This is a genomic window from Sedimentitalea arenosa, from assembly GCF_016428585.1.
Lineage (GTDB): Bacteria > Pseudomonadota > Alphaproteobacteria > Rhodobacterales > Rhodobacteraceae > Sedimentitalea > Sedimentitalea arenosa.
This window is the reverse complement of record NZ_JAELVR010000010.1, coordinates 111,314-167,809: the sequence shown is the minus strand read 5'-3', so window position 1 is coordinate 167,809 and position 56,496 is coordinate 111,314. Positions and strand designations below refer to the sequence as shown.

At 65.1% G+C, this 56,496-nt stretch carries 53 protein-coding genes (2 of these 53 only partly in view); 29 read left to right on the top strand and 24 right to left on the bottom strand.

Features of this window, described 5'->3' with window-relative positions; all coding sequences use genetic code 11:
* From JF290_RS15150 to JF290_RS15125, 6 genes are all read left to right on the top strand, one after another.
* Positions 1–133: the final stretch of a GFA family protein gene (locus tag JF290_RS15150; protein WP_199025732.1), read on the top strand. 245 nt of this gene lie to the left of the window's left edge; 133 of the gene's 378 nt are visible here — the last part of the coding sequence; its start codon lies beyond the left edge, outside the window; the stop codon is at positions 131–133.
* Positions 133–759: a LysE family translocator gene (locus JF290_RS15145; protein WP_199025731.1), complete on the top strand. Its 627-nt coding sequence runs from the start codon at positions 133–135 to the stop codon at positions 757–759. Before JF290_RS15150 ends, JF290_RS15145 begins: the two co-directional genes overlap by 1 nt.
* A 10-nt stretch (positions 760–769) precedes the next feature.
* Positions 770–3,211 carry a GcvT family protein gene (locus tag JF290_RS15140; protein WP_199025730.1) on the top strand — a complete coding sequence of 814 codons (2,442 nt, stop codon included), beginning with the start codon at positions 770–772 and terminating at the stop codon, positions 3,209–3,211.
* Positions 3,208–3,843, top strand: coding sequence for a LysE family translocator (locus tag JF290_RS15135; protein WP_199025729.1), 636 nt, complete (start codon positions 3,208–3,210; stop codon positions 3,841–3,843). The genes JF290_RS15140 and JF290_RS15135 overlap by 4 nt, the downstream gene beginning before the upstream one ends.
* Entirely contained in the window at positions 3,840–4,733 is an 894-nt protein-coding gene (locus JF290_RS15130) for a homocysteine S-methyltransferase family protein (RefSeq protein ID WP_199025728.1), read from the top strand. The genes JF290_RS15135 and JF290_RS15130 overlap by 4 nt, the downstream gene beginning before the upstream one ends.
* Before the next feature lie 98 nt (positions 4,734–4,831).
* Complete coding sequence (locus tag JF290_RS15125) at positions 4,832–7,270, top strand: GcvT family protein (RefSeq protein WP_199025727.1); 2,439 nt, start codon at positions 4,832–4,834, stop codon at positions 7,268–7,270.
* Between the two features lie 76 nt (positions 7,271–7,346).
* Here JF290_RS15125 and JF290_RS15120 read toward each other — a convergent pair whose 3' ends face one another.
* Positions 7,347–7,757, bottom strand: a complete 411-nt coding sequence (locus tag JF290_RS15120; protein WP_199025726.1) for a nuclear transport factor 2 family protein — start codon at positions 7,755–7,757, stop codon at positions 7,347–7,349.
* A 110-nt stretch (positions 7,758–7,867) separates the two neighbouring features.
* Here JF290_RS15120 and JF290_RS15115 point away from each other — a divergent pair, with 110 nt between their 5' ends.
* Complete coding sequence (locus JF290_RS15115; RefSeq protein WP_199025725.1) at positions 7,868–8,521, top strand: RluA family pseudouridine synthase; 654 nt, start codon at positions 7,868–7,870, stop codon at positions 8,519–8,521.
* On the opposite strand, the gene JF290_RS15110 is transcribed toward JF290_RS15115, so the two are convergent.
* Positions 8,518–9,357, bottom strand: coding sequence for an alpha-1,2-fucosyltransferase (locus JF290_RS15110; RefSeq protein ID WP_199025724.1), 840 nt, complete (start codon positions 9,355–9,357; stop codon positions 8,518–8,520). The genes JF290_RS15115 and JF290_RS15110 overlap by 4 nt on opposite strands.
* A gap of 105 nt (positions 9,358–9,462) precedes the next feature.
* Between JF290_RS15110 and JF290_RS15105 the strand changes: the two genes are divergently transcribed.
* Positions 9,463–10,407: an alpha/beta hydrolase gene (locus tag JF290_RS15105; RefSeq protein WP_199025723.1), complete on the top strand. Its 945-nt coding sequence runs from the start codon at positions 9,463–9,465 to the stop codon at positions 10,405–10,407.
* 58 nt (positions 10,408–10,465) lie between these two features.
* Here the strand turns inward: JF290_RS15105 and JF290_RS15100 are convergent, their stop codons facing one another.
* On the bottom strand, positions 10,466–11,905 hold the full coding sequence (locus tag JF290_RS15100; protein ID WP_199025722.1) for an aldehyde dehydrogenase family protein: 1,440 nt from the start codon (positions 11,903–11,905) through the stop codon (positions 10,466–10,468).
* 165 nt (positions 11,906–12,070) lie between these two features.
* Here JF290_RS15100 and JF290_RS15095 point away from each other — a divergent pair, with 165 nt between their 5' ends.
* The gene (locus JF290_RS15095) at positions 12,071–12,724 is read left to right on the top strand and encodes a peroxiredoxin (RefSeq protein WP_199025721.1); all 654 of its coding nucleotides are present in this window, start codon (positions 12,071–12,073) and stop codon (positions 12,722–12,724) included.
* Positions 12,725–12,826: 102 nt separating this feature from the next.
* Here the strand turns inward: JF290_RS15095 and JF290_RS15090 are convergent, their stop codons facing one another.
* From JF290_RS15090 to rbfA, 12 genes are all read right to left on the bottom strand, one after another.
* Positions 12,827–13,543 (bottom strand): glycosyltransferase family 25 protein, encoded by a 717-nt coding sequence (locus JF290_RS15090; protein ID WP_199025720.1) that lies wholly within the window; start codon positions 13,541–13,543, stop codon positions 12,827–12,829.
* A 70-nt stretch (positions 13,544–13,613) separates the two neighbouring features.
* Positions 13,614–14,525, bottom strand: coding sequence for an SGNH/GDSL hydrolase family protein (locus JF290_RS15085; protein WP_425503964.1), 912 nt, complete (start codon positions 14,523–14,525; stop codon positions 13,614–13,616).
* A gap of 195 nt (positions 14,526–14,720) precedes the next feature.
* Positions 14,721–15,416 (bottom strand): Rossmann-fold NAD(P)-binding domain-containing protein, encoded by a 696-nt coding sequence (locus JF290_RS15080; protein ID WP_233155416.1) that lies wholly within the window; start codon positions 15,414–15,416, stop codon positions 14,721–14,723.
* A gap of 228 nt (positions 15,417–15,644) precedes the next feature.
* The gene (pnp, locus tag JF290_RS15075; RefSeq protein ID WP_199025717.1) at positions 15,645–17,777 is read right to left on the bottom strand and encodes a polyribonucleotide nucleotidyltransferase; all 2,133 of its coding nucleotides are present in this window, start codon (positions 17,775–17,777) and stop codon (positions 15,645–15,647) included.
* A gap of 174 nt (positions 17,778–17,951) precedes the next feature.
* Positions 17,952–18,632: a Crp/Fnr family transcriptional regulator gene (locus tag JF290_RS15070; protein ID WP_199025716.1), complete on the bottom strand. Its 681-nt coding sequence runs from the start codon at positions 18,630–18,632 to the stop codon at positions 17,952–17,954.
* A gap of 228 nt (positions 18,633–18,860) precedes the next feature.
* Positions 18,861–19,130, bottom strand: coding sequence for a 30S ribosomal protein S15 (gene rpsO, locus JF290_RS15065; RefSeq protein WP_199025715.1), 270 nt, complete (start codon positions 19,128–19,130; stop codon positions 18,861–18,863).
* A gap of 182 nt (positions 19,131–19,312) precedes the next feature.
* On the bottom strand, positions 19,313–20,305 hold the full coding sequence (locus JF290_RS15060) for a calcium-binding protein (protein ID WP_199025714.1): 993 nt from the start codon (positions 20,303–20,305) through the stop codon (positions 19,313–19,315).
* 85 nt (positions 20,306–20,390) lie between these two features.
* Positions 20,391–20,912, bottom strand: coding sequence for a DUF1643 domain-containing protein (locus JF290_RS15055; protein WP_199025713.1), 522 nt, complete (start codon positions 20,910–20,912; stop codon positions 20,391–20,393).
* A 43-nt stretch (positions 20,913–20,955) separates the two neighbouring features.
* Positions 20,956–21,711, bottom strand: a complete 756-nt coding sequence (locus tag JF290_RS15050) for a hypothetical protein (protein ID WP_199025712.1) — start codon at positions 21,709–21,711, stop codon at positions 20,956–20,958.
* Between the two features lie 52 nt (positions 21,712–21,763).
* Positions 21,764–22,675, bottom strand: a complete 912-nt coding sequence (gene truB, locus JF290_RS15045; protein WP_199025711.1) for a tRNA pseudouridine(55) synthase TruB — start codon at positions 22,673–22,675, stop codon at positions 21,764–21,766.
* Between the two features lie 68 nt (positions 22,676–22,743).
* On the bottom strand, positions 22,744–23,481 hold the full coding sequence (locus JF290_RS15040) for a phosphodiester glycosidase family protein (protein WP_199025710.1): 738 nt from the start codon (positions 23,479–23,481) through the stop codon (positions 22,744–22,746).
* Positions 23,478–23,873 (bottom strand): 30S ribosome-binding factor RbfA, encoded by a 396-nt coding sequence (gene rbfA, locus JF290_RS15035; RefSeq protein WP_199025709.1) that lies wholly within the window; start codon positions 23,871–23,873, stop codon positions 23,478–23,480. Before rbfA ends, JF290_RS15040 begins: the two co-directional genes overlap by 4 nt.
* Before the next feature lie 85 nt (positions 23,874–23,958).
* Here rbfA and dapB point away from each other — a divergent pair, with 85 nt between their 5' ends.
* Both dapB and JF290_RS15025 read left to right on the top strand, forming a co-directional pair.
* Positions 23,959–24,768, top strand: coding sequence for a 4-hydroxy-tetrahydrodipicolinate reductase (gene dapB / locus JF290_RS15030; protein WP_199025708.1), 810 nt, complete (start codon positions 23,959–23,961; stop codon positions 24,766–24,768).
* 119 nt (positions 24,769–24,887) lie between these two features.
* Positions 24,888–25,268 (top strand): dihydrodipicolinate reductase, encoded by a 381-nt coding sequence (locus tag JF290_RS15025; protein ID WP_227363612.1) that lies wholly within the window; start codon positions 24,888–24,890, stop codon positions 25,266–25,268.
* 66 nt (positions 25,269–25,334) lie between these two features.
* Here the strand turns inward: JF290_RS15025 and JF290_RS15020 are convergent, their stop codons facing one another.
* From JF290_RS15020 to JF290_RS15010, 3 genes are all read right to left on the bottom strand, one after another.
* Complete coding sequence (locus JF290_RS15020; protein ID WP_199025707.1) at positions 25,335–25,925, bottom strand: hypothetical protein; 591 nt, start codon at positions 25,923–25,925, stop codon at positions 25,335–25,337.
* 80 nt (positions 25,926–26,005) lie between these two features.
* Positions 26,006–26,290 carry a hypothetical protein gene (locus tag JF290_RS15015; RefSeq protein WP_199025706.1) on the bottom strand — a complete coding sequence of 95 codons (285 nt, stop codon included), beginning with the start codon at positions 26,288–26,290 and terminating at the stop codon, positions 26,006–26,008.
* Positions 26,291–26,422: 132 nt separating this feature from the next.
* Positions 26,423–26,605, bottom strand: coding sequence for a DUF1674 domain-containing protein (locus JF290_RS15010; RefSeq protein ID WP_199025705.1), 183 nt, complete (start codon positions 26,603–26,605; stop codon positions 26,423–26,425).
* An 88-nt stretch (positions 26,606–26,693) separates the two neighbouring features.
* Between JF290_RS15010 and JF290_RS15005 the strand changes: the two genes are divergently transcribed.
* From JF290_RS15005 to JF290_RS14975, 7 genes are all read left to right on the top strand, one after another.
* Positions 26,694–27,959 carry an RsmB/NOP family class I SAM-dependent RNA methyltransferase gene (locus JF290_RS15005; RefSeq protein WP_199025704.1) on the top strand — a complete coding sequence of 422 codons (1,266 nt, stop codon included), beginning with the start codon at positions 26,694–26,696 and terminating at the stop codon, positions 27,957–27,959.
* A 78-nt stretch (positions 27,960–28,037) separates the two neighbouring features.
* The gene (locus tag JF290_RS15000; protein ID WP_199025703.1) at positions 28,038–29,780 is read left to right on the top strand and encodes a heparinase II/III family protein; all 1,743 of its coding nucleotides are present in this window, start codon (positions 28,038–28,040) and stop codon (positions 29,778–29,780) included.
* A gap of 117 nt (positions 29,781–29,897) precedes the next feature.
* Complete coding sequence (gene purH / locus JF290_RS14995) at positions 29,898–31,487, top strand: bifunctional phosphoribosylaminoimidazolecarboxamide formyltransferase/IMP cyclohydrolase (protein ID WP_199025702.1); 1,590 nt, start codon at positions 29,898–29,900, stop codon at positions 31,485–31,487.
* A gap of 9 nt (positions 31,488–31,496) precedes the next feature.
* Positions 31,497–31,985 (top strand): signal peptidase II, encoded by a 489-nt coding sequence (gene lspA / locus JF290_RS14990; RefSeq protein ID WP_199025701.1) that lies wholly within the window; start codon positions 31,497–31,499, stop codon positions 31,983–31,985.
* 51 nt (positions 31,986–32,036) lie between these two features.
* A complete protein-coding gene (locus JF290_RS14985; protein WP_199025700.1) occupies positions 32,037–32,555 on the top strand; it encodes a DUF3035 domain-containing protein in 519 nt (172 codons plus the stop codon).
* An 82-nt stretch (positions 32,556–32,637) separates the two neighbouring features.
* Positions 32,638–33,984 carry a M16 family metallopeptidase gene (locus tag JF290_RS14980; RefSeq protein WP_199025699.1) on the top strand — a complete coding sequence of 449 codons (1,347 nt, stop codon included), beginning with the start codon at positions 32,638–32,640 and terminating at the stop codon, positions 33,982–33,984.
* A complete protein-coding gene (locus tag JF290_RS14975; RefSeq protein ID WP_199025698.1) occupies positions 33,981–35,297 on the top strand; it encodes a M16 family metallopeptidase in 1,317 nt (438 codons plus the stop codon). The genes JF290_RS14980 and JF290_RS14975 overlap by 4 nt, the downstream gene beginning before the upstream one ends.
* 102 nt (positions 35,298–35,399) lie before the next feature.
* Here JF290_RS14975 and JF290_RS14970 read toward each other — a convergent pair whose 3' ends face one another.
* Together JF290_RS14970 and deoC are read right to left on the bottom strand one after the other, a co-directional pair.
* Positions 35,400–37,736: an aldehyde dehydrogenase family protein gene (locus JF290_RS14970; RefSeq protein ID WP_199025697.1), complete on the bottom strand. Its 2,337-nt coding sequence runs from the start codon at positions 37,734–37,736 to the stop codon at positions 35,400–35,402.
* Between the two features lie 36 nt (positions 37,737–37,772).
* Entirely contained in the window at positions 37,773–38,762 is a 990-nt protein-coding gene (gene deoC / locus JF290_RS14965; protein ID WP_199025696.1) for a deoxyribose-phosphate aldolase, read from the bottom strand.
* Between the two features lie 160 nt (positions 38,763–38,922).
* Here deoC and JF290_RS14960 point away from each other — a divergent pair, with 160 nt between their 5' ends.
* The 4 genes from JF290_RS14960 to JF290_RS14945 are packed head-to-tail and all read left to right on the top strand — an operon-like array spanning position 38,923 to position 42,828.
* Positions 38,923–39,879, top strand: coding sequence for a metal ABC transporter solute-binding protein, Zn/Mn family (locus JF290_RS14960; RefSeq protein WP_199025695.1), 957 nt, complete (start codon positions 38,923–38,925; stop codon positions 39,877–39,879).
* Position 39,880: 1 nt separating this feature from the next.
* The gene (gene aztA / locus JF290_RS14955; protein ID WP_199025694.1) at positions 39,881–40,690 is read left to right on the top strand and encodes a zinc ABC transporter ATP-binding protein AztA; all 810 of its coding nucleotides are present in this window, start codon (positions 39,881–39,883) and stop codon (positions 40,688–40,690) included.
* Between the two features lie 6 nt (positions 40,691–40,696).
* Positions 40,697–41,902: a metal ABC transporter permease gene (locus JF290_RS14950; protein ID WP_199025693.1), complete on the top strand. Its 1,206-nt coding sequence runs from the start codon at positions 40,697–40,699 to the stop codon at positions 41,900–41,902.
* Positions 41,899–42,828, top strand: a complete 930-nt coding sequence (locus JF290_RS14945) for a metal ABC transporter permease (protein WP_199025692.1) — start codon at positions 41,899–41,901, stop codon at positions 42,826–42,828. Before JF290_RS14950 ends, JF290_RS14945 begins: the two co-directional genes overlap by 4 nt.
* 3 nt (positions 42,829–42,831) lie before the next feature.
* Here JF290_RS14945 and JF290_RS14940 read toward each other — a convergent pair whose 3' ends face one another.
* Together JF290_RS14940 and JF290_RS14935 are read right to left on the bottom strand one after the other, a co-directional pair.
* Positions 42,832–44,748 carry a DEAD/DEAH box helicase gene (locus JF290_RS14940; protein ID WP_199025691.1) on the bottom strand — a complete coding sequence of 639 codons (1,917 nt, stop codon included), beginning with the start codon at positions 44,746–44,748 and terminating at the stop codon, positions 42,832–42,834.
* A 184-nt stretch (positions 44,749–44,932) separates the two neighbouring features.
* The gene (locus tag JF290_RS14935; RefSeq protein WP_199025690.1) at positions 44,933–48,511 is read right to left on the bottom strand and encodes a hydantoinase B/oxoprolinase family protein; all 3,579 of its coding nucleotides are present in this window, start codon (positions 48,509–48,511) and stop codon (positions 44,933–44,935) included.
* Positions 48,512–48,636: 125 nt separating this feature from the next.
* On the opposite strand from JF290_RS14935, the gene mutL reads away from it, so the two are divergent.
* The 4 genes from mutL to JF290_RS14915 all read left to right on the top strand — a co-directional run bounded on the left by mutL (position 48,637) and on the right by JF290_RS14915 (position 52,613).
* Entirely contained in the window at positions 48,637–50,466 is a 1,830-nt protein-coding gene (gene mutL, locus JF290_RS14930; RefSeq protein WP_199025689.1) for a DNA mismatch repair endonuclease MutL, read from the top strand.
* Entirely contained in the window at positions 50,463–51,692 is a 1,230-nt protein-coding gene (locus JF290_RS14925) for a DNA recombination protein RmuC (protein WP_199025688.1), read from the top strand. Before mutL ends, JF290_RS14925 begins: the two co-directional genes overlap by 4 nt.
* Before the next feature lie 295 nt (positions 51,693–51,987).
* Entirely contained in the window at positions 51,988–52,155 is a 168-nt protein-coding gene (gene hemP, locus JF290_RS14920; protein ID WP_199025687.1) for a hemin uptake protein HemP, read from the top strand.
* The gene (locus tag JF290_RS14915; RefSeq protein WP_199025686.1) at positions 52,152–52,613 is read left to right on the top strand and encodes a hypothetical protein; all 462 of its coding nucleotides are present in this window, start codon (positions 52,152–52,154) and stop codon (positions 52,611–52,613) included. The genes hemP and JF290_RS14915 overlap by 4 nt, the downstream gene beginning before the upstream one ends.
* A gap of 47 nt (positions 52,614–52,660) precedes the next feature.
* Here JF290_RS14915 and JF290_RS14910 read toward each other — a convergent pair whose 3' ends face one another.
* Both JF290_RS14910 and JF290_RS14905 read right to left on the bottom strand, forming a co-directional pair.
* On the bottom strand, positions 52,661–53,305 hold the full coding sequence (locus tag JF290_RS14910; RefSeq protein ID WP_199025788.1) for a ChrR family anti-sigma-E factor: 645 nt from the start codon (positions 53,303–53,305) through the stop codon (positions 52,661–52,663).
* A 5-nt stretch (positions 53,306–53,310) separates the two neighbouring features.
* Complete coding sequence (locus JF290_RS14905; RefSeq protein ID WP_227363630.1) at positions 53,311–53,862, bottom strand: sigma-70 family RNA polymerase sigma factor; 552 nt, start codon at positions 53,860–53,862, stop codon at positions 53,311–53,313.
* Positions 53,863–54,078: 216 nt separating this feature from the next.
* Between JF290_RS14905 and JF290_RS14900 the strand changes: the two genes are divergently transcribed.
* The 3 genes in view from JF290_RS14900 to JF290_RS14890 are tightly spaced (at most 2 nt apart) and all read left to right on the top strand, a layout consistent with a single transcriptional unit that may run on beyond the window.
* On the top strand, positions 54,079–55,377 hold the full coding sequence (locus JF290_RS14900) for an NAD(P)/FAD-dependent oxidoreductase (RefSeq protein WP_199025684.1): 1,299 nt from the start codon (positions 54,079–54,081) through the stop codon (positions 55,375–55,377).
* The gene (locus tag JF290_RS14895) at positions 55,374–56,132 is read left to right on the top strand and encodes a DUF1365 domain-containing protein (RefSeq protein ID WP_199025683.1); all 759 of its coding nucleotides are present in this window, start codon (positions 55,374–55,376) and stop codon (positions 56,130–56,132) included. The genes JF290_RS14900 and JF290_RS14895 overlap by 4 nt, the downstream gene beginning before the upstream one ends.
* A 2-nt stretch (positions 56,133–56,134) precedes the next feature.
* Positions 56,135–56,496, top strand: partial view of an MFS transporter gene (locus JF290_RS14890; protein WP_199025787.1) — the start only. Its footprint extends 880 nt past the window's final position; only the first 362 of its 1,242 coding nucleotides appear in the window; the start codon lies at positions 56,135–56,137; its stop codon lies beyond the right edge, outside the window.

Here is a 56,496-nt window from a genome sequence, read left to right as displayed (position 1 = left end):
AAACGGCATGTCGTTTTCGCTCGGCGCGATAGATGGGCCAACTGGGTTGCGCCTGCAAAAGCACATCTTCACTGCTGACAAGGGCGACTACTACGACATCGCCGACGGTGTGACGCAGAAGGAGCAGGGCTGATGCTGCTGGACACGTTGCTCGCTTTCGATCCGGTGGTGCTGGCTGCTTTCATCGGCGCAGGACTGCTTCTGAACCTCACGCCGGGGTCGGATTTCCTGTATGTCTCGTCCAGCGGCATCACCGGCGGTCCGCGCATCGGAATGGCGGCGGCGGTCGGGATCAACATCGGCATCACGGTGCACGTTCTGGCCGCCGCTGCGGGCGTTTCGGCGATCCTTCTGGCCTATCCGGCAGCCTATCAGGCGATCAAGCTTCTGGGCGCGGGTTACCTGCTGTTTCTCGCCTGGTCGGCCTGGACCGCGCGCGATCTGCCGACAAAGGGCCGCGCCGCGCCCACCGCGTGGCACGCGTTGAAGCGGGGCGCCCTGCTGAACATTCTCAACCCCAAGACGGCGCTGTTCATCTTTGCTTTCATCCCGCAATTCACCGATCCGGCGGTTGGCCCGTTCTGGGTTCAGATCCTCATTCTGGGCACGATCTTCCTGCTCAACGGCTTCCTGTTCTCGCTGGCGCTGGGTGCGCTGGCCGGGGCGCTGGCCGACCCGCTGCGCGCGCATCTGCGCGCCTTCAACAAGTTGACCGCAATCCTGTTTGGCGGCTTGGCCGCCCGGCTCATCCTGGACTGAGGAGTGATCCATGACTGATTTCCCGACAACGGCCCGCGTGGTCATCATCGGCGGCGGCGCGGTAGGGGCCTCGGGTCTCTATCACCTTGCCAAGGCGGGCTGGACCGATTGCGTCCTGCTGGAAAAGAACGAACTGACCGCCGGATCGACCTGGCACGCGGCGGGCAACGTGCCGACCTTCTCGACCAGCTGGTCGATCATGAACATGCAGCGCTATTCGACCGAACTCTACCGCGGCCTTGCCGAAGCGGTCGACTACCCGATGAACTATCACGTCACCGGCTCGATCAGGCTCGCGCACAGCACCGAGCGGATGCAGGAATTCGAACGTGCCCGCGGCATGGGGCGCTATCAGGGGATGGACATCGACATGCTGTCGCCGAAAGAGGCGAAGGAGCGCTATCCTTTCCTGGAACTGCACGATCTCAAGGGCGCGCTCTATGATCCGAACGACGGCGACATCGACCCAAGCCAGCTGACACAGGCTCTGGCCAAGGGTGCGCGTGATCTCGGGGCGCGGATCGAACGGTTCTGCCCCGCCACCGGCGTCAGCCGTGAGAACGGCGAATGGATCGTGCACATCGACAAGGGCGATATCCGCTGCGAATATGTCGTCAACGCCGCCGGATATTATGCCCAGAAGGTCGGGGAATGGTTCAAACCCCACGGCGGGCGCACTGTGCCGATGATGGTGATGAGCCATCAATACATGCTGACGGACGAGATCCCCGAGATCGAGGCTTTCACCAAGGATCACGGCAAACTGCCGCTGCTGCGCGATGTCGACAGCTCCTACTACCTCAGGCAGGAAAAGACCGGCCTCAACCTCGGCCCGTACGAGCGCAACTGCAAAGCGCACTGGATCACGCCCGACGATCCCTTCCCCGAGGATTTCAGCTTCCAGCTCTATCCCAACGATCTGGAGCGGCTGGAATGGTATATCGAGGACGCCATGGCCCGGGTGCCGCTCTTGGGCCGTGCGGGTATCAACAAGGTCATCAATGGACCGATCCCCTATGCGCCCGACGGGTTGCCGTTGCTCGGGCCCATGCCCGGCGTGCCCAACGCGTTCGAAGCCTGCGTCTTCACCTTCGGCATTGCCCAGGCGGGGGGGGCAGGCAAGGTCCTTGCCGAATGGATCACCGAAGGCGCAACCGAATGGGACATGTGGGCCGTCGATCCGCGCCGCTACACCGACTACACCGATGCCGACTATTGCATCGCCAAGGGGATGGAGACCTATGGGCACGAATACGCCATGCACTTTCCCTGGCACGCCTGGCCCGCCGGGCGCGACAAGAAGCTCTCGCCAGTGCATGACAGAGTCAAGGCGCTGGGGGGGCAAATGGGGGCCTATAATGGTTGGGAACGCGCCAACTGGTTCGCGAAAGAGGGCGATGACACCTCCCTTGACGCCACCCACACCTGGAACCGAACCGGCCCGTGGGAGGCGCGCATCCGCGAGGAATGCGAGGCGGTGCGCGATGCGGTCGGCGTGCTCGACCTGCCGGGGTTTTCCCGTTTCAACCTGTCCGGCGACGGGGCGGCCGACTGGCTCGGAGCCCGCATCGCCGGGGTGTTGCCCAAGCCCGGCCGCCTCAACCTCGCCTATTTCGCCGACAATCGCGGCCGCATCCTCACCGAGATGAGCGTGCTGCGCCACGCCGAGGATCACTTCACCCTGATCACGGCGGCGACCGCGCAATGGCATGACATGGACGTGTTGCGCCCGGCGCGCGAGGCGGGACTGATCCTGACGGATCACACGGCGGAGTACTCCACCCTGATCGTGACGGGCCCGAAATCGCGCGACCTTTTCACGCAGATCGCCGAAGCCGACCTGACCCTGCCCTGGCTCTCGCACCAACCGGCCACGGTTGCGGGCAGACCGGCGGCGCTCGCACGAGTCTCTTTCGCGGGCGAGCTTGGCTGGGAAATCCACGCCGCCAATGCCGATATGCCTGCGATCTATGAGGCCGTTCTGGCGGCGGGCGCGAAACCCTTCGGCATGTGGGCGCTGAACTCCATGCGCATCGAAAAGGGCTATCGCGCCTGGAAGGGTGATCTCTCCACCGACTATTCGCTGCTGGAAGGCGGGCTCGACCGGTTCATCCGTTTCGACAAGCCGCAGGACTTCCCCGGCAAGGCGGCGCTGCTGCAGGAACGTCAGACCGGAGTCGCCAAACGCTTCGTCACCCTGATCGTCGATGCCGGTGCGGCGGATGCGCCTTACATGTCGACCCTCTGGCATGGCGGGCAGGTGGTGGGCGAAACCACCTCGGGCGCCTGGGGCTATCGCATCGATGCCTCGGTCGCCTTGGGTATGGTACGCGCCGATCTCGCGACCCCCGGCACCGAGCTTGAGGTCGAGATCTATGGCACCCGCCACGCGGCCATCGTGCAACCCGACCGCCCGCTCTGGGATCCGGACAACGAAAGACTGCGCGCATGACACTGGACAGCTATCTGCTCTATCTCGGCGTACTGGTCGCCTTTTTCGCAACACCACCCGACACCAGCCAGTTGCTGATCATGTCCAACTCCATGCGTCATGGTCTGCGCCGCAGCCTCGCGACGGTGGCCGGAGATCTGTCTGCGAACAGTCTTCAGATGACCGCCGCCGCCTTTGGACTGACGGCCCTCATCGCAACCTCGGCGGATGCGCTCTGGATCGTAAAGTGGCTCGGTGTCGCCTATCTCGCATGGATCGGCCTCTCGCTGCTCATATCCAAGGCTGCGCCGCCCGACACCGGAGCGGCGCCGAAGGCACGGTTGCGGGTGCTGTTCCGGCAAGGCTTCCTGACCTCCTCGGCCAACCCCTATGCCGTGGTGTTCTTCGGCGCGCTGTTCCCGCAATTCATCGATCCGGCCAGCCCGGTGCTGCCGCAACTCGCGCTTCTGGGCGCAACGTATCTCATCGTCGACGGGGCGACGCTCGTGCTCTGGGGATGGGCCGCCCAACGCACGCTGGGCCGGGTGCGCGCCATACAGGGCGTTTGGCTGAACCGGATATCCGGCCTTCTGATGATCGCTGCGGCGGCCTTGCTGGGCAGCCGCGATCTGGCGCAGGAGGCAGGACGATGACAGATATCACTCTCCTCGACGGTTCTATCGGGCAGGAACTCGTCAAACGCAGCGGCAACCGGGCGACGCCGCTCTGGTCGACCCGCGTAATGATCGACCAACCTGATCTCGTCGGTGCCGTGCATTCCGACTACTTTGCAGTCGGCGCCACCGTGGCCACGACCAACACCTACGCGGTGCACCGCAGCCGCCTCGTGCGCGTCGGCCTGGAGGACGAGGTTCCGGCCCTTCTCGACACCGCCATGGCCCAGGCCGAGATGGCCCGCGGCCGCTACGGCGGACGCATTGCCGGCTCGCTCGGGCCGCTGCTTGCGTCCTACCGCCCCGACCTGAACCCCGACCCGGACGAGGCGGCGCTGAAATTTGGCGAGTTGGTGCAACTCATGTGTCCGCGCGTCGATCTGTTCCTGATCGAATCCGTCTCCTCGGTACGCGAGGCCATCGGTGCTCTGCGCGCCACGCAGGACTGCGGCAAGCCGGTCTGGATCGCCCTCACCGTGCAGGATGACGACGGCACGAGGTTACGCTCCGGCGAACCCCTGACGGACCTTGCCGGGACACTCGAGCTCTACGCCCCCGAGGCGGTTCTGCTGAATTGTTCGCGGCCCGAGGCCGTGACTCAGGGCATGCCGACCTTGCCCGGTTTCGGCCGCCCCTTCGGCGGCTACGCAAACGGGTTCGAACGGATCTCGCAGGAATTCCTCAAGGACTCGCCCACGGTCGATGCCCTGAAACAGCGCGTCGATCTCAGCCCGTCAGCCTACGCGGATCACGCGATGGCGTGGGTCGAGTTGGGTGCCACCATCGTCGGCGGCTGCTGCGAGGTCGGTCCCGATCACATCGCCGAACTGGCCCGACGCCTGCGTGCCGCAGGCCATCGGATCGTGTGAATTGAAGCGTGGTTCTGGTTTCATGTTCCCAGGGGAGCCGGGGCAACGCCCCGGCCGGTCGGACGCGTCAGTGTTCGAAACAACAAAGGTTCTAGCTCATGACTGATCTTCCAAGCCAGGCCCGCGTCGTCATCATCGGTGGTGGCGTTATCGGCTGTTCCGTCGCCTATCACCTGACGAAACTGGGCTGGACCGATGTGGTCCTGCTGGAACGCAAGCAATTGACCAGCGGCACGACCTGGCATGCCGCCGGGCTGATCGCACAGCTGCGCGCCACCGCCAACATGACCCGGTTGGCAAAATACAGCCAGGAACTCTATGGCGGGCTCGAGGCGGAAACCGGCGTTGCCACGGGCTTCAAACGGGTCGGGTCGATCACCGTCGCCCTGACCGAAGATCGCCGCGAAGAGCTGTTCCGTTCTGCCGCCATGGCCCGCGCCTTCGGTGTCGATATCGACGAGATCGGCCCCGATGAGATCTCGATGCGCTACCCGCATCTGAACATGGAGGGCGTGCTTGCCGGGGTCTATCTCGACAAGGATGGGCAGGGCGATCCCGGCAACATCGCCCGCGCGCTGGCCCGTGGTGCCCGCCAGCGCGGCGCGGTGATCGTCGAGAACACGCCCGTCACCGGCGTCACCCGGTCCGGTCGGCGGGTCACGGGGGTCACTTGCGAAACATCCGGCGGTCCTGTGCAGATCGCCTGCGAGCACGTCGTCAATTGCGCCGGCATGTGGGGCGCCCAGGTCGGTCGGATGCTGAACACCAACGTGCCGCTTCAGGCCTGTGAGCATTTTTACATCGTCTCCGAGCCGATCGAGGGGCTGTCACAGCTTCCGGTGCTGCGGGTTCCGGATGAATGCGCCTATTACAAGGAGGACGCAGGCAAGCTGATGCTGGGGGCTTTCGAACCGGTGTCGAAACCCTGGGGTCCGATTCCGGCGAATTTCGAATTCGACCAACTGCCCGAGGATTTCGACCATTTCGAACCCATCCTCGAACACGCAGTGAACCGGATGCCGATCCTGGGGCGTGCCGGCATCCACACGTTCTTCAACGGGCCGGAAAGTTTCACGCCGGACAATGCCTATCACCTGGGCCTTGCACCCGAGATGGAAAATGTCTGGGTTGCCGCCGGGTTCAACTCCATCGGGATCCAGTCCGCCGGTGGCGCCGGGATGGCGCTGGCGCAATGGATGGAGGACGGGGCCAAGCCTTTCGACCTCGGCGATGTCGACATCGCGCGGATGCAGCCCTTCCAAGGCAACGCGCGCTACCTGCGCGCCCGCGCCACCGAATCGCTCGGCCTGCTTTACGCCGATCACTTTCCCTATCGCCAAAAGGCGAGCGCCCGGGGCGTACGGCGCACGCCGTTCCACGACCGGTTGGCCGAACGCGGCGCCGTCTTCGGCGAATTGGCGGGGTGGGAACGCGCCAACTGGTTCGCTGGACCGGGGCAGGAGCGCGCTAATGCCTATAGCTGGTCGCGGCAGAATTTCTTCGACAACGTGGCCAGCGAGTTGGCCGCTGTGCGCGGGAACGTGGGGCTCTACGACATGTCTTCCTTCGGCAAGCTGCGGGTTGAGGGAGGCGACGCGGAGGCCTTCCTGGATCATGTCTGTGGTGCGGACATGGCCGTGCCGGTCGGCAAGATCGTCTATACCCAGTTCCTCAACGCGCGCGGCGGGGTCGAAGCCGACGTGACCGTGACACGGCTGTCGGAAACCGCGTTCCTGGTCGTGACCCCCGCCGCGACCCGGCTGGCTGACGAAACTTGGCTCAGGCGGCATCTGGGCGACAAGGCTGTAGTGATCACCGACGTGACCGCTGCCGAGGGCGTTCTGGCGGTGATGGGACCCAATGCGCGCAAGCTGATGCAGGCGGTATCGCCGAATGATTTCTCCAACGCCGCCAATCCATTCGGCACCGCGCAGCAGATCGAGCTGGGCCTGGGCCTCGCCCGCGCGCACCGGGTCTCCTATGTGGGTGAGTTGGGGTGGGAGATCTATGTCGGCACGGACATGGCGCTGCACGCTTTCGACACTCTGATCGAGGCCGGCGAGGGGCTGGGCCTCACCCTGTGCGGCATGCACATGATGGATTGCGCCCGCATCGAGAAGGGCTTTCGCCATTTTGGCCACGACATCACGCCAGAGGACCACGTTCTGGAGGCAGGGCTCGGTTTTGCCGTCGGTCGCGACAAGCCCGATTTCATTGGACGCTCGGCGGTCCTGCGCAAGAAGGAAAACGGGCTGGATGCCCGATTGCTGCAGTTCAAGCTGCGCGACGCCGAACCGCTGCTCTATCACAACGAACCGATCCTGCGCGACGGAGAGATCGTCGGGCACCTGTCCTCGGGTGCCTACGGTCATCATCTGGGTGCGGCGATCGGACTCGGCTACGTGCCTTGCCGGGGCGAAAGTGCTGCTGAGGTGCTGGCCTCGACCTATGAGATCGACGTGGCCGGGGTACGGGTGTCGGCTGACGCGTCGCTGAAACCGTTCCATGACCCGGCAGGCGAGCGGATGCGGATGTAGCGCGACCGATCCTTGCCCCGGACGTCCCTTGGGCATCCGGGGCGGGCCTTTGAAACCCGGCAGACGCTTTAACCGGTCAGGCCAGGGCGTCGCGGAACTTCAGGAAGCGCGGGTCGGTCGAAACGCGGGCATTCATTGCCTCGCGGAGAGCGCCGATGGTCTTGTAGGGACGCATGACCACCTCGAAGGTCGAAATCAGGCCGTCTTCGTCAAGGGTGATCAGGTCGACCCCCACCGCGTCGAGATCGCCGACCTTGCATTGAAATTCCAGCGCCCAATCCGGACCGTCGCCCATGACGCGGCGGTATCGGAAATCGGAAAACACCTTGCCGACATGGCCAAGCACCGCGGCGACTGCATCGCGCCCGGTCCAGGTGGCGAAATAGGTTGGCGGCATGAACTTGACGTCCTTGGCCAGAAGATCGGCGATGGCAGTTTCGTCGCCCTTGGCGACGACCTCTTTCATGTGGGCGATGGTCGGGTGCATGGTCCTGTCCTTTCCTGGATTGCGCGTATCGTTGCGCCGACGCGTGCGGCTGGCAAGCGCGACGCCGCGTGACCTTGTGGCGCGGCCTCGCCGCGGTTAGGGAACCCGGCATGGCCGTTTCCTCCGACTATCGCCCGCCCGATGGACCGCTCGACGTTCTGCACATGGACGCGCAGTTGCTCGTCCTGAACAAGCCCGAAGGCCTGCTGAGCGTGCCCGGCAAGGGCGCGCACTTGGCCGATTGCCTTTTGGCGCGCGCGCAGGCGGCCTTTCCCGAAGTGCTGCTGGTGCATCGGCTCGACCGGGACACCTCGGGCGTGATCGTGTTCGCCATGACGCCGCATGCGCAGCGACATCTTGGCCTGCAGTTCGAGAAGCGCCAGGCGCGCAAGAGCTATATCGCGCGAGTGCACGGAGCCCTTGCGCCGAAGACAGGCAGCGTGGAGCTACCCCTGATCGTGGACTGGGAGAACCGCCCGCGCCAGATGGTCTGCCACGAGACCGGTAAACCCGCCCTGACCGAGTGGCGCGTGCTGCGACAGGGCGAAGACGAAACCCGGGTGCGCCTGATGCCGCGCACCGGGCGGTCGCACCAGCTGCGGGTACACATGACAGCTCTGGGGCACCCGATCCTGGGTGATCCGCTCTATGCCACGGGGGTGGCGGCGGACCATCCGCGCCTGATGCTGCATTCCGAGGAACTTCGCATCAAGCATCCCGATGGCGGGATGTCGATGAAGTTCCGCGCGCCGGTGCCTTTCTAGACCGCGATCCGCGCCCAACCGGCCGGCAGGATATCGGGGTTTGCGAGCTTCGGATCGCCGAACCAGCGGGCCGGGCCGGCCACCCGTTTTGCCGGGTTGGCGTTCAGCCACGCCCCCCACCACGAAAAGGACGAATTCGCGATGATGTTGTGATCGCAGAGCGACATCAGGTGCATGTCGTCGAAATCGCGCACGGTACCGTTGAAATCGACGACCACCTTCTCGCAAGGCAACGGCAGGTTCGCCCGAGCCCAGTCGGGATCGTCGGAGAACACGTAGACCGTCGGCGTGCCACTGATCCCGCCCAGCACATGGGCAAGCGCGGCGTCGTAGTAGGCCTGGTCACAAAGCACATGGGCGTTCAGCGTCAGGTAGTCTCCGCGCCGCACATGCAGAGAGATCGCCAGCGACTCGCGGATGCGGTCGGCCATTTCCACGCCTTCCGCGCTCCCAAGGGCCGGAAAGGTGAAGTCCCGCCGAACCTCGTCGGCGATGTGGCCAAAATAACGCTCGCTCTGCCAATAGCCGTGCAGATAGCTGCCATCTGGAAATCCTTCGATCGCCTCATTGTAGCCAAGCCCCTTTTCGCGCCGGAAGGCGGGGCTGGCCAGCCGCCACGCAGCATAGCGCAGAGGCTCGTCATTTCGGGGCGGGGGGAGGGAGTCGGATTCCGCCAGCGGTAGGTCGAAGACCCGCGTCAGAACGCCTTCGCCGCGGGCCAGCGCCTCGCGCATGTCCAGTGCCACGGGCACCCCATGGCGCGCCGCCAGCCCGCGCGCGGCAGCGTATTGGAACATCTGGTTGCCGAGACGGCCATGCAGACGGGCAGTGATCATGATCCGTGTCTAAGGTCAAAGAGACCGTTGTTCCAGAGTGGTGGCGCATTGCACAATGCGGGATCGGGGGACTAGGCTCGCCGATAGGCAGCAGGAGGCCGTGATATGCCAGAGGACGTTCACCCGCAGATCCAGGGTCTTCTGCACCGGATGGCCGAACTCGGCTTGCCGAAAGTGCAGGATCTCGACACGCGTGCGGCGCGCGAGTTGCTCGAGGGGCTGTCGGCGGTGCGGCGCAAGGACTACCCGCCGCCCGAGGTCCTTTCGGTCGAGATGCGCAGCACCGGGGCGGGCTACAACCACGTGCCGCTGCGCATCTACCGCGTGTCCGACAGCGATGGCGCTCCGGTAATCCTGTTCTACCATGGCGGCGGCCACGTGATCGGCAGTCTGGACAGTCACGACGCCGCGGCGCGGTTTCTGGCGTGGGCCTGTGGCGCGACGGTGGTCTCGGTGGACTACCGGATGGCACCTGAACATCCGTTCCCAGCGGCGGTCGAGGATGCTTATGAGGCGGCGCGCTACATCGCCGACCATGCCGAGGCGCTCGGCGTCGACGCGACGCGGCTTGCGCTCTGTGGCGATAGTGCGGGCGGCAACCTTGCGGCGGTCGTCGCGCTGATGGCGCGCGACAGGGAAGCTTTCGCGGTGACGGCGCAGGCGCTGGTCTATCCGGTGGTCGATTGCGTGGATCGTACTGCTTCCTACGACCGCTACGGAGAAGGTTACGGAGTTCTCGAGGCGGACACGGTGAGCTGGTTCATGGACCGCTATCTGCCGGACCCTGCCATGCGCCGGGACTGGCATGCCAGCCCGATCCGGGCGGAATTATCGGGTCTGCCGCCGACGTTCGTTTTGACCGCGGAATGCGATGTGCTGCACGATGAGGGGGTCGCCTTCGCCGCAAAGCTGAAATTGGCAGGAGTCGAAGCGGAACACAGGGAGTATCCCGGCATGATCCACGGCTTTTTCACCTATCTTGGCCAGGTCGATGCGGCCCAGCAGATGCACCAGGATATCGCGGCCTTCCTCAAAGCCAATTGGGGCTGAAGCAAAGAAAAAGGCCGCCGAACCCCGGCGGCCTTCATTCAATAGAGTGCGACTGGGCTTACTCGGCGGCCCAGCCTCCCACGGCCTTGATCTCGAGGAAGTCCTCGATGCCGAAGATGCCGCCTTCGCGCCCATTGCCCGATTGTTTCATGCCGCCGAAGGGCGCACCTGCGCTGCGGGACTTGCCGTTCATCTCGACCATGCCAGAACGCAGTGCGCGGGCCATCCGGTTGGCGCGCACCCCGTCCTGCGTCTGGACATAGTTGGTCAGGCCATAGGGCGTGTCGTTGGCGATCTCGATGGCCTCTTCCTCGGTGTCGAACGGGATCATCGACAGGACCGGGCCAAAGATTTCCTCGCGTGCGATGGTCATCTGGTTGTTCACATCGGCAAAGACCGTCGGCTTGACATAAAAGCCCTTGTTGAAGCCTTCAGGCCGACCGGTGCCGCCCGCGACCAGGCGCGCGCCCTCGTCAATGCCCTTCTGGATCAGGTCCTGGATCTTGTTCCACTGCACCTCGTTCACGACCGGACCGATATGACGGCCTTCCTCATGCGCGTTGCCGACAGTGACCGCCTTGGCGACCTCGGCTGCGGTATCGACGGCCTGGTCGTAGATGTCGCGCTGCACCAGCATCCGGCTGGGTGCATTGCAGGACTGGCCGGTGTTGTTCATCATATGCAGAACACCGCGCTTCACCGCTTTTTCATCCGCATCCGCGAAGATCACGTTGGCACCCTTGCCGCCCAGTTCCAGATGCACCTTCTTGAGCGTATCCGCCGCGTTCTTGGAAATCGCGGTGCCCGCGCGGGTGCTGCCGGTGAAGCTGACCATGTCCACGTCGGGATGGCTGGAAAGCTGGCTGCCGACGCCCGCACCGTCGCCGTTGACCAGGTTGAACACGCCCGGCGGGAAGCCGGCTTCGTGCATCATCTCGGCAAAGATCATCGCGTTGAGGGGGCTCTGTTCGGACGGTTTCAGCACCATGGTGCAGCCTGCGATTGCGGCCGCGCCCACCTTGAGCGTGATCTGGTTCATCGGCCAGTTCCACGGCGTGATGAGCGCCGCGACGCCGACCGCTTCGTAGATGATCCGGTCGTTGGGCGAGTCGGCGTTCAACGGGCGGTCGAATTCGAACTCCTTCGCGGCCTTGACGAAGTTGGCGAGGTGAAATGCGCCTGCTCCGAACTGCTGGCTGCGCGCCATGTCGATGGGCGCGCCCATCTCGGTGCTCATGGCCTGTGCCAGATCCTCGGCGCGGTTCTTGTAGATGTCGATCAGCTTCTCGACCAGCGCGATACGCTCGGCCACAGGTGTGGCCATCCAGCCCGGCAGCGCTGCTTTGGCGGCGGCGACGGCGGCGTCTGTATCCGCCTGGCCGCCCAGCGAGATCACCGCGCACGGCTCTTCGGTCGAGGGGTCGATCACCTGGAAATCATTCGTACTGGCCGGAGCAACCCATTGCCCGTTGATATAGAAGTCTCGTTTTTCGATCATGGTCGACTCTCCCGTGTCTGAGATCTGACCCGACCGGACGGTCGGGGATTCGCGGCACTCTGTCATTGCGCAGGCGCAGGGGCAAGAGAGGGGATGCAACGCGGTCGTGGAGTGACTAGGTTGGCGTCGACGAGTCGCCACCGACGGATAGAAAGGACTACCGACATGGGTTTGCGTATCAACGACACCGTTCCGAACTTCACGGCTGAGACCGACCAGGGCACGATCCAGTTCCACGACTGGATCGGCGACAATTGGGCGATCCTGTTCAGCCACCCCAAGGATTTCACCCCGGTCTGCACCACCGAGTTCGGCGCCGTGGCGCAGCTGGCGGACGAATGGGCCAAGCGCGACACCAAGGTGATCGGCGTTTCGGTCGACGGGGTCGAGGACCACAGGAAATGGAAGGGTGATATCGAGGGTTTCGCCGGCGCCAAGGCCGGTTTCCCGATCATCGCGGACGAGGGCCTGGCCGTGTCCAAGGCCTTTGACATGCTGCCTGCCGACGCCTACCTGCCGGACGGACGCACGCCTGCGGACAGCGCCACGGTGCGTTCGGTCTTTATCATCGGGCCGGACAAGCAGCTGAAACTGTCGATGACATATCCGATGTCCGTCGGCCGCAATTTCGCCGAAGTGTTGCGGGCGCTGGATGGGCTGCAGCGCACCTACAACCAGCCGCTGGCGACGCCGGCCAACTGGGAGCAGGGGCAGGACGTGATCGTGGCGATGGCGCTGGACGATGCGGCGGCCGAGGCGAAATACGGTACGCTCGACAAGAAACTGCCCTATCTGCGATTCGCAAAGAACCCCAACTGAGGTCTTGGGGGGCTCTGCCCCCGTCCCTGCGGGACTCCCCCGGAGTATTGTTGCGAAGATGAAATCAATGGCGCGGTCGGATTGGCCGCGCCTTTTTCCGCATCAGGCGCGCTGCGGGTGCAGGTGCAACCGGGCGCGGTAGAGTGTCCGTTTGGCTTCGCGGGCCAACTTGCCACGGGCGCCGGTGCGCGTCTGGATGGTCGAACCACCGATCTCATGTGCCACCTCTGCATTGCCGTTGGGCAGAAGCGCGTGGATGGGCTGGCCGGTGATCCAGTGCATCTGCAGAAAGGTGTCGACTGGCCTGTCGATCCGGTCCGTCGCGGCGAGGAGTCGCTCGGCCGCATGGCGTCCGACCACTTGGCAGATGCATTGCAGCCCGATGATCCGGGGCAGGATCAACCGTATGTCGCCGTCTTCGGCGATCACCCGGGCGGGCGTTTCACGAGCCTTGACCGGCAGGCGGACATACATTTCCCTGTCGGCGTGACGTTCGATGAGCCGAAGCGCGCGGGTGAGACGAGCGGGGTCGACGCGCAGGTCGTCCTCGGCGATCAGGCCGAAGTCCCAGCCCGCGTCCAGGATCCGCTGCCAGCAGCGGCGATGACTTTGAAACACGCCGATTTCCGCAGGGCGCAACGCGAACGGGTAGTGCGGCGAGAAAAGGGTGCCGTCGCTGCGCTGCACGCCGGCAATCTGCTCCGGGTCGCGCCCGTCCACCGCCTCGACGACCTCGGCCGCGGGCAGGTCCCGCAGCAACCTGTCGACATTGCCGCGCCGTTTCGAGCTGCCTGACATGTGGATGATCATCGAGCGCATGAAGGCTGACTACAGCGGAATGCGCGTACAGGGAAGTGGCGCTCCCCGACACCGGGGCGCGCCAAGGCGATCAGGCGGCGCGGCGGCGACGCCAGGCGGCGGCGCCGAAGCCAAGGGCTGCAGTCAGCATCAGGGGCATCGCGGCCGGCACCGGAACGGCTTCGACAGTCGCGATGACCCGTTCGCCCAGAAGGCGCTGGGACACGCCGTTCGGGTGTACGGCGTCGCTGTAGAGGTAGGTGTCGGGATCGAAACCATCCGCGACGCAGTTTGGCCCGTCGACAGCCATGCTGAGAGTGCAGGGGGTGGTCACGTTCGTCACCCCGTAGAGCGGGCTGCCGTTGGCGAAATCAGCGAGGATTTCCTGCGTGACGCTGTCCGTGTCGAAGGTGATGATGTTGAAGCCTTCGCTGCGCAGATCGATGATGTTCAGCGCCAGTTGTGCGTTGAACGTATCGCTCGCCGCCTTGGCAACGGGGTTGCCTGCGAAACCGGGAGAGCCGCTGATGTCGGGCAGGCTGAGGACGAGGAAATCGTCGAAAGTATCACTGGCGATCGATCCTATGGCGCGGATGCCATTGGCCACCGAGTCCGCGGCGGCTGTCATGTCCTGACCCTGAAAGAAGTCGTTGCCCCCGAACAGGACCGACACCAGCGGGTTGTCACCGGGGGCTGTCAGCGATCCGGCGACCGCACCGGCAAAGGTCGCGATCTGGCCGAAGAACGTGTTGAGCGGGGCCGGCAGGTCCGGGTTCAGATTGGTGTCGCTGGCGGTCGCGCCGCCCAGGGCGAAGTTGCCCGAATCCAGGTTGGCGTCGGTGAACTCGTCAGCGATGTATTCCGCGTAGGTGCGCCCGTTCGAAAACCGACCGCCAAGGCTTGGCGCAAAAAGGCTCCCGAATTTGCCGTCATCAGTCAGGCTGTCGCCAAAGGCGTAATAGCTGGTGAAGGTGTCGGTCAGCGTGCCGGCCGCCACCGGCATTGCCAGTCCGCAAGTCGCCAGCGTGGCAATCAATATCTTTCTCATGTCTCACTCCCTGATCGCGCCACGTGACGGGCGCTGCGCAGAAGGGTATCCCGTTTGCGGAACAGGTCCAGACCTGCTCCGGGTGAATCAGAGTCAATTGGGCCTGAAAGAGCAATCTTGTCCGCAGGTGATGAAGTCCGCATGCACTCGCTATTGAACGGAGCGGAACAGTTTCGCATGTCGCAGTGCGAAGGCTTCGACCGTTTCCGGATCGCGGTTCAACACCGCTGGCAGATCGCTCGGATGCGGGTGAGGCTGGCCGGTCAGGCGCGGCAAAAAGTGCAGGAGCAGCATCACTATGAGATAGGACCATGTCGCGCCCTGGGACCGGCTGTACGCCAGATAACGGACCAGGCTGGCAGGCGCATACCTGAACGATGTGCCGAGCGTCGCATTGATCCGCGTGCAGACTTCGTCAAAGCCCATGACCTGACCGCCCGTGGCCTGCAGGACGGGTTCTGGATGGCTGCCGGCAATTGCGCTAGCGCACACCTCTGCCACGTCCCGGGCAGAGACCCAATCCAGTTTCAATCGGCCCGCAGGCAGATAGATGCGCTTGTTGCGTTGCAGCTCGGGCCAGAGAGCCGTGGTCAGGTTGTCCATGAAATAGCTGGGTCGAACAAATACATGCTGGAACTCCATTTCCGAGATCACCCGTTCGATCTTGGCGTGGGGAAGAAAGCCCATGCTGTCCGCGCCCTGCACGGACAGGAACACCACGCGCGTGTCGCGCGAAAATCGGTCGAGAAAGTTGGTAAACAGTCCTGGATCGGTCAAGTGGGGCGGACGCATCAGGAACAGGGCGTCAAATTGGCCCGAGGGGCCAATGCCTTTCTCGAAATCCACCTGCGCGCTCTGATGCTCTTCTCCTATCGGGACCGACCGAAGCCCGGCGATGGCCGTGATGCCGTTCTGACGCAAAACTCTCAACACGCCGGAGCCGATGGTGCCGCTTGCGCCTGTCACAAGAACGCGTTGGGTCATTGGGTCCCTTCCAACAGAATAATTCGACATGAAAAAGCCCCGGCAAACATGCCGGGGCTTTCTCTAACACGAAACGGAAAAAGTGTCGGATTACTCCGCCGCTTCTTCCTTCTTGATTTCTTCGCCAGTCTCCTGGTCGACGACCTTCATCGACAGGCGCACCTTGCCGCGATCATCAAAGCCCAGAAGCTTGACCTTCACTTCCTGACCTTCCTTCAGCACATCCGACGGATGGTTCAGGCGGCGGTTCTCGATCTGGGACACGTGCACCAGGCCGTCGCGCTTGCCGAAGAAGTTCACGAAGGCGCCGAAATCGACGATCTTCACGACCTTGCCGGTATAGACCTTGCCCTCTTCCGGCTCTGCCACGATCGAATAGATCATGTCATAGGCCTTCTGGATGGCTTCGGCGTTGGGCGATGCGATCTTGATGATCCCGTCGTCGTTGATGTCGACCTTGGCACCGCTGACTTCGACGATCTCGCGGATCACCTTGCCACCCGACCCGATCACTTCGCGGATCTTGTCGGTCGGAACCTGCATCGTCTCGATGCGCGGCGCGTGGATCGAGAAGTCCGCAGCACCGGACAGCGCCTTGTTCATCTCGCCCAGGATGTGCAGACGACCGGCCTTGGCCTGCTCCAGGGCCTTCTCCATGATCTCGGGCGTGATACCTGCGACCTTGATGTCCATCTGCAGCGAGGTGATGCCGTTCTCGGTGCCCGCGACCTTGAAGTCCATGTCGCCGAGGTGGTCCTCGTCGCCCAGGATGTCGGACAGGATCGCATAGGAGCCGTCCTCTTCGAGGATCAAGCCCATGGCGACACCGGCCACCGGGGCCTTGAGCGGCACGCCCGCATCCATCATCGACAGCGAGCCGCCGCAAACCGACGCCATCGAGGACGAGCCGTTGGACTCGGTGATCTCGCTGACGACGCGGATGGTATAGGGGAAATCCGTCGCTGCCGGCAGAACCGCCTGCAACGCACGCCAGGCCAGCTTGCCGTGGCCGACTTCACGCCGTCCCGGAGGGCCGACACGTCCGACTTCGCCGACCGAGTAGGGCGGGAAGTTGTAGTGCAGCAGGAAGTTGGATTTGAAGTTACCGTGCAGCGCGTCTATGAACTGCTCGTCATCGCCCGTCCCCAGCGTGGTCACGACCAGCCCCTGGGTTTCGCCGCGTGTGAACAGGGCCGAGCCGTGGGTACGCGGCAGGAAACCTGTTTCAGCGGTGATCGCCCGAATCTCGTCGGTCTTGCGCCCGTCGATCCGCTTGCCGGTCTTGACCACGTCGCCCCGCAGGATCGACGCTTCCAGCTTCTTGAGCGCCGAGCCGAGGTTGGCGTTTTCCTGCTGCTCTTCGCTCAGCGCAGCGAGAATGGTCTCGCGTGCGGCGGCGACAGCAGCCGTGCGCTCCTGCTTGTCGGCGATGGCGAAAGCGGCGCGCATCTCGGATTCGCCTGCGGCCTTCACCGCGTCAAAGAGCTCCGAATAATCCTCGGGCTGGAAGTCGAACGGCTCTTTCGCCGCGTCCTCGGCCAGGGCGATGATCAGGTCGATCACCGGCTGGATCTGCTCGTGCGCAAACTTCACCGCACCCAGCATTTCGGCTTCGGACAGCTCATAGGCTTCGGATTCGACCATCATGACCGCGTCCTTGGTGCCGGCCACGACCAGGTCCAGGCGCTGCTCCGGGTTCAGGCGCAGATCCTGCATGTCGTCCACGGTCGGGTTCAGCACGTAGTCGCCGTCCTCGAATCCGACGCGGCAGCCTGCGATCGGGCCCATGAACGGCGCGCCCGACAAGGTCAGCGCGGCGCTTGCGGCGATCATCGCCACCATGTCCGGGTCGTTGACCAGATCATGCGACAGCACGGTGCACATCACCAGCACTTCGTTCTTGAAGCCGGGGACAAACAGCGGGCGGATCGGACGGTCGATCAGCCGTGCGGTCAGGGTTTCCTTTTCGGTCGGGCGCGCTTCGCGCTTGAAGAAACCGCCCGGCACCTTGCCGGCGGCATAGTATTTTTCCTGGTAATGCACCGTGAGCGGGAAGAAATCCTGCCCCGGCTTTTGCTTGCGGGCGAAGGTCACGTTGGCCATGACACTCGTTTCACCCAGCGTGGCGATGACACTGCCATCGGCCTGACGGGCAACCTTGCCCGTTTCCAGTGTGAGCGTCTCTTCGCCCCACTGCATCGACTTCGTCGTTACGTTGAACATCTATCGTTTCCTGTATGCGGGCACTCCCGCCCCTGCGGGTCCCGCGTTTGCATGGCGGCCCCATTGCCGCCGACCCCAATCCTGTTCATGCGCCCGGGGTCGAAGGCGTCACGTCTCAGATGGGCGGGCCATACACGAGTTCGGTCTGGATTGAAAGGGTCGGCGGTCGCCGGGTCAGACGGCGACCATATCGCTCAGGCTGTCGTGCAGCTGCGCCGTATCGGCGATCCGAATCTGCCGGTTGTGGCTGCTGACGCCCAGCGATTTCAACCGGCCGAAGGCGCGCGACAGGCTCTCCGGGCGCATGCCCAGCTTCCCGGCCAGCACAACCTTGTCATAGGGCAGTTCAAGATCGGTTCGGTCGCCCTGGTGGACGCTCAGTTCTGCCAGGTATTGCAGCAGGCGCTGCGCCCCGGTGCGCGATTTCATCTGCTCGATGTCCTTGCGCATCGCCGCCATGTGCGCATCTGCCACCGAAAGCACCGCCGCGGTGATCTCGTGATGGGCGTTCTTGCAGCTGCAGACGGCCGACAGATCGATCTGCATCACGAGGGTATCGCTCAGCGCCTCTGCGGATGAAGGGCTGACGCCGCCGCGCAGGGCCTCGATCTCGTCAAAACTCTGCCCCTCGCTCAGGGTCGCCATGATCGCCTCGTTGCCGTCGGGCTGCACCCGGTAGAGCTTGACCCACCCGCTCTGCACGATCTTGACCGAGCGCGCGGGTTCGCCCTGAAGCGACAGCGTCGCTCCGCGATAGTACTTCCGAATGCGGGCACGCGAGACAACGCAGGCACGCACCTCGTCCGGCAGATGATCGAGAAGGCTCGGCGAGCGGGTGGCCGTTTGGGTATTCATTTCAATGTCCGGGTCAGAGTGTGTTCGCCCTGCCACCCTAGATTGAATCGTCTCACCGATATTTGATGCATATCAAAGTCAGAAAAATCCGTCAGCGCGCGGATCGAATCGGCGCCCCGGTGCGGTGCCGTGAAAACGCGAAACGCCCGCCGAGTGGCGGGCGTAGGAAACGGACAGAACCGTTCCGGTAGAGTATTCGAAACGCGCGAAGCGCCCGGTTGCCGCGATTCAGCGGCGCAGTCCCAGACGACCGATCAGGTCTTGGTAGCGGGCCTCGTCCTTGCCCTTTACATAGTCCAGCAGCTTGCGGCGCTGCGCGACCATCTTCAGAAGGCCACGGCGGCCGTGGTTGTCCTTCTTGTGGGTCTTGAAATGCTCGGTCAGGGTCGCGATGCGCGAGGACAGGATCGCAACCTGGACTTCCGGCGAACCGGTGTCGCCGTCCTTGGTGCCGAATTCCTTGATGACGCGTGCTTTTTCTTCTGCGGTGATCGACATCGGGGTCTCCTTTGAAAGGTTTGAAGTGGATGGCGCAGGCCGGGATGTCGTCCAGCACAGGCCCTTGGAGGTGTAACCTAGACGCCCCGCATATGGCTGCGAGTCGGTTCGGATGGGCGCGTATAGGCGCATTTCTGAAGAATGGCAAAGGGTTTCGGGCCCTTGGACTGGACCGAACCGCCTTAAGCGGCAAACAGGCCGAACTCCGCCCCACTGGCGCGATCGACCAGGATGACATCATCCGCCACCAACCCGCCCGCGCCACGCACCAACGCGATTTCCTGACCGTTGACCAGCACATGGCTCAGGCCCGGTGTGTCGGGGTCATCCACGATCTCGACCTCCGGATCTGGGTCGCCGACGAGATCGTGCAGGATGACGAGCGCATCCTCGGACCGGTCGAAATCCATGATTTCAGCCGCCTGTCCCTCGGCAATCCAGTCGCTCAGAACGATGGTATCGGCTCCGTCGCCCCCGGTTACCACGTCGCTGTCGCCCGCGAGAAGCATGTCATCGCCCTGACCGCCGTTGAGGAAATCCCGGTCCGCACCCGGTTCGGCGTCGTCCGATCCATCGACTCCCGTCAGCACGTCGTCACCCGCACCGCCAAAGAGCGTATCCGCGCCCGCACCGCCATCCAACCGGTCGTCACCCAACCCGCCATGGAGCGCGTCGTCGCCGTCCTCTCCGTGCAGGTCATCCGCGCCATCGCCGCCGAACAGCTCGTCATCGCCGGCCCCGCCCCGCAAGGTGTCGTCGCCGCCGTGGCCGAACAGCATGTCCTCGCCCAGGTCGCCGGTCAGCATATCAGCGCCGTCCTCGCCATGCAGGATGTCGTCGCCGGTGCCGCCGTTCAGCGTGTCGTCTCCGGCATCGCCCTTCAGCACGTCGTTTCCGTCTCCGCCATCCAGCCAGTCATCGGCGTCGTAGCCGTTCAGCTGGTCATCGCCTGCGCCACCGATCAGGTGGTCGTCTGCCTCGCTTCCGGAGATGATCGTGTTGTCATCCGCGTCCGAAAAATCCAGCAGAATTGTGGGCGCCTGACCCGCGTCGGGCAGCGCGTCCTCGGGCAGTTCGACGACGTCGTCCTCATCCTCGGCGCTGCCGCCGAAATCACCCGCTATGGCGAGCCCGCCGACCGCGAGCAGACCCAGAAGTCCGGCAAACAGAAACATGGAATCGCTCCGCACAAGAACAACAAAAGGCCCTGAATTAGCGCATGAAATCGGGCGGTTGGTCAAAGCCGAAGTGGAAACGCGGTTAAGCCGTTGTTACCTCGGGCCAAGGCTCGGGTTGGCGCGCGTAGGCGATGTAGAGCGGGTGCTTGGGGTGGCCATCCTTGCTCAGACCGAGGTGGAACAGGGCGTGTCCAGCTCCGCGCAGCAGTTTCTCGACCGACCGGCCGCGCGACAGGTGTGCACCGTGCGTGCCCCAGGCGGCGATGACGCGGTCCGCCCAGTCGGCCCCGGCGAGGATCGCGTCGTCGTTCTCCGGCCCGATCGGATCGGTGGCTGCGCGCATGGCGCGTGGGTCGGTGTCGCGCCAGGCGAAGATGTTGACCACCTGGAAGGCGCCAAATCCCAACGCTCGGGCGCGCCGCTCGCAGCGTTCGACCGTCGGGTCGTTCTGCACCTCGGTCGCGGTCGACGGGTTCAGCATCACGAACAGCGCCTTTGCCTCCGTCGGATCCCAGGTGCGCGTGAGACTGTAACGATACCGTTCGCAATCCGAGTAGATCGCAGTCGAGGGCGCATCGCCCTTTGTGTGTGTCCGGGTAATCATCGGGCGGAAAATGCCGAAATCGGCTATTGGGCACAAGACCCGGTCAGCCGCCCTCGGCCTTGACCAGCTTGGCGCGGCCCTTGGCGATCCAGTCCTGCGCATAGCGCGCTGGTCCACGAATGCCCTGATCGGGCGCATCGGGGCGGTCGAGCTGCACGTGCGGGTTGTCGCGCAACTTTTGCATCGCCGCATCGGCCCGGTCGAGCTGTGCGCGGCTCAGTTGCGGCAACGCCGTGTGCTTGATCGCCGCGATCAGCGTGTAGTGCACCGCGGAGGCCAGCGTCCAGACGGTGTGATACCGCAAGCCCTCCAACTTGGGGTCGGCGGCAATCCGGTCAACCGCCGTCACCAGCGCGTCGAAGGACGAGAAATCGCGCCGCGTGCGCAGGATTTCGGCAGCTGCATAGACCTCCTCTGGGTCGGCGCCCGGCTCCAACGCCTGCAGGACCGGGGACAGATCGTCGAGATTGCCGGCCACCGCCTTCAGGTGCTGGCGCACCGGTTCGAGCTCGCGCACCGGAGCATGCACGTCGAAGGCGCCGTAGAGCGTGTTCAGCCGGGCGTTCTCAGTCTCGAGCTCCTGCACGTGGCTTTCGGTTTCTTCCAACTTTTGTTCGATCTCGCGCAGCTGGATCTCGACATCGCCGATTTTCGCGCTGGACACGTAGTTGGGCAGGGACCTGAGACGGTCGGGGTTGCGGATCAGCCAGATCAGCAATGCGATCAGGATCACCGACCAGATCGGCAGGTAATCCAGCACCAGCTTGAGATAGTGATAGAACGCGTCGTCGTCCATCATGGTCCCCCGTCAGGTTTTGGTTACCATGCCCCATCGCATCGGAACAGGTGTCCTAACCCCTTTGGTTGAACACCCTGCTGGGGTGCAGCTCGCCCGACTTGTAGATTCCCACGGCCACCGCCTTGCCTCCGGACGAGGCCCAGCACTCGTCGCCGTATTCGACGTCGGAGGCCAGAACCATGCCGGGGTTTCCGTTGCGAAGGCGGGTTTCACCCTCGGGGGTGCAGCGTAGTTCGGGCAGATCGGCCAGCCCGGTTTCCAGCGGAAGAAGATGCGCGTCGAGCGCCTCGCTGCCGGCCATTTCCTCGATCTGCTCCATGCTGAGACCATCGACGGCTTCGAACGGCCCGGACCAGACCCGCCGCAGCGATACGACATGGCCGAAACATCCGAGCGCCCGGCCCAGGTCGCGGGCGATGCTGCGCACATAACCGCCCTTGCCGCAGGTCATCTCGAGCGTGACGTGATCTGCATCCGGGCGGTCCGTCATCACCAACTCCTCGACCCAGAGCGGACGCGCCGCCAGCTCGAGTGACTCTCCGTCGCGCGCCATCTTGTAGGCGCGCTGCCCATCGATCTTGACGGCCGAGAATTGCGGAGGAACCTGCTCGATATCGCCGACGAACTGGCCGAGCGCGGCCTTGATCTCTTCGTCCGTGGGGCGCGTGTCGCTTTCGGAGATCACTTCGCCCTCGGCATCGTCTGTGTTGGTCGCCTGGCCCAGCCGGACGGTAAAGGCATAGGCCTTCAGCGCATCGGTGACATAGGGAACGGTCTTGGTCGCTTCGCCAAGCGCGATCGCGAGAACGCCCGTCGCCTCGGGGTCGAGCGTGCCGGCATGACCCGCCTTCTGCGCATTCATCGCCCAGCGGACCTTGTTGACCACAGCGGTCGACGTCGGTCCGGCCGGCTTGTCCACGACCAGCCAGCCCGAAATGTCACGGCCCTTGCGTTTGCGTCCCATGTTGCCTCTTCGCCTGTCTGTGAAGCCGGCGAGTTAGCCGAGCGCGGTGGGGCTGTCAATTTATCGCGTCATTCGCGCCGGACAACGACGCCGACGATCGGCCCCAGCGAAAATCCCGGATCGTCGCGGCCAATTCCTGGTGCATAGAGTCGTGAGATGTTGCCGTCGAAATAGAGCGCGTTGGGCAATCCCAGCGCGTCCTTGAAGAAACTGCCGAACTCGTGGAACGTGACCCTGTTGTCGGAGATCACGAACACGGCGCGAGAGCCGTCGGCGGTCGTTCCGACCCCGTTTCGGACATAGCGTGACGTGCTGTCAGGCAGAAAGCGCGGGTGCAGTGCACCGTCGATCACCAGCATGGGGCCGGATTGGCTCGCATAGCTGCAAATCGGCCGCATTTCCAAGAACGTTTCGGTTTCGATGACTTCCGCCCAATCCTCGCGTACACAGAAGACGCCGTTCGGAACCAGACCGAAATTGCCCGGACCCGCCCCCGGAACGACGCGCATGATGACTTCGCCGTCTTCGACGTAGTGCCCCACCGGGGCGCGGTCCTCATGGTACATTCCAGCGTTCATCGCGAACCCGAGCGTCTGACCATGCGGGGCAAGCGCCTGATCCACGGCGCTGAACTGACCAAACGGAGTGCCGCTGTCGTCATAGAGGAACATGCGCAGATCATCCTGACCCATGTCGACTTCGCACACCGCATAGCTGTTGCCGGCATGGGACTGCTCACGACACTCCACGGCAGCGGCGCCTGAGGCGGCCAGGCCGAACAGCGCCAAAAACGCGGCTCGGATCATTCGTCCAGATCGCGACGCACCGCGTCCTGGTTCAGCATCCTGCGGGTGTCGTCCATTCGATCAAACGTCTCGTCGAGCTGAAACCGCAGGTCCGGCGCGAACTTCAGCGCCAGCTTGCGTGAAATGATGCGCCGCAATTCGCTCTTGTTGCGGGCCAGCAGCTTCAGGACCTCGTCCTTGCCCTCGCCACCCAGCGGCAGCACATAGGCGGTCGCAATCCGCAAATCCGGCGAAGTGCGGACTTCGCCGACGGTGATCGACAGCCGGTTGAGGTCCGGGTCATGCACGTCGCCGCGTGCCAGGACCTCGGAGAGCGATCGGCGAATCAATTCGCCCACCCTGAGTTGGCGTTGCGAGGGACCGGGACCGTCGTGAAATTTGTTCTTGCCCATGGCCCTGATCTAAGCCGAATGGCAGGCTTTGCCAAGCGGGACGCAAACGGGTAACGACAAGCCGGACGCGAGGGAGAAGAGCGACATGACACACTTGCCGGGTATCGTGGTGACAGGGGCTTCGGGGCGGATGGGCCGGATGCTGATCCGAACGATCGTCGAAAGCGACCGGGCGCAGCTGGTTGGTTGCGTCGAACGGCCGGGCCACGACTGGATCGGCCAGGATGTCGGGCTGGCCATGGGCGGCGCCGCGCTCGACGTGACCGCGACGGACGATCCGCTCGAAGCTTTCGCCCGCGCGCAGGCCGTGATCGACTTCACCGCGCCCGAGGCGACGCTGGAGTTCGCCACCCTTGCGGCACAGGCCAGACTAGTTCACGTGATCGGCACGACGGGCATGAGCGAAACGCAGATCGAGGCGCTGGCCCCGGCGGCGCGCCACGCCGTCATCGTTCGTGCCGGCAACATGAGCCTGGGCGTCAACCTGTTGACGCAGCTCACCAGGAAGGTGGCGGCGGCACTGGATCGGGAATTCGATATCGAGATCATCGAAGCCCATCACCGCCACAAGGTCGATGCCCCCTCGGGTACCGCCCTGATGCTGGGCGAAGCCGCAGCGGAGGGTCGCGGCGTCAACCTGGCCGATGTGGCGGATCGTGGTCGGGACGGGATCACCGGAGCGCGGAAGGAAGGCCATATCGGGTTCTCGGCGATCCGTGGCGGCGATATCGTCGGCGAGCATGACGTGCTGTTCGCTGCTCGGGGCGAGCGTATCGTGCTGCGCCATGTGGCCACCGATCGCGGAGTGTTCGCGCGCGGCGCGCTCACAGCGGCCCTTTGGGGGCAGGACAAGGCACCGGGCCAATACGACATGATCGACGTGCTCGGCCTCTAGCGCGGCCCGCGTGCGTCAGCGGAAGTACGCCCAAACACAAGAGGCGTCCCCGAAAGAGACTGATCCGATCCCGACTGCTCTGCGTATCGCATGTGCAAGTATCAAACGGGATTGGAACGATGACGCTCAAAACGCTCGCTACCGCGATGATTACCGCGCTCGTCGGTGCGTTTCTTGCTGCGCTGACCGCGACCAGTGCCAGCGCCGAATTCGCGAAAGTTTCCAACGAACGTGAATTCAAGGAGATCGTGTCAGGCAAGACACTGACGCGCCCCTTGGTTCGACTGGAGGTTTCGCCCGCCGGAAAGATCAGTGGCATCGGTGTGACCTGGGAAGTCACTGGCAACTGGAGCTGGCGCGACGGGTACTTCTGCCGAGACCTGTACTGGGGCGGCAGCGACCTCGGGTACAATTGCCAGGAGGTCACCGTGAATGACGGTCGGATCCGGTTTACGTCAGACCGAGGCACCGGTGACTACGCTGATTTCCGGCTGAAGTAAGACATATCACTCACGGACCGGTCAGGCGCGCTGAATCTGGCGCGCCTGACGGAGTCATTGCGCCGGTCAGGTCGAGCGCAGCAAAACCTTGGTCGATCCCACGGCATCCGCGATGCGGCTGTATTGCAGGGCCTTGCTCTCCGAGCTTTCGGCACTGCGCAACAACAGGGTCTGCGTGCTGTCGAGAATTGCTTCGGCCTGGGCGTTGACCTCGGGCAAGGCAGACGGCGTGACCGGAGTCAGCGGGCGTGTGGTGGTCACAGGCGTTTCCCCTGTGCTCGTCGCACGGCCGCGCGGCTGGGCAGTATCGCGATTTGTGCGGGCCAGTTCGGCGAGCTGGTCGGATGTATCCGACAGGATTTGCTTCACCTCGGCATAGTCGCTGTCCGACGGGATTTCGTCGGACACCTGACCGAGGCGCTCGGCGAGACAATCCACCTTGTAGGAGTCGTTGTCGATGCTGGCGCAAAATGCGCGCGCGGCGGCGATATTCGCGGTGACGACGGCGGTATAGTTGGACGAGCCGAATTCCCCCGCCGGAATGATGACCGTGTACAGCACGCCGGGCCCGGGCGCTTGCGCCAAGACAGGCAGGGCGGTCGTGGATATCATGGCCGACGCGGCCAAAACGCTCACACCTCGGGTTGTAATCTTCATTGAAATTCTCCTTGGGCTTTCAAATACCAAGGACCAGGACGACCCGCGTTGCCCGATCCGAAAGATGCAGTTAAGGTTAATCACAGTTTAACAGGATTCGAAAAACGAGCCATGGGCAAATTCATTACACTCTTGATGGCGGCTTCGCTGCTTGCAATTCCGGCAAGTGACGTTCGGGCACAGGTCGCGAACACGGCTGCGAACGAAGCCAGGATCAGGCTGGCATGTGGAACCGGGCGGGTCGTCAGTGCCGAAACGCTTGCGAACGGAACGATCCGCGTGACCTGCCAGCAATCGAGTCGCTTGCCGTCTGCACTCGGTGGCGCCGCGCTGTCGCCGGCGGCAGCGGCGGGAATATCGGTCATTTTCCTTTGTGTCGTCGCGTGTGGCGGTACGGATTCGGAAGGCACGACCACCTCGACCAGAAGCTTCGGCGGCGAATCCTGACGCGCGACCACCGGTTTTGAGCCACACTCCCCGGTCTGTTTGCCTGCCGATCAGAAGTCGATCGCAAGTCCCTTGCGTTCCCAGTCGCCATAGCGGACGGGTTCGGGGCCGTCGCGGCCTCCGAGCTCCTTCGGCAGTGGGGCGGCATCTTTTGCCGCCTTGCGCCGCTCCTCGGCTTCGGCGAGCGCCCGTTTCGCTGCGGGTGGCAGGTCACGTTGCGGTGTGTCGGTCATCGCGGGTTCCTTTATGCCTGTATCGTGATATACGCCGCCGCCCGGGACTGACAAGAGATCACGCGCCGATGGCAGCGGAGACAAACACATGGCCGATACCGCTCTGAACGCGCGCAAAAGCGCCATTCATCTGCTCGACCAGGTGCTTGGCGAGGGGCGTTTGATGTCCGAATGTCTGGCGGCCGGTGCGCTCGATCGCCTGCCGCCCGAGGACCGGGCCCGGGCGCAGCGCCTGGCACAGGAGACCCTGCGCGGTCTGGAGCGTGCCGATCGCCTGCTCCAGAAACATCTGCGCAAGAACCCGCCGCTGCACGTGCGCAATGCATTGCGTCTTGGCACGGTCGAACTGTGTACCGGTGGCGCTGCGCACGGAGTCGTCAACGCCATGGTGCAGATCGTAGGTGACCACCGGCGCCATGGTCAGCTCAAGGGAATGGTCAACGCTGTTCTGCGCAAGATCGCGGCGGATGGGCCCGCCGCCTGGGCGATCCTGCGGGTGCCGCGCTTGCCCAAATGGTTGCGCTCCCCGTTGATCGCCGCCTGGGGCGCCGAGGCCGTATCGGCTATGGAAACCGCGCAGTTCGCCGGTGCACCGCTCGATATCACACCGGGTCGTGGCGAGATGCCAGACATCCCCGGGGCGGTGGTCTTGCCGACAGGCACGGTGAGGCTGGCAAATCCCGGCCAGGTGACGGCTCTGCCCGGATATGACAGCGGCGCATGGTGGGTGCAGGACGCCGCCGCGGCGCTGCCGGCGCGCATCCTGAACGTGTCGGCGGGCATGCGGGTGTTCGACATGTGCGCCGCGCCGGGGGGCAAGACGCTGCAACTGGCCGCGCAAGGTGCGGAAGTGGTCGCGCTCGACATCTCGGCGAGCCGGATGGAGCGCGTACGGGAGAATCTCTCGCGAACCGGCCTCGCAGCCGAACTCCAGGTGGGCGACGCCCTGCAGCACCGGGGCGAGTATGACGCAATCCTGCTCGATGCGCCCTGTTCGGCCACAGGCACGATCCGCCGGCATCCCGATCTGCCGCATGCAAAGGATGGTGCCGAGTTCGGCACGCTGATTGCGCTTCAGGCACAGATGCTCGACCACGCCTGGTCCCTGCTGCGACCGGGAGGGCGGATGGTCTTTTGCACCTGTTCGATTCTGCCCGATGAAGGCGAGGTTCAGATCGAGGAAGCGCTGCAGCGGCATCCCGACATGACGGTCGATCCCGGCGCGCTTTCGCTGCCCGGTGTCGACCAGGCCTGGATCGGCAGCGAGGGTGGGCTGCGGTTGCGCCCGGACTACTGGCCTGAGCTTGGCGGGATGGACGGCTTCTTCATCGCCTGCCTTTCCAAGGCATCCTGATCCGTGTTTGCCCGGTGACTTGCGGCCGCGCACAGGCTAACATCAGCCCAGACGCCAAAGAGCGCAGAGGCGCAGAGCATGTCCCGTTCCGGAGCAATCGAAACCCGGCACACCCGTTTCCTGAACGCAGTTTACGCCCGCCTCGCCCGGCGGCAGGCGGCCGTCCGCGGGTTCGTCTCTCAACCCGAACCGCGCACGATCGGGAGCATCGCCCGGGGACGCCAGTTGATCGCGGGGAACTTTCTCTTTGCCGGTTACCTGATCGATTCCCCGAATGCGGCCCTTTGGGATCTGCCTGCGCCCAACCCCGCTTTCGACGCCGAACGGCATGGGTTCGGCTGGCTCGACGATCTCGCCGCAGTCGGAGACATGGCGGCGCGGGAGCGCGGGCAAGCCTGGCTCTGGGGCTGGATCGCGGCGCACGGAAACGGGCAGGGTCCGGGCTGGCGACCCGACCTGGTCGGACGGCGGCTGATCCGCTGGATCAACCACGCGATCTTCCTGCTGCGCGGACAGGACAGTGGGGCGAGCGACGCCTTCTTCCGCGCCCTGGCCCGCCAGACCTGGTTCCTGTCCAAGCGTTGGCCGGGCGCTGCGCCCGGACTGCGCCGTTTCGAGGCGCTGACCGGCCTGATCTATGCCGGCCTGTCGCTGGAAGGGACCGAGTCGCTCGCCGATCCGGCGGTGCGCGCGCTTGCACGGGAATGCGAACGCCAGATCGATGCGGAGGGCGGCTTGCCGACGCGCAACCCGGAAGAGTTGCTCGAGGTGTTCGCGCTGTTGAACTGGGCGGCTGATGCGTTGCATCACGCAGGACGCAGCGTCGCCCCGGCGCATGCCGCCGCGATCCGACGCATCGCGCCAACCCTGCGGACATTGCGCCATGCGGATGGCGGTTTGCCGCGGTTTCACGGCGGCGGGCGCGGTACGGAGGGACGGCTCGAAGCCGCGCTCGCTGCCAGCCATGTCAAGCCGCATCACTCGGACGGTCTGGCAATGGGCTTTGCCCGCCTATCGGCCCGCAGAACCAGCGTGATCGTGGATGCCGCCCCGCCTCCGACCGGCACAGCGTCGTTCAATGCCCATGCCTCGGCGCTGGCTTTCGAACTGACCTCCGGGCGCAGGCCGCTGATCGTCAATTGCGGGTCCGGGGCCAGCTTCGGGGCGGACTGGCGCCGCGCCGGTCGAGCCACCCCGTCGCATTCCACGCTCTGCCTCGCCGGCTATTCCAGCGCCCGACTGGCTGATCCCGACCGCGAAACGGGCCTCCAGGCGCTTGTGGACGGACCGCGCCATGTGCCGATCGAACTGACCGAAGGGGCCGACGGCATGCGGTTTCACGGCGGCCACGACGGCTATGCGCGCCATTTCGGCCTGACTCATGTCCGGGCGCTGGATCTGGGCATTGACGGACGACAACTGACGGGAGAGGACATGCTGCTGGCCATGGAGCCGGGAGAGAAGCGGCTGTTCGATCAGGCGATGGACCGTTCGCGGCTGGTCGGTCTCGACTTCGACATCCGTCTGCACGTACACCCGGAGGTCGATCTGACGCTGGACCTCGGCGGCGCGGCGGTGTCGATGGTGTTGCGCAGCGGCGAGATCTGGGTGTTCCGCCATGATGGCCAGTGCGGCCTCTCGCTTGCGCCCAGTGTCTATCTGGAACAGGGCCGGTTGAAGCCGCGCGCGACGACGCAGATCGTGCTGTCGGGGCGAGTCACGTCCTATGCCACGCGGCTTCGGTGGTCGCTGTCCAAGGCGCACGAGACCGACGATGCCGTGCGCGATCTGGCCCGCGACGAGGTCATGACAGCACGGTGATGCGGCGCCTGCGGTGCGCCAGCCGCACGCGCCGCCGAGCGCGACAAAACATGCGGTTCAATCCAGTGCTGAATTGCACTATGCCGCGCCTACCTGCCGATTGATCGAGGATACTCCATGACAGACCCCCGCCCCATCCGCCGCGCGTTGATTTCGGTCTCCGACAAGACCGGACTTGCCGAACTGGGACAGGCGCTCGCCGACCGCGGTGTCGAACTCATCAGCACCGGGGGCACCGCTTCAGCCCTGAGGGATGCTGGGCTGGAGGTCATCGACGTGGCCGAATTGACCGGCTTTCCCGAGATGATGGACGGGCGCGTCAAGACCCTGCACCCGATGGTGCATGGCGGACTGCTGGCGTTACGCGACGACCCGGCCCACCAGGCCGACCTCGAGCAGCACCGGATCGGTGAAATCGACTTGCTGGTCGTCAATCTCTACCCGTTCGAGGCGACCGTGGCGGCGGGTGCGGATTACGATACCTGCATCGAGAACATCGATATCGGCGGTCCGGCGATGATCCGCGCGGCGGCCAAGAACCATGCCCATGTCGCCGTGGTCGTGGACACCGAGGACTATGACAGGTTGCTCGGCGACATGGATCAGCATGACGGTGCGACCTGCGCGAAGTTTCGCCGCAAACTGGCGCAGATCGCTTATGCGCGCACGGCAGCTTATGACGCGGCCGTGTCGACCTGGATGGCAGACGCGATAGGTGTCGACACCCCGCGTCGCCGCGCGGTTGCCGGCACCTTGGCGCAGAGCCTGCGCTATGGCGAGAATCCGCATCAGCGTGCCGCGTTCTATGTCGACGGGTCGGACCGTCCAGGCGTCGCGACGGCGACCCAGCACCAAGGCAAGGAACTGAGCTACAACAACATCAACGACACCGACGCGGCCTTTGAACTGGTCAGCGAATTCGCGCCCGAGGACGGTCCGGCCTGCGCGATCATCAAACACGCCAATCCCTGCGGCGTGGCCCGGGGCGCGACGCTGCGCGAGGCCTATTCCCGCGCCTTCGATTGTGACCGCACCAGCGCTTTCGGCGGGATCATCGCCCTGAACCAGACGCTGGACGGGGCGACCGCCGAAGAGATCACCTCGATCTTCACCGAGGTCGTGATCGCGCCCGATGCGGATGAAGCCGCCCGCGCGGTGTTCGCCGGCAAGAAGAACCTCCGCCTGCTGACCACCGGCGCTCTGGCCGATCCGCGCGCCGCCGCATTGACGGTAAGACAGGTCTCGGGCGGACTGCTGGTTCAGGACAAGGACACCGGGACGCTCAGCCCCGACGATTTGAAGGTCGTGACCAGGCGTGCGCCCAGCGATGCCGAACTGGCCGACCTTCTGTTCGCCTGGACCGTGGCGAAACACGTCAAGTCCAACGCGATCATCTATGTCAAGGACGGCGCCACGGTCGGCGTCGGAGCGGGCCAGATGAGCCGCGTGGACAGCACCCGCATCGCCGCGCGCAAGGCTGCGGACATGGCCGAAACGCTCGGTCTGCCGGTGCCCCTGACGCAAGGATCTGTCGTTGCCTCCGATGCGTTCTTCCCCTTCGCCGATGGCCTCGTCACGGCGGCCGAGGCCGGCGCGACCGCGTTGATCCAGCCTGGCGGCTCGATGCGCGATGAAGAGGTGATCGCGGCGGCCGACGCGGCGGGGCTGGCGATGGTTTTCACCGGCATGCGTCATTTCCGGCACTGAGGCGCCGCGATGACCCGCACCATCCTTCTCTGGGCCGCCGCGTTCGCGCTTGTTGTCGATCAGGTCAGCAAATACGCGGTGGTGCACGGGATGGAGCTGTCCCGCCGACTGGCCATCGACGTGCTGCCGCCGGTGCTCAACTTCCGCTATGGCGAGAACAGGGGTATAAATTTCGGGTTGCTCGACGGCGAGTCCGACCTCGCCCGCTGGGCCCTTGTCGTCTTCTCCCTCGGGATCGTCACTGCCGTGTGGGTCTGGGTGCGGCGCTGGCATGCGAAAGCCGCGATGATGCAACTCTGCGCGGGCCTGCTGATTGGTGGCGCACTTGGAAACGTGATCGACCGGGTGTTCTATGGCTACGTGCTCGATTTCCTCAACATGTCGTGCTGCGGCATCAACAACCCGTTCGTCTTCAACCTCGCGGACGTTTTCATCTTTCTCGGTGCGATCGGGCTGATCTTTCTCGAGCCGCGCAGCCGCACCAAAAACGCATCGTGACCTTGCAGGCCGAATAGGATAGAAGCCGGGGAACAGGCAGGAGAAGAACCCGTGCGGACACGTCTCGCATTCACCATCCTTGGGGTGTCGTTGGCCCTTGCGGGCTGCAGCAACAAGCCGTTGCACGAGATCCGGTCCAATTCCGCGGGACCGGACGAGTTCCTCGTGCTGCCGGTGAAACCGCTGACGGCGCCGCAGGATTACGATGTCCTGCCGGCACCGACGCCCGGCGGCAGCAATCTCGTCGATCAGAATCCCACCGCAGATGCGGTGGCCGCCCTGGGCGGTCGCCCGGCGGCGCTTGACCCCTCGGGCGGCGTTCCGTCGTCAGACGGCGCTCTGGTGACCACGGCCAGCCGCTATGGCGTGCCGGCCAACACACGGCAGGTGGTCGCCGCCGAGGATGCCGAGTTCCGCCGCACGCAAGGTCGCCTGTCCGGCTTCAAGCTGTTCCCGGTCGACCGCTACAGCCAGGTCTATCGACGCCAGACCTTGGGACCGTTCGAAGCCAACGCGGCCTTCCGCCGTGCCGGCGCCGAAACGCCCACCGCGCCGCCCGCGAACGAGTAGATTTGCTCACGATTTCGGCATGGCGGCTTGAACCGGCGTGGCGCCCACGTAAGTTTTCGCGAAACGCAACGAAGGATGCCCGATGAAAGCTGTTCTGTCATGGGTGGCAGCGGCCTGCTGTCTTGCCGGCCCCCTGTTCGCCACCACGATAAACGACAAGGTCACGAGCTTTGAGCTCGGCAACGGCATGCAGGTGGTCGTGATCGAGGATCACCGCGCCCCGGTTCTGCAGCACATGGTCTGGTACAAGGCAGGTTCGGCGGATGAGCCGAAAGGCGCCTCGGGCGTGGCACATTTCCTCGAGCACCTTCTCTTCAAGGCCACCGACAAGATGGAAGCCGGCGAATTCTCCGCGACGGTCGCAGCCAATGGCGGGCGCGACAACGCCTTCACCAGCTATGACTACACCGCCTACTTCCAGAGCGTCGCCGCCGATCGCCTGGAACTGATGATGCAGATGGAATCCGATCGTATGGTGAACATCCGCCTCACGCCCGAGAACATCGCCACCGAACGTGACGTGATCATCGAAGAGCGCAATTCTCGCGTCGAGAACAATCCCCGTGCTCTTTTCAGCGAGCAGATGAACGCGGTGCAGTATTTCAACCACCGCTACGGTGTGCCGATCATCGGCTGGCGGCACGAAATGGAAACGCTGGACCTCGACGATGCGCTCGACTTTTACAAAACCTATTACGCGCCCAACAACGCCATTCTGGTCGTATCGGGCGATGTTGTACCCGAGCAGGTGCGCGAGCTCGCCGAGCAGTATTACGGCGCGATACCGGCCAACCCGGATCTGCCCGAACGGGTCCGCACGCAGGAGCCGCCCCAGACTGCCGCGCGGCGTGTTGCCTTCAAGGATGCACGGGTGGCGCAACCCTATGTGAGCCGTTCCTACCTTGCGCCGGAACGCGACAGCGGTGATCAGGAGAAGGCCGCGGCGTTGACGATCCTGGCCGAGATTCTCGGCGGTGGTCAGACCTCCTACCTGACCGAGCGGCTTCAGTTCGACAGCAACGTGGCGGTCTATTCCGGCGCCTTCTACAGTGGGACGTCACTGGACGATACGACCTTCGACATCATCGTGGTACCCAGCGAAGGTGTGGAACTGGAAGCGGCAGAGAGCGCGTTGGATCAGGCGCTCGCGGATTTCCTGCGTGACGGTGTCGACCCTGAACAGCTTGGACGGATCAAGATGCAGCTGCGCGCGGCGCAGATCTATGCGCGGGACAATGTCGACGCGATCGCCAACCGCTATGGCCGCGCGCTGACGAGTGGCTTGACCGTCGAGGACGAACAAGCCTGGCCCGATCTGCTGCAAACCGTGACCGAAGACCAGATCATGACCGCGGCACGCGAGGTGCTGCGGCCCGAAACCTCGGTGACGGGATGGTTGATGCGCAAGGATGACGAGGTGACGCAATGATCCGTGGTGTGTTCGCGCTGGTCGCGCTGCTGCTTGCCTTCCCCGCCTGGGCGGAGGTCAAGGTCGAGAGCCTCACCACTCCGGCCGGTATCGATGTCTGGCTGGTCGAGGATCACTCGATCCCCTTTACTGCTCTGGAAATCCGTTTCCGGGGCGGTACGTCGCTTGATGCACCCGGCAAGCGGGGGGCGGTTCACCTGATGACGGCGCTGCTTGAAGAAGGTGCGGGCGAGCTTGACGCGCGTGCTCACGCACGTGCTCTTGAATCCCTCGCGGCCTCCTTCGGCTATTCCGCGAGTGCCGACGATATCTCGATCTCGGCTCGTTTTCTGACCGAAAACCGGGAGGAGGCTTTGGCGCTGCTGCGCGAGACGATTCATGCGCCCCGGTTCGACGAGGACGCGATCGAGCGCGTGCGGGCACAGGTCATCGCCAGCCTCATGTCCGATGCGAAGGATCCCGATGCGATCGCGCGACTTTCCTTCAACCGGCTGGCCTATGGCGATCATCCCTATGGATCTGACGGCGAGGGTACGCCCGAGTCGGTCTCGGCCCTGACCCGCGATGACCTTCTGAACGCGCATGCCGGTGCGTTCGCGCGCGACAGGCTCTACGTGGCCGCTGTGGGCGATGTGACCGCCGAGGATCTGGCGCGCATCGTCGATGATCTGCTGGCGGACCTGCCCGAAACCGGCCGCCCGATCCCCGGCCCTGCCGAGGTCTCCCTGTCCGGCGGTACCACGGTTGTTCCTTTTGCCACGCCGCAATCTGTCGCGGTGTTCGGGCAGAAGGGTATCGACCGGCATGATCCCGACTTTTTCGCCGCCTATGTCCTGAACCAGGTGCTGGGCGGCGGGTCTTTCGAAAGTCGCCTGATGGACGAGGTGCGCGAGAAGCGCGGCCTTACCTATGGTGTCTATTCCTATCTGGCGCCGCGCGACCTGGCGGCGGTCTATCTTGGCAGCGTTGCGTCTGCGAATGATCGGATCGCCGAGGCCATCGAGGTGATCCGCGAAGAATGGAGCAAGGCCGCCACCGAGGGTGTGACGCTTAAGGAGGTCGAAGCGGCCAAGACGTACCTGACCGGGGCCTATCCGCTGCGATTCGACGGCAACGGGCAGATCGCCCGCATCCTTGCGGGGATGCAGATGGAGGGGCTTCCGACGGATTACATCGCCACGCGCAACGACCAGGTCCAGGCGGTCACGATCGAGGACGTCAACCGCGTCGCTGCCGAACTGCTGGATCCGGAGGGCTTGCGCTTTGTCGTGGTCGGGGAACCCGTGGGTCTGGAAGCGACCGTCACCGACTGACACAAAGCATACTTGTTTAACGGAGGCGCGTTCCGCGCCACGCCATGTCTCGGGCCCACCCTCCGGGTGGTCCCTCGGCCGCCGCGTTCAAAAGTCGTGCGTTCAGGCCCCGTAGGGGATCCAGATCGTCCGGTCTTCGGTGGCGTGGTTCAAAATGCAGCGCATCTTCAGGCTGGCCCAATCCGTCGCGAAGCCGTCATTCACCCAAGTGCGTTTCAGGTTGCCGGCGCTGGCGCGCTCGATCTCGGCGGACAGGTCGGTCGAGGAAAAGCTCCAGACCGCATCGACGTCGAGATGTGCCGCGAGGGTGGGTGCGAGATCGGCGTGCCGCCCGGTCAGGATGTTCACGACCCCGGCGGGGACATCCGAAGTATCGATCACCTGATAGAAGTCCGTCGCCGCCAGAGGGTGCGCCTCGCTCGCCGCCAGAACGACGCGATTGCCCATAGCGATAGCCGGAGCCATGAGCGACATCAGGCCCAGCAGGGGTGCCTCGTCCGGGCAGATCGCACCGATCACACCGACCGGCTCCTTCATCGCCAGCGCGACACCCCGGATCGGCACTCCGGCGGTGCGCCCATCGACCTTGTCGGCCCAGGCCGCGGCGGTGAACAGGCGGTCGAGGCAGAACTCGACCTCCTGAGCGCCTTTGCGCCCGCCGGTCATCGCATCGATGCGAGCGGCGAACTCCATCGCGCGGGCTGACAGGTTCTCGGCCATGTAATACAGAATCTGGGCGCGCAGGTGACCGGTGGTCCGGGCCCAAGCCGAGGCACCGCGTGCGGCTTCGACGGCGTTTCGCACGTCCTTGCGACTGCCTTGCCCCACATGGCCCAGCAGACGTCCCGCGGGGTCGCGCACCGGCAGGGAATGGCCGTTGTCGGGTCTTGCCTGCTTGCCGCCGATATACAGCTTGGCGGTGCGGTCTATCACTGTCGTCGCAACCTCGTTTCGCTGCGGCGCGGCGCGCTGTTTCAGCTGTTTGCGCGTGTCCTTCGGTCGGGTGTAGGCCGTCAGCCCTTCCCACCCCCCTTCGCGACCGAAGCCGCTTTCGCGCACGCCGCCGAACGGGGCCGCGGCATCAAAAAGGTTGGTGGCGTTGATCCAGACCACGCCGGCCGCGAGCTTCGGGGCGATGTCGAGCGCGAGGTTTATGTTCTCGCTCCAGAGCGTCGCCGCCAGCCCGTAGCGCGTGTTATTGGCGAGTGCGACAGCTTCGTCGGGCGTGCGGAAGGTGCAACTGACAAGGACCGGGCCGAATATTTCCTCCTGCATCAGGGAATCCGCGGGACCGAGACCGCTGATCAACGTCGGAGGATAGAAGCATCCCGAGGTCGGCACGGAAATGCCTGCGACATGGCGTTCGCCGGCCGTGTTGCCTTCGACCATTTCGGTGATCCGGGCCAGCTGGACCGGGTCGACCACCGCACCCACGTCGATGCACTTGTCGAGCGGATCGCCGATGCGCAGCCGATCCATCCGACGCCGCAATCGCGCATGGAAATCCTCGGCCACGCTTTCCTGCACCAGCAGGCGCGAGCCGGCACAGCAGACCTGTCCCTGATTGAACCAGATCGCGTCGACCAAACCCTCGACAGCACTGTCGAGATCCGCATCGTCAAACACAATATAGGGGCTCTTTCCCCCCAGTTCGAGCGTCAGCGCCTTGCCGCTGCCCGCGGTGACCTCGCGGATCCGCCGTCCGACCGCGGTCGATCCGGTGAAGGCGATCTTGTCCACGTCGGCTTTCACGACCATCTCCCCGACCGTACCATCGCCGGTCACGATGTTGACGACGCCCTTTGGCAGCCCGGCCTGTCGGGTGATCTCGGCAAAAAGCAGCGCCGTCAGGGGGGTGTATTCCGCGGGTTTCAGGACCACGGTGTTGCCCATGGCGAGCGCCGGGGCGACCTTCCAGGCCAGCATCAGAAGTGGGAAGTTCCACGGGATGATCTGCCCGCAGACGCCCAACGGTTCGACATCGGGCAAACTGTCTTCCATCAGCTGCGCCATGCCCGCGTGATAGTAGAAATGCCTCTGGACCAGCGGGATATCGATGTCGCGCGCTTCCCGGATCGGCTTGCCTGTGTCCAGCGTCTCGAGCACCGAGAACAGGCGCGCGTGTTTCTGCAGCAGGCGGGCGAGGGCGTAGAGATGGCGCGCCCGGCCCGGTCCGCCCAATGCCGCCCATTTTCCCTGCGCGCGCCGCGCTGCCTTCACCGCCGCATAGACGTCTTCCTGGCGGGCCTGCGTGACCTCTGCCAGTAGCGCGCCAGTGGCGGGATTCCGGCTATCGAAGGCCGGCCCCGGTGCGGTGAAGGCGCCGTCGATGAAATGACCGAACTTGCGTTCGAAGCTCTCCAGCCATGCTTGCGCTTCAGTGTCGCTTTCCGGTGCCGGGCCGTAGTCCATTGTTTCGAATTTCTCTTTGACGGTCATGGCTTCTTTCTGATCGCAAACATCCGAGTGTCGGCGCTATCCAAGGGCGTGGCGATGGGCGGCGGAATAGGCGCCGGTGACATGGTGTTCCAGCTGCCGCTCGATATCGCCCAGCAGCGAGGAGGCGCCGAAGCGGAACAGGTCCGGACGCAACCAGCGGTCTCCCAGCTCCTCCTTGATCAGCGACAGGTAGACCAGCGCATCCTTCGCCTTGGAGATGCCGCCGGCCGGCTTGTACCCGACCCGATAGCCGGTGCGCTCGTGATATTCCCGGATGGCGCGGATCATGACCAGGGACACCGGCAGGGTCGCGTTCACGCTCTCCTTGCCGGTGGAGGTCTTGATGAAATCGGCGCCCGCCATCATGCAGACCAGCGACGCGCGGGCGACGTTGCGCAGGGTGCCCAGTTCCCCGGTTGCAAGGATCGCTTTCACGTGCGCCTCGCCGCAGGCCGCGCGGAAAGCGCGCATCTCGTCATAGAGCGCCTGCCAGTCACCCGATAGAACGTGCCTGCGAGAGATAACGATGTCGATCTCGTTCGCGCCTGCCTGCACACTTTCGCCGATTTCCGCGACCCGCAGGTGAAACGGCGACAATCCTGCGGGAAACCCGGTGCTGACGGCTGCAACCGGGATGCCTGAACCTGTCAGCGCGGCGACCGCCGGGGCGACCATGTCGTGATAGACGCAGATCGCGGCAACGCTCAACCGGTCGAAGCCAAGCGCCTGAAGCAGGTCCGCCCGAACCGGGTGGCGCCCCTTGGCGCAGAGCCGCCGCACCCTTTCGGTGGTGTCGTCGCCTGCCAGCGTGGTCAGGTCGATACAGGTGATGGCCCGCAGCAGCCACGCCGCCTGGTGATCCTTCTTGACACTGCGTCGCCCGGGCAGGGTGGCGACGCGGCGTTCGATAGCCGAGCTGTTGGCCTGGGCGCGGCGCACCCAGCCCATGTCGAGCTCCATCCCGGGGTTGCGCGGCTCGGTCACTTGCGGCAGCTGCATCGGGCTGAGGCGGGTCTCGCGCGTCATTTCTGATCCTTCGGGCATATCGGGTGAAAGGTCGCATGGGGCCGCGGCCAAGGCAAGCATCCGCGAAGCGCCTTTCTTGCGAATAATTCGCAATAGCATTGACTAACTCGCTGCGTGCTCTCATATTCCAGTCATCGCACCACCCAAACCGGAGACCCAAATGCACCGCCGTGCCCTTGTTGCCCTGTTAACCGTCCTGTTTGCCCTGCCGGGCGTGGGGCTGGCTGCGGATGATCGGCTGCAGGTCGTGGCGACCACCGGCATGATCGCGGATGCAGCACGCCAGGTCGGAGGCGAAGAGGTCGAAGTCAGGGCGCTGATGGGGCCGGGAGTCGATCCGCATTCCTATCGGCAGACCCGCACCGATATCGTCGCCATGACCCGCGCCGACCTCGTCCTGTGGCACGGTCTCTATCTCGAGGCGCAGATGGAGGAGTTCCTCCACGACCTGGGGCGCAAACGCAATGTCGTGGCCGTGGCGGACGCCCTGCCACGGGATCTGCTGCTGGCGCACGAGGACTATCCCGACAAGTTCGATCCGCATGTCTGGATGGTGCCCGACCTCTGGAAAGAGGTCGTCTTACAGGTGCAGGCGGCCCTCATCGAGACACGTCCCGAGTCGGCGGAGATCTTTGCCGCGAACGCAGCCGCTCATCTTGACGAGATCGACCGACTGGCCGCCTACGCCCGTGCCAGCATCGGGGATGTGCCGCCGGAGAATCGCGTCCTTCTGACCGCGCATGACGCGTTCGGATACTTCGGTCAGGCCTATGGTGTCGAGGTCATCGGAATCCAGGGCATTTCGACTGAAAGCGAGGCGGGGTTGAACCGGATCAGCGCCCTTGTCGATCTCCTGGTCGAGCGAAACATCACGGCGGTGTTCGTCGAAACGTCCGTTTCGGACCGCAACATCCGTGCGCTGATCGAGGGCGCCGGAGCGCGGGGGCACGAGGTGCGGATCGGAGGCGAGCTCTTCAGCGATGCGATGGGGGCCGAGGACACCTATGAAGGCAGCTATGTCGGGATGATCGACCATAACGTGACGACCATTGCGCGCGCTCTCGGGGCCGACGTGCCGGCGCGCGGCATGTCGGGCCGTCTGTCGGCGGGGTCCTGAGATGACGCTCGAACTCGCAGCGGCGAAAGGCCAACGGATGACGCAACCGGCGCAGTCGGCACACAGCCCGCTGTCGATCCGTGGTCTCACGGTTTCCTACGGGCAGAAACCGGCGGTGTTCTCGGTCGACATGACCGTGCCGCCGGGTGCGATGACCGCGATCATCGGGCCGAACGGGGCCGGCAAATCCACCCTGCTGAAGGCGGCGCTCGGCATCGTGAAACCGCTGTCGGGGCGGGTCGAGGTGTTCGGAACGCCCCTTGCGGCGCAACGGTCGCGGGTTGCCTATGTGCCTCAGCGCGCCAGCATCGACTGGGATTTCCCCGCCCGCGTGATCGACGTGGTTCTGATGGGGCTCTATCGGCAGCTCGGCCTTCTGGGACGTCTGCGCGCCAGCCACAAGGCGCAGGCGATGGATTGTCTGGAGCGGGTCGGCATGGCCGATTTTTCCGAGCGGCAGATCGGTCAACTGTCCGGCGGTCAGCAACAGCGCGTGTTTCTCGCCCGCGCTCTGGCGCAGGACGCGGATCTGTATCTTCTCGATGAACCCTTCGCCGGGGTCGATGCCGCGACGGAAAAGGCGATCATCGCGGTGCTGAAATCGTTGCGGGAAGACGGCAAGACGGTGGTGGCCGTGCATCATGACCTGGCGACCGTACGGGACTATTTCGACCATGTGTTCCTGATCAATACGACGCGCATCGCCGAAGGACCGGTGGACGAGGCCTTTACCGCCGAGACGCTTCAGGCCGCCTATGGCGGTCGGCTGGCCACCGCGCAGGTCGATCAGCTGGCGCGCGCCCTGGGGTAAACCGCCATGATCGCCGACGCGTTGCTTCTGCAACTTGGATACAACGCGACGCTGGTGGCGATCGGCGCGACCCTGCTGGGTCTTGCGGCCGGGGCGGCAGGCACTTTCCTGTTTCTGCGCAAACGCGCGCTGGTCAGCGATGCGATCAGCCATGCGACCTTGCCGGGGGTCGGGCTTGCCTTCATCGTCATGGTGGCGATGGGCGGCGACGGGCGAAACCTGCTCGGTCTGCTGGCGGGATCGGCCCTGTCGGCCTGGATCGGGCTGCTCTGCCTTGGTTGGCTGGTGCGCCGTACACGGCTGGCCGAGGACGCCGCCATCGGCGCGGTGTTGTCGGTTTTTTTCGGTTTCGGGATCGTGATCCTGACGGTGATTCAGACCATGAGTTCGGGTCGCCAGGCGGGCCTCGAAAGCTTTCTTCTGGGCTCGACCGCGGGGATGTTGCGTGCGGACGCGGCGATCATCGCCATTGGCGGTGCGATCATCGTGGCGCTGATCGTCCTGTTGCGCCGCCCGATGACGCTGGTCGCGTTCGATGCCGATTTCGCGGTCGCGCAAGGCCTCCCGGTGGCGCGGCTCGACCTCGCCATGATGGGGTTGGTCATGGCAGTCACCGTGGTCGGACTTAAGATCGTCGGGCTGATCCTGATCGTTGCGCTGTTGATCATCCCCCCCGTCACGGCCCGGTTCTGGAGCGAGAGGAGTGACCGTGTGGTGCTTCTGTCTGGGCTGGTCGGCGGCCTTTCGGGCTTTGTCGGCGCGGCGGTGTCCGCCTCGGCGCCCAATCTGCCGACGGGTCCGATCATCGTTCTGGTCAGTTTCGCGTTCTTCGTCGCGTCATTGCTGCTCGCCCCCGGACGCGGCGTGCTGGCAGAGGTTCTGCGCCATCTGCGATTTCGCAAACGCGTGCACCTGCGTCAGGGATTGCTCGCGCTTGCGCAGGGTCAGCCGATCTACGAACCGCTGACGTTGCGCCTGCTGCGCCGCGCCGGATTGGCCCGCGCGGACGGAGTCGCGACCGAAACAGGACGCGCCCGCGCCGCCAAGGCGCTGCGCGACGAACGCCGCTGGCAAGTGGTGCGGGGAGATCAGGCTTATGAAGCGGTCGCCGCGCTCTACGACGGTCTGCGCGATATCGAAACAGTGCTGACCGGTGACCAGATCGCCGAGGTCGATCGTGTGATCGGCCGGCCGCAGGGGGTACCGGCATGAGTGGTGCCGAATTCGTCCCGATCTCGCTGCCGCCGCTGCTCATCGGCATTTTCGCTGCTGTCGCCTGCGCGCTGCCTGGAAATTTCCTGTTGCTGCGGCGGCAGGCGCTGATCGGAGATGCGATCAGCCATGTGGTGCTGCCGGGCATCGTCGTCGCCTTCCTTGTCACAGGGGTGATATCGACCTGGCCGATGATGGTGGGCGCGGCGGCGGCGGCCATCGTGGCGGTCGTGCTGATCGAGGCGATCAGGCGGCTGGGCCGGATCGAACCGGGCGCGGCGATGGGGGTCGTCTTCACCAGCATGTTCGCAGCCGGAGTTCTTCTGCTCGAGCAATCCGATACGTCGAGTGTGCATCTGGATGTCGAACACGCGCTCTATGGCAATCTCGAGAGTCTGATCTGGCTCGATGCCACGGGCTGGGCATCCCTGTGGGACCTCGACGCGCTGGCCCATCTGCCGCCGGAATTGCCGCGCATGGCGATCACTCTGGTCGTCGTCGCGTTGTTCACGACCCTGTTCTGGCGCCCGCTCAAGCTGTCGACCTTCGATGAAGGGTTCGCCCGCACGCTCGGACTGCGCACCGATCTTCTGGGCCTGGCGCTGGTGATCGTCGCGGCGGTGGCCGCGGTGGCGGCGTTCGACGCGGTCGGGTCGATCATCGTGATCGCCATGTTCATCTGTCCGCCCGCCGCGGCACGCATGATGACGAACCGTCTTGAACACCAGGTCGGGTGGAGCGTTCTCTTCGCCGTTCTCTCTGCCGTCGGCGGCTATGTTCTGGCCGGTTATGGACCGCTCTGGCTGGGTGCGCAGGACGCGGTAAGTGCCGCGGGCATGATCGCCACCATCTCGGGGCTGATCCTCGCGCTGACGGCCCTGTTCGGTCCCTGCCGCGCGCGGTCGGGCGCCCCGCAGGACGCCTGACGCTTACTTGCCGGGCTTGCGCCGTTTCGGCGGCGCGTCTCCGCTTCGCGCCTTCGCGGCGGCTGCGCGAGCCTTGTTCTTCTTGCTGTTCGGCTTGCCGACCGAGGGCGCCTTCCTGCCCGGGCTCGACGGCTTGCCTTTGCCGCCGGTGGGTTTGGAGGGCGGCTTTCCAGGGGTATCCGCGCGGGCAGCCGCCGGTTTGCGTGCGGGTTTCGCGGCACGGGCAACGGCTTTCGGGGGGTCTTCGACTGTGGACGCTACCGCGGGCCTGTCATCGTGCGCCGCGTCGCGCGTGTGTCGCGCGGCGGTCTTGCGGCCCGGTTTCCCGCTCGGTTTCGGGCGATTTTCGAGATCGGGCGCCGTGGCCAGCCGGGTCACTCTGGCGTTGCCCTCAACCGTCATCTCGGGGCCAAGCGCGGCGATGAACGCATCGGCCTTGTCGGCGCGGATCTCGACGTAACTTTCGTCGAACTGGATCCGGATCGCGCCGAAATCGTCACGGGTCAGACCGCCGGCCTTGCAGAGGATCGGCAGCAGGCGTCGGGTTTCGACCCCGGCCTTGCGTCCGCCCTCGACCGAGAACCACGTGCTGGGCCCGAAGGGGGCGCGCGGTTCGGGTTTGCCGGTGGCAACGGGGTCGGACAGTTCTTCGGGGGCGGAATGGCGGCTTTCGTAGAGCCTGACATAGGCGGCGGCGATCTGCTCGGCACTGAAGCGCGCCAGGAGAGCCTCTGCTGCGTCAAGGGACTCGGGCGGCGTCTGCCAGGCCGGATCGGCGAGCATCCGGTCCATGTCGCGGGCGCGTACGGCGTCGGCTGACGGCGCTTCGTCCCACTCGGCGGTCAGTTTCGCGAATTTGAGCAAGCGTTCGCATTTCTTGCGCGCCGCGGGCGGCACGATCAGGGCGCTGACGCCCTTGCGGCCGGCTCGACCGGTGCGGCCCGAACGGTGCAGCAGGGTTTCGTGGCTGTTGGGAAGTTCGGCGTGAATGACCAGGTCCAGGCTGGGCAGATCGATGCCGCGCGCGGCGACATCGGTAGCGACGCAGACCCGCGCGCGCCCGTCGCGCATCGCCTGCAGGGCATGGGTGCGTTCGGTTTGCGAGAGCTCGCCCGAAAGGGCCACGACGGAAAAGCCCCGGTTGGAGAGGCGGGTGGTCAGCCGGTTCACCATCGCGCGGGTGTTGGCGAAAACCAGCGCGTTGGGCGCTTCGTGATAGCGCAGCACGTTGATGATCGCGTTCTCGGTGTCGCGCGCAGCGACCGAGAGGGCCTGATAGGCGATGTCGCTGTGCTGGCGGGTCTCGGCGGCGGTCGTGATGCGGATCGCATCGGTCTGGTACTTCCCGGCGAGATTGGCGATGCCGCGCGGCACCGTGGCCGAGAACATCAGCGTGCGGCGACCTTCGGGGGCGGCGGCAAGGATGAATTCGAGATCGTCCTGGAAGCCGAGATCGAGCATCTCGTCGGCTTCGTCCAGCACGATGGCGCGGATCGCCGACAGGTCGATGCTGTCGCGCATGATGTGGTCGCGCAGGCGGCCCGGCGTTGCGACAACCACATGCGCGCCCCGCGCCAGGGCGCGGCGTTCGTCGCGCATGTCCATGCCGCCGACGCAGGAGGCGAGCTGCGCGCCGGCCGGTCCGTAGAGCCAGGTCAGTTCGCGCCGGACCTGCAGCGCGAGTTCGCGCGTCGGTGCGATGACGAGCGCGAGCGGACTGGCGGCGGGCGCGAAATGGTCCGTCTCGCCGAGGATCGTGGGTGCGATGGCAAGTCCGAAGCCGACGGTCTTGCCCGAGCCGGTCTGGGCCGAGACGAGCAGGTCGGAGCCCGCGAGTTCGGGATCTGTCACGGCCTGCTGCACCTGGGTCAGCGTGGTATAGCCTTGCTGCGCGAGCGCGTCGGCGAGGGTCTGTTTCATGTGCGGATACTTTTCTGGGTCGCGCGGTTGGGCGCGCTGGGATCAAGCGCCGCTGCCTATATGGTCTTGCGGGCAATGTATAGCGGTTTTGCTGCAGCGCGGGGAGGGGGCCAGCCCCCTCTGCTGAAATCTGGGGATTTCGGCATTCACCCCCGGAGTATTTGAACGAAGATGAAGCGGCGGATCAGGCGGACCCCCAGCCACCGCCGCCCGGGGTGTGCATGCCAAAGACCGAGTCGGCTGGCAGGTCGATCTCGTCATTGCCCTTGAGGTCGATCCTTGTGCCATCGGGCAGTTCCGCCCAGTTGACGCCGACAGCACCCGGCGCGCCGCCATCGACGCCGAAGGGCGGGATATTGCGATGCGAGCAGAGCGTCGTCACCGTGACCGGGGTCAGGAACCGGATCAGCCGGGTCGCGCCGTTGCCGCCGGTCCATTGCCCCGCGCCGCCGGATCCGTCGCGGATGCCGAACGCTTCAAGCCGGACGGGGAAGCGTTTCTCAAGAATTTCCGGATCGGTCATGCGAGTGTTGGTCATGTGGGTCTGGATCGCGTCACAGCCATCGAACCCCGGGCCCGCGCCCGTACCTCCGGCAATGGTTTCGTAGTTCTGGAAGTCGTCATTGCCCCAGACGAAATTGTTCATCGTGGCCTGGCTGCCGGCCATGACGTGCAGCGCGCCGTAGAGCGCATTGCACATCGCCTGGCTGACCTCGGTATTGCCGGCGATAACCGCTGCCGGGTAGGTCGGGTTCAGCATCGAGCCTTCGGGCGCGATGATCCTGAGCGGGTGCAAACAACCTTCGTTGAGCGGAATGCTGGTGCCGACCAGCGTGCGGAAGACATAGAGCACCACCGCGCGGCAGATCGAGAAGGGGGCGTTGTAGTTGCCCGTGTGCTGGGGCGAGGTCCCGGTGAAATCTATCACCGCCTCGCGCTTGTCCTGGTCGACACCGACCTTGACGCGGATTTCGGCGCCGTGGTCCATCGGGTAGGTGAAGGAGCCCCCCGGGAGCTTGCCCAGAACGCGGCGCACGCTCTCCTCGGCGTTGTCCTGTACGTGGCCCATATAGGCGGTCACCACGTCGAGGCCATAATGCTCGGTGACCTTGAGCAGGGCCTGACGTCCGGTTTCGTTTGCGGCCACCTGCGCCTTGAGATCGGCCATGTTCTGGCCGATGTTGCGGCAGGGATAGCGCCCGGACGCCAACACCTTTTCGGCCGTTTCCTGTTGGAAGGTTCCACGGGAGACGAGACGCACATTGTCGATCAGTACGCCCTCCTCGTCGATATGGGTGCTGTCGGGCGGCGCACTGCCCGGAGTGCGGCCACCGATATCGGCATGGTGGCCGCGGCTGCCGAGCCAGAAGGCCGGCGTGCCGTTTGCGAAGACCGGGGTGATCACGGTCACGTCGGGCAGATGGGTGCCGCCGTTGTACGGCGAATTCAGCATGAAGGCGTCGCCCTCGTGGATGTCGCCCGCATTCTCGCGGATCACTGTCTTGACGCTGTCGGACATCGAGCCGAGATGCACCGGAACATGAGGTGCGTTGGCCACCAAGTCTCCGTTTGCGTCGAAGATCGCACAGGAGAAATCGAGCCGTTCCTTGATGTTGACCGACCAGGACGTGTTGGCGAGCGTCGCGCCCATCTGGTCGGCGACCGACATGAAGAGGTTGCCCATGACTTCCAGCAGGACCGGGTCGGCCTCGGTCCCGGCGGCGGCGTCCCGACGCGCGGCGGTGGTGCGGTCGAGCACCAGGTTGCCCATCTCGTCGAGCCGCGCGGTCCAGCCGGGCTCGACGACGTTGGTACCGGTGGCTTCGGCGATCACGGCCGGGCCGTCGATGCGCGCCGACCGGGCCAGGGTTTCGCGGACATACAGCGGCACGTCGCGCCAGTCTCCCTCGCAATACATCGGGATGCGGGCAATCGCGTCGGTGCCGTCACCGACGGGAACGGCCGCGGGGGCCTGGCCGGTATCGCCGATCGCCTCGACGGCGACCATGTCGAACAGAATGGCGCGATCGGGGGATGTGAAGCCGAACCGGTTCCGGTGTGCGGTCTCGAAGGCGGCCTGAATCTCGGCGCGGCTGCCGAAGGACACCTCGAGCGCCTGGTGCGAGCCGTCGTAGCGCAGATGCGCGCGGCGTTCGACGCGGATCTTGGCGGCGCCCTGGGCGCGGACTTCGGCCTCTGCTTCGGCGGCGATCTCCTTTAGCGCTGCCATTGCGGTCGCGTCCTCGTCAAGTGGCACGTCGACCTGGGTTTCGCGCAGCGCCCGAATTTCGGCGAGTCCCATGCCATAGGCGGACAGAACACCGGCATAGGGATGGATGAACACCCGCGACATGCCGAGGGCATCGGCCACGAGGCAGGCGTGCTGCCCGCCCGCGCCGCCGAAACATTGCAGGGTATAGCCGGTCACGTCATGGCCGCGCTGAACGCTGATCTTCTTGATCGCGTTGGCCATGTTGTCCACGGCGATGCGCAGGAAGCCGGTGGCGATATCCTCGGGTGTGCGGGGGGCTTCGCCGGTTTCCTCGGCGACCTCGTGCGCGAGTTGGGCAAAGCCTGCGCGGACCGCCTCGGTGTCCAGCAGCTGATCGCCGTTCGCGCCGAAGACCTGCGGAAAGTGATCCGGGTTCAGCTTGCCCAGCATCACGTTGCAATCGGTTACGGTCAGCGGGCCGCCGCGCCGGTAGCAGGCCGGGCCGGGGTCGGCGCCGGCGCTTTCGGGGCCAACCTGAAAACGGCCCTCGGCGAAACGGCAGATCGAACCGCCACCGGCGGCGACGGTGTGGATATCCATCATCGGGGCGCGCATGCGGACGCCTGCGACCTCGGTCTCGAAGCTGCGTTCGAAATCGCCAGCGTAGTGGCTGACATCAGTCGAAGTGCCGCCCATGTCGAACCCGATCAATCGGTCATGGCCGGCGGCCTCGGCCGTCTTGACCATGCCGACGATGCCGCCAGCCGGGCCCGACAGGATCGCGTCCTTGCCCTGGAAGAGGCGCGCGTCGGTCAGTCCGCCGCTGGACTGCATGAACAGCAGCCGGTCGCAGGCTCGTCCCATGTCAAGCGCCCCGGCCACCTGGTCGACATATCGGCGCAGGATCGGGGAAAGATAGGCATCGACCACGGTGGTGTCGCCGCGTCCGACCAGTTTGGCCAGCTTGCTGACCTCGTTGCTGACAGAGATCTGCGTGAATCCGATCTCGCGGGCCAGTTCGGCCACGCGGGCCTCGTGCACCGGGTTGAGATAGGCGTGCAGGCAGGCAATGGCCACCGCGCGCAGGCCGGTATCGAAGGCCGCCTGAAGGGTCGCGCGGGCGGCGTCTTCGTCGAGCGGCCGGATCACCTCTCCGTCGGCGTCCAGCCGTTCGTCAAGCTCCGCGACCTCGCTATAGAGCAGTTCCGGGCGGATGATGTGCAGGTCAAAGAGCCTGGGGCGGGTCTGGTAGCCGATCTGCAAAAGATCGCGGAAGCCCTTGGTGATGAGCAGCAGCACCGGTTCTCCCTTGCGTTCCAGCAGCGCGTTGGTCGCGACCGTGGTGCCCATCTTGACGGCGGCGATCGACCCGTCGGGGAAGGTTCCGTCGATCTCCATCATCTCGCGGATGCCCTGCACGGCGGCATCCGCGTAGCGGTCCGGGTTCTCCGACAGCAGCTTGTGGGTGGTGAGCGTACCATCCGGCTTGCGGGCGACGACATCTGTGAAAGTGCCGCCGCGGTCGATCCAGAATTCCCACTGTCCGCTCATGCCTGCCTCCGTGCCGCGTTGTCGTTCAGCCTTTGCGGCCCGGCGCGAGAATGTCAACGCGCGCCGCCCGCAGAGCATATCATTCGGGTGGCAGAATCGTTGATGTCTGTGCTAGGTATGGGGGTATGGCACAGGCATACCCCAATATCGGCGATACTCGCCCCGTCATTCGTCAGTTGGACGACGCGGCGATCAACCGGATTGCTGCGGGCGAGGTCGTCGAACGGCCCGCTTCGGCCGTCAAGGAACTGGTCGAGAACGCGATCGACGCCGGGGCGACGCGGATCGGGATCGACATCGCGGATGGCGGCAAGACCCTGATCCGGGTGAGCGATGACGGCTGCGGGATCGCCGCCGATGATTTGCCCTTGGCCCTCTCGCGGCATGCGACTTCCAAGATCGACGGAAGCGACCTGCTGAATATCCACACGTTCGGTTTTCGCGGCGAAGCCCTGCCGTCGTTGGCCGCGGTCGGCCGGCTGACGATCACCAGCCGGGTGCCCGGCGCCGACGCTGCCAGTCTCAAGGTGTCCGGTGGACGGATGGGGCAGGTTACGCCGGCGGCGCTCGGTATCGGCACGGCTGTCGAGCTGCGCGAGCTGTTTTTCGCAACGCCCGCGCGGCTGAAATTCATGCGCAGCGACCGGGCCGAGGCGCAGGCCGTGACCGACGTGGTCAAGCGGCTGGCGATGGCCGAGCCGTCGACGGGGTTCGTTCTGCGCGACGTATCCGGCGGGGGCGAAGGCCGCATCGTGTTTCGTGCCGACCCGGAACCGGGTGATCTGTTCGGGGCCATGCACCGGCGGCTGGATCGCGTGATCGGGCAGGATTTCGCGGACAATGCGCTCAGGATCGATACGGTCCGCGATGGCATCCGCCTGTTCGGCTACGCGGCGTTGCCGACCTATTCGCGCGGTGCGGCCGTGGCGCAATACCTGTTCGTCAACGGGCGCCCGGTGCGGGACAAGATGCTTTTCGGAGCCCTGCGGGCGGCCTATTCCGACGTGCTGCCGCGTGATCGGCATCCGGTGGCGGCGCTGTTCATCGATTGCGATCCGACCTTGGTCGATGTCAACGTGCACCCGGCGAAATCCGAGGTGCGCTTCCGCGATCCGGGTATCGCGCGTGGCCTGATCGTGTCGGCCTTGCGCCATGCGCTCGCCGAGCACGGGCACAGGGCGTCGAGCACGGTGGCGGCGGCGACGCTGGGCGCCATGACGCCGGAACAGACGGGGGCGCGGGTCTACCAGATGGACCGGCCTTCTCTCGCCGCGCGCGAGGCTGCGCGGACGTTGCAGGCCCCCGGCTTCGCCGAGGTCGAAGCCCGTTATGGTGCGCAGGTCGTCGACGTCGAGCAGGACACGCCGGCGGAGACCCTGCCTCTTGGCGCGGCGCGGGCGCAGGTGCACGAGAACTACATCATCGCGCAGACAGGCGACGGGATGGTCATCGTCGACCAGCATGCGGCGCACGAGCGGTTGGTCTACGAGAAGCTGAAACGCCAGATGGCCGAGTCCGGGGTCGCCGCGCAGGCGCTGCTGATCCCAGAGATCGTGGACCTGTCCGACAGCGACCGTGCGCAGTTGATGGAGATGGCCGACGAGTTGTCACGTCTCGGCCTGACGATCGAGCCCTTCGGCGGGAACGCGGTCGCGGTGCGCGAGACCCCGGCGATCCTGGGCGAGGTCGATGCCGGTGCGATGCTGCGCGACATCCTGGACGAGGTGGCCGATCTCGGCAGCAGCCAGACCGTGCAGGCGCGGATCGAGGCGATCCTGAGCCGCGTCGCCTGCCACGGATCGGTCCGGTCGGGACGGCGGATGCGGGGCGAGGAGATGAACGCGCTGCTGCGCGAGATGGAGGCGACGCCGCATTCCGGGCAATGCAACCACGGCCGGCCGACCTATGTGAAGCTCAAGCTGGCCGATATCGAACGGCTGTTCGGACGCACATGATCCGCATCGGCGACACTACCTTGGCACTGGACGATCCGCTGGTACTGGGCGCTGCAGGCCTGATCCTGCTGGTTCTGATCCTGCTGATCCTGGCGGTGCGCGCGGCAGGGCGCTCGGCCCGGATGGCCGAACCGCTGAGCCAGCAGCTTTCCCTTTTAGGCCAGCATGTTCAACAGCTTGGCGCCGGTCAGGAACAATTGCGCGGCGGTTTGCAGAGCGTATCCGAAACCCAGGCGAATGCGCAGATGCAGTTGATCCAGACGGTCGAGAGCCGGCTGTCGGACGTGCAGCAGCACATGAACGACCGGCTGGCGGACAACATGATGCGGCAGAACCGCGCCCTGACCGAGATGCAGGAGCGGATGAAGGAAACCCTGCATGGCAGTTCAAAGCAGACCGCGACCAGCCTGACCCAGTTGCAGGAGCGGCTGGCCACCATCGACAAGGCGCAGGACAACATCACCAAACTGTCGGGCGATGTGCTGAGCCTGCAGGACATCCTGTCCAACAAGCAGACGCGGGGGGCGTTCGGAGAGATCCAGCTGAACGACATCGTGTCCAAGGCGCTGCCCAGCGACAGCTATGCGTTGCAGGTGACCCTGAGCAACGGGAAACGGGCCGATTGCCTGATCCACCTGCCCAATCCGCCGGGGCCGATCGTGATCGACAGCAAGTTCCCGCTGGAGGCCTACGAGGCGCTCAGAGCGGCGCAGACGGACCACGAACTGCGCCAGGCGGCGACCCAGATGCGCACCGCTGTACGGACACATATCAAAGCGATTTCAGAGCGTTACATCATCGAGGGCGAGACCGCGGACGGGGCCTTGATGTTCCTGCCCTCCGAAGCGGTCTATGCCGAATTGCACGCCAATTTCCCCGAGGTCGTGCGCGAGGGATTCGCCGCGCGGGTCTGGATCGTATCGCCGACCACCTGCATGGCGACGCTGAACACGATGCGCGCGATTCTCAAGGATGCGCGGATGCGCGAGCAGGCCGGGGCGATCCGCAAGGCGCTGAAACAGTTGCACCGCGATGTCGAGATCATCGGTGAGCGTGCGGGCAAGCTGGACACCCATCTGCGGCAGGCGGGGGAGGACGTGTCGGGCATTCTCGTCGCCTCGGAGCGGGCGGGGAAGCGGGCCGACCGGCTGGACAATTTCGACTTCGAGGAACTGGCCCCGGACGACCCGGGACAGGTGGTCGCGCTGGGCGGGTCCAAGCGCTGAACGCCAGGCGTTAACACCTGATATCAAGGGCTCTGCGGGGCTGTGCATTGCGTACAGATCGCGTGCATACGCCGTGCAGACGCGCGTGTGCCTGTCCGCCGGTTGGCGATTGGTAAACGCGGGGCGCAGAGGCCCGAAAAACCGATATTGACAAATCTGACAAAACAACTCAGGTTTAAGGCATCCAGCCATCTCGACCGACCGGGAGAGCCAGACCTCACCAAGCAATCGTATTTCGGGAATCCCGCCGCGTGCGGGGGGTCGAAGAGGTGGGCGCCAGGCCCGAGGAGAGATGATGACGCTGCAGACATCCGAGAAAGAGAGCAACCGCACGGACGGCGGTCCGCCGCGCCATGTGGCGACGGACCTGACACAGGGCCATCCGACGGCCGAGATCATGTTGGGCGATCAGGTGTACCGGCTTCGGATCACGAAGGCCGGCAAGCTGATCCTGACGAAATGAACGCGATGGTGCGCCCGCGCGGCGGGGCGGCGATCGGTGTTCTGGAGGACCTCGATCCGGTCGAGGCGGCGGCGGTTCTGTACCTGCGGCTGTGGTGTGACGGGGCGGGGGCGCAGTTGCAGGTGCAACGCGACTTTGACCGCACGTTGGGCACCGCCCATGGCGAAACCGCGCTGGGCAGCCTGCAGCAGTTGTGCCGGCTCTGCGCCGAGCACGGGCGGCGTCCGCTGATGCGGCACGGGGTCGGTTGCCGTTGTTTGGGGGCGGACGAAGCGTGCTTTGCCCATTTCGTCGCCGCCGCGTCGGAGCCCGACAGCGAGGATGCGATCCTGATCGCGACGCTGCTGGTGCGGCCCGACCTTGCGCCCTGTCTGGTGGACGCGGCCCGGACGCTGGGCCTCGCGCTGCGCCGGATGGCCATTGCCGAGCGGAGGGCGCCGACAGACCGGCTGCATTGAGCACCGGCGCGCGCGATCGGCGCGCGCGCCGTTGAGCGTGGAATGTGTCAGATGCGCAGGAAGGGTTGCGCGATGCGCGGGATCAGGCCGGTGAACTTGAGCGGCGCGTCGGTCACGGCGAGGCAGATGCAATCCTCGGAGATGTCCGCCACCGGCGTGTGATGCACGGATTCATCCGCCATTTCCACGTCGCCGCGGGCAAAGCGGTCGTCTTCGTCCGAGAACGCGCCTTGCAGCACCATCGTCATTTCCATGCCGTTGTGGCTGTGATCGGGCACCGCCGCCCCGGCGGGGATGAACAGAAGCCGGGCGGAGGCGTCGCGCGAGGTGGGCAGGATCGCCTGCTTGACACCCATGCCGACCGGGCGCCACTTGATCGCCTCGAGATCGCCGCCGACATATTCCTGCAGCGGACCGGGCAGCACGCCGGGCCGTTTCCGGGGCGCGCGTGGCTGTGGCGCGTGACCGGAAATCATCGCGATGGTGGCGGCCAGGCTGTCCTCGCCCATCTCGGCGGTTTCGTCCTCGAGCAGGGCCCCGCCGACCGCGTCGAAGGTTTCGAGCTGCGCGCGGCAGACATCGCAGAGCGATACGTGGCTGGCGACCATCAGGCTGAAGGCCTCGGGCAGGGTTCCCGCCGAATAGGCCATCAGCAGGTCGTCGCTCAGATGGTGTTTTATGTTCTCTGTCATCAGCTTCATCTCATTGCGTGGCGCAGGCGGTCCAGCGCCAACCTAATCCGTGATTTGATCGTGCCCAGTGGCAAACCCGTTTGAGCCGCGATTTCGCTGTGGCTCAGGTCGCCGAAATAGGCGCGTTCGATCAGTTCCCTCTGTGCGTCCGGCAGCTCCTTGATCGCCACCTTCAACTGTTCGCTCTCCTGTTGCAGGGTCAGGATGTCTTCCTGATCCGGCTCGGCTTCGGGGCCCCAGGTCAGATCCTCGGGTTCGGGCCGTCTTTGTTTGCGCAGCGCGTCGATCCTGCGGTTCCGGGCGATGGTGAAGATCCATGTCGCCACCGAGGCCCGCGTCGGGTCGAACAGATGCGCCTTGCGCCAGAGTGTCGCCATGACGTCCTGCGCGCATTCCTCGGCCATGGCGGCGTCGGCTCCGGATTTCATCAGGAACGCCTTGATCCGCGGAGCGAAGTGGCGAAACAGATCGGCGAAGGCCGCCTGATCCTGATGGTCCCGGACGCGCAGCACGTGCTGAACCCATTCAGCTCTGGTGCCGTTGTCCTGGTTGGTCACGAAATTCTTTCCTGCTGCCCCGCGGGTGCGATCGGCCGCAGGGGGCCGGGCGCTGGCGGAGCCCGATTGTTCAGTCCTAGTCGCGTCAATCGTGGCCAACATACCAATGATACGCAAGTGGGTCGGGGTCGGATCACCGGATTTGCGCTTTTGTTTTGCATCCAGTTGCGGGCCGGAGTCGTAATGAGTGCATGAACTGCAAGGACGGACTGTTACATGCCATTTGAACTCGGTGCAGGTGCACCCAAGAAGATCGCGGTGATCGGGGCAGGAATTTCGGGGATGGGCGCGGCGCACATGCTGGGCGATACCCACGGGGTGACCCTGTTCGAGGCCGAGCCGCGGCTGGGCGGACATGCCCGCACGATCATGGCCGGAAAACGCGGCGACCAGCCGGTCGATACCGGTTTCATCGTGTTCAACCACGTGAACTACCCGCATCTGAAGGCGCTTTTCGAGCGGCTGGAGGTGCCCACGACCGAGAGCAACATGAGCTTCGGCGTGTCGATCGACGGCGGCCGGCTGGAATACGCGCTGCATGGGATCGACGCGCTGTTCGCCCAGCGCAAGAACGTGGCGGACCCGCGGTTCCTGCGGATGGTGCGCGACATCCTGCGGTTCAACGCCCGGGCCGAGCAGGAGGCGACCGATCCGGAGCTGACCATCGGCGGCCTGCTCGAGCGGCTGCGCACCGGGCCGTGGTTCCGCGACTATTACCTGACGCCGTTTTCCGGTGCCATCTGGTCGACGCCGAAATCAAAGATACTCGACTTCCCGGCCTATGCGATGGTGCGGTTCTTCCGCAATCACGGGCTGCTCGGCTATAGCGGTCAGCACCAGTGGTACACGGTGCAGGGCGGATCGGTCGAATACGTGCGCCGGCTGGAGGCCGGGATGCGCCGCAAGGGCGTCGAGCTGCGGCTGGGCGCGCCGGTGCAGTCGGTGCGGCGCAGCGAGCTGGGCGTGCAGGTGCGCCCCTGGGGCGGCGCCTGGGAGACTTTCGACGAGGTGGTCTTTGCCACCCATTCGGACGACACGCTGCGGATGCTGGCGGATGCGTCGATCAGCGAGCGCAAGGCGCTGGGGGCCGTGGCCTACCAGCCGAACGAGGTGATCCTGCATCGCGACGCGTCGGTGATGCCGCGGCGGCGCAAGGTCTGGGCCAGCTGGATGTACACCGAGGACAGCCAGAAGCTGTCGGACCAGATCGACCTGACCTACTGGATGAACTCGCTGCAGCCGATCCCGATGGACGATCCGCATTTCGTGACGCTGAACACCAAGCGGCCGATCCGCGAGGAGCTGATCTTTGACCAGGTGACGATGCGGCACCCGGTCTATGACGTCGCCGCGCTGGCGGCGCAGAAGGAGATCGCCGCGTTCAACGGCACCAATTCGACCTGGTTCTGCGGTGCCTGGATGAAGAACGGGTTTCACGAGGACGGGCTGTCGAGCGCCGTGGACGTGGTCGAGGGCATCAACCGCGTCGCGAGCCTGCAGGTGGCGGCGGAATGAGCGCGCGCGTCGATCATATCGACGGGCAGACCTTTCACGGTCGCAAGGGCGGGACGCGCAACGCGTTCCGCTACTCGATCGACTACGTGATGCTGGACGCCGAGGCGGCGGCCACGGGTCCGGGGCTGTTCTCGCGCAACGGGCGCAATCTGACGGCGCTGCATGACAGCGACCATGGCGGCGCGCCGGGACAGGGGCGCGGCGCGGCCTGGGTGCGCGAGGTGATGAGCGCGCACCAGTTGCCGCAGCCCGACCGGATCCTGCTGCTGGCCCAGCCGCGGGTTCTGGGCCACGTGTTCAACCCGGTCAGCTTCTGGCTGTGCTACACGGGCGATGACCTGACCACGGTGATCTCGGAGGTGACCAACACCTTCGGCGAGCGCCATTCCTACCTGTGCCACCATCCCGACATGGCGCCGATCCGCCCGAGCGACCGACTGACCGCGCGCAAGATCTTCTATGTTTCGCCGTTCCAGCCGGTCGAGGGCGGGTATGAGTTCCGCTTCGACATCCGCGCGGACCGGATCGGCATCTGGATCGACTACAGCCAGGGCGAGGGCGGCCTGATCGCCACGCTGACCGGGCACCGGGCGGCGCTGACCAACGGCGCCATCCTGCGCGCCGCGCTGCGCCGGCCGCTGGGGTCGCGGCGGGTGCTGGCGCTGATCCACTGGCAGGCGCTGAAACTGTGGTGGAAGGGCGTGCGTTACCGGGTGCGCGGCACGCCGCCCGAACAGGAAGTGACGCGGGGATGACGATGACGGCGGTGGATACCCGACGCGACCGGTTGCCGGCCTATGCGCTGTTCGCGGCGCTGCTGGCCTCGGCGGGCCTGCCGCTCTATATCCACGCGCCGAAATTCTATGTCGACGAATACGGGGTCAGCCTGGCCGCGCTGGGCTCGGCGCTGTTCGTGCTGCGGCTGCTGGACGTGGTGCAGGACCCGCTGCTGGGCCGGCTGGCCGAGCGGTTGCGCCATCACCGGGCGGGCGCCGTCGCGGTGGCGGTGCTGATCCTGGCGGGATCGATGGTGGGGCTGTTCGCCGTGACCCCGCCCTTCGCGCCGCTGGCGTGGTTCGGCGCGATGCTGGTGCTGGTGTTCTCGTCCTTCAGTTTCCT

Bases quoted from the DNA above. Each gene is read 5' to 3' on its own strand.
- JF290_RS15145 (WP_199025731.1), top strand. From the start codon at position 133: ATGCTGCTGGACACGTTGCTCGCTTTCGATCCGGTGGTGCTGGCTGCT.
- JF290_RS15140 (WP_199025730.1), top strand. From the start codon at position 770: ATGACTGATTTCCCGACAACGGCCCGCGTGGTCATCATCGGCGGCGGC.
- JF290_RS15135 (WP_199025729.1), top strand. From the start codon at position 3,208: ATGACACTGGACAGCTATCTGCTCTATCTCGGCGTACTGGTCGCCTTT.
- JF290_RS15130 (WP_199025728.1), top strand. From the start codon at position 3,840: ATGACAGATATCACTCTCCTCGACGGTTCTATCGGGCAGGAACTCGTC.
- JF290_RS15125 (WP_199025727.1), top strand. From the start codon at position 4,832: ATGACTGATCTTCCAAGCCAGGCCCGCGTCGTCATCATCGGTGGTGGC.
- JF290_RS15120 (WP_199025726.1), bottom strand. From the start codon at position 7,757: ATGCACCCGACCATCGCCCACATGAAAGAGGTCGTCGCCAAGGGCGAC.
- JF290_RS15115 (WP_199025725.1), top strand. From the start codon at position 7,868: ATGGCCGTTTCCTCCGACTATCGCCCGCCCGATGGACCGCTCGACGTT.
- JF290_RS15110 (WP_199025724.1), bottom strand. From the start codon at position 9,357: ATGATCACTGCCCGTCTGCATGGCCGTCTCGGCAACCAGATGTTCCAA.
- JF290_RS15105 (WP_199025723.1), top strand. From the start codon at position 9,463: ATGCCAGAGGACGTTCACCCGCAGATCCAGGGTCTTCTGCACCGGATG.
- JF290_RS15100 (WP_199025722.1), bottom strand. From the start codon at position 11,905: ATGATCGAAAAACGAGACTTCTATATCAACGGGCAATGGGTTGCTCCG.
- JF290_RS15095 (WP_199025721.1), top strand. From the start codon at position 12,071: ATGGGTTTGCGTATCAACGACACCGTTCCGAACTTCACGGCTGAGACC.
- JF290_RS15090 (WP_199025720.1), bottom strand. From the start codon at position 13,543: ATGCGCTCGATGATCATCCACATGTCAGGCAGCTCGAAACGGCGCGGC.
- JF290_RS15085 (WP_425503964.1), bottom strand. From the start codon at position 14,525: ATGCCGGTGGCGGCCGGCACGCTGACCGACACCTTCACCAGCTATTAC.
- pnp (WP_199025717.1), bottom strand. From the start codon at position 17,777: ATGTTCAACGTAACGACGAAGTCGATGCAGTGGGGCGAAGAGACGCTC.
- JF290_RS15070 (WP_199025716.1), bottom strand. From the start codon at position 18,632: ATGAATACCCAAACGGCCACCCGCTCGCCGAGCCTTCTCGATCATCTG.
- rpsO (WP_199025715.1), bottom strand. From the start codon at position 19,130: ATGTCGATCACCGCAGAAGAAAAAGCACGCGTCATCAAGGAATTCGGC.
- JF290_RS15060 (WP_199025714.1), bottom strand. From the start codon at position 20,305: ATGTTTCTGTTTGCCGGACTTCTGGGTCTGCTCGCGGTCGGCGGGCTC.
- JF290_RS15055 (WP_199025713.1), bottom strand. From the start codon at position 20,912: ATGATTACCCGGACACACACAAAGGGCGATGCGCCCTCGACTGCGATC.
- JF290_RS15050 (WP_199025712.1), bottom strand. From the start codon at position 21,711: ATGATGGACGACGACGCGTTCTATCACTATCTCAAGCTGGTGCTGGAT.
- truB (WP_199025711.1), bottom strand. From the start codon at position 22,675: ATGGGACGCAAACGCAAGGGCCGTGACATTTCGGGCTGGCTGGTCGTG.
- JF290_RS15040 (WP_199025710.1), bottom strand. From the start codon at position 23,481: ATGATCCGAGCCGCGTTTTTGGCGCTGTTCGGCCTGGCCGCCTCAGGC.
- rbfA (WP_199025709.1), bottom strand. From the start codon at position 23,873: ATGGGCAAGAACAAATTTCACGACGGTCCCGGTCCCTCGCAACGCCAA.
- dapB (WP_199025708.1), top strand. From the start codon at position 23,959: ATGACACACTTGCCGGGTATCGTGGTGACAGGGGCTTCGGGGCGGATG.
- JF290_RS15025 (WP_227363612.1), top strand. From the start codon at position 24,888: ATGACGCTCAAAACGCTCGCTACCGCGATGATTACCGCGCTCGTCGGT.
- JF290_RS15020 (WP_199025707.1), bottom strand. From the start codon at position 25,925: ATGAAGATTACAACCCGAGGTGTGAGCGTTTTGGCCGCGTCGGCCATG.
- JF290_RS15015 (WP_199025706.1), bottom strand. From the start codon at position 26,290: ATGACCGATATTCCCGCCGCTGCCGCCGGCGACAGCGCGGCGCCACCG.
- JF290_RS15010 (WP_199025705.1), bottom strand. From the start codon at position 26,605: ATGACCGACACACCGCAACGTGACCTGCCACCCGCAGCGAAACGGGCG.
- JF290_RS15005 (WP_199025704.1), top strand. From the start codon at position 26,694: ATGGCCGATACCGCTCTGAACGCGCGCAAAAGCGCCATTCATCTGCTC.
- JF290_RS15000 (WP_199025703.1), top strand. From the start codon at position 28,038: ATGTCCCGTTCCGGAGCAATCGAAACCCGGCACACCCGTTTCCTGAAC.
- purH (WP_199025702.1), top strand. From the start codon at position 29,898: ATGACAGACCCCCGCCCCATCCGCCGCGCGTTGATTTCGGTCTCCGAC.
- lspA (WP_199025701.1), top strand. From the start codon at position 31,497: ATGACCCGCACCATCCTTCTCTGGGCCGCCGCGTTCGCGCTTGTTGTC.
- JF290_RS14980 (WP_199025699.1), top strand. From the start codon at position 32,638: ATGAAAGCTGTTCTGTCATGGGTGGCAGCGGCCTGCTGTCTTGCCGGC.
- JF290_RS14975 (WP_199025698.1), top strand. From the start codon at position 33,981: ATGATCCGTGGTGTGTTCGCGCTGGTCGCGCTGCTGCTTGCCTTCCCC.
- JF290_RS14970 (WP_199025697.1), bottom strand. From the start codon at position 37,736: ATGACCGTCAAAGAGAAATTCGAAACAATGGACTACGGCCCGGCACCG.
- deoC (WP_199025696.1), bottom strand. From the start codon at position 38,762: ATGACGCGCGAGACCCGCCTCAGCCCGATGCAGCTGCCGCAAGTGACC.
- JF290_RS14960 (WP_199025695.1), top strand. From the start codon at position 38,923: ATGCACCGCCGTGCCCTTGTTGCCCTGTTAACCGTCCTGTTTGCCCTG.
- aztA (WP_199025694.1), top strand. From the start codon at position 39,881: ATGACGCTCGAACTCGCAGCGGCGAAAGGCCAACGGATGACGCAACCG.
- JF290_RS14950 (WP_199025693.1), top strand. From the start codon at position 40,697: ATGATCGCCGACGCGTTGCTTCTGCAACTTGGATACAACGCGACGCTG.
- JF290_RS14945 (WP_199025692.1), top strand. From the start codon at position 41,899: ATGAGTGGTGCCGAATTCGTCCCGATCTCGCTGCCGCCGCTGCTCATC.
- JF290_RS14940 (WP_199025691.1), bottom strand. From the start codon at position 44,748: ATGAAACAGACCCTCGCCGACGCGCTCGCGCAGCAAGGCTATACCACG.
- JF290_RS14935 (WP_199025690.1), bottom strand. From the start codon at position 48,511: ATGAGCGGACAGTGGGAATTCTGGATCGACCGCGGCGGCACTTTCACA.
- mutL (WP_199025689.1), top strand. From the start codon at position 48,637: ATGGCACAGGCATACCCCAATATCGGCGATACTCGCCCCGTCATTCGT.
- JF290_RS14925 (WP_199025688.1), top strand. From the start codon at position 50,463: ATGATCCGCATCGGCGACACTACCTTGGCACTGGACGATCCGCTGGTA.
- hemP (WP_199025687.1), top strand. From the start codon at position 51,988: ATGACGCTGCAGACATCCGAGAAAGAGAGCAACCGCACGGACGGCGGT.
- JF290_RS14915 (WP_199025686.1), top strand. From the start codon at position 52,152: ATGAACGCGATGGTGCGCCCGCGCGGCGGGGCGGCGATCGGTGTTCTG.
- JF290_RS14910 (WP_199025788.1), bottom strand. From the start codon at position 53,305: ATGACAGAGAACATAAAACACCATCTGAGCGACGACCTGCTGATGGCC.
- JF290_RS14900 (WP_199025684.1), top strand. From the start codon at position 54,079: ATGCCATTTGAACTCGGTGCAGGTGCACCCAAGAAGATCGCGGTGATC.
- JF290_RS14895 (WP_199025683.1), top strand. From the start codon at position 55,374: ATGAGCGCGCGCGTCGATCATATCGACGGGCAGACCTTTCACGGTCGC.